Genomic DNA, 56164 nt, shown 5'->3' on the forward strand with positions numbered 1-56164 from the left:
GACCTGCGTGGCCCAGCCGAGCACCGCGCGGGCGAGCACCACACCGGCGAGCACCCCCAGCCGCCCGCCGGTGGGCGCCCCGCCCCCGTCGACGATGTCGGCCAGCACGCCGGCGAGCGCCCACGCCTGACCGACGAGCGCCACCGCCCCGAGCGCGGCGAGCACCGCGCAGCCGAACAGGGCCCGGCGAGCGGTGGCGGAGAGGGCGAGGAGGCGGTTCACGCGCCCACCCGACCAAATCCGCCATTCGCGACCCGAGGTTGTCCACAGGTCCGCGCCGCCCCTGTTGACCAGCCCAAACACGGGTAGACTGGAACAGGGCACGCCCCCCGGAGAGGGTGGGGGCTGCCATCCAGAGGGGGACGAACCGGTTCGCGCGTGGGTCGGTGGGGGACGGCGTTCGCGGGTTGGGTTCGCGGGGTCATGGGGTGTGGGCCTTCGGGATGTGGGCGGTGCCGATGCGCTTGCGGAAGACCCAGTAGGTCCAGCCCTGGTACACCAGCACCGCCGGGGTGCCGAACGCCGCGACCCACGTCATCACGGTCAGGGTGTACGGGCTCGAGGCCGTCTCGGCGATCGTCAACGAGTTCGACGGGTCCACTGTGGACGGCAGGACGTCGGGATACAGCGCGCCGAACAGAGTCACCACCGTCGCGGTGATCGTCAGGGCCAGGAGAGCGAAGGACTGGCCCTCGCGGCCGGCCCGTAGTCGCTGCCACGCCACGACCGCGGCCAGCAGCGCGACGCCGAGCGCGAGCCACGTCCAGCCCGCACCCTCCCGCAGTTGCACGACCAGCAGCAGTCCCACCAGCGGAGCGAGTGCGACCGGCGCCACCACCAGAGCCAGCCGGCGAGCACGGTCGCGCAGCGGGCCCGACGTCTTGAGCGCCACGAACACCGCGCCGTGCACGAGGGCGAAGCCGGCCACCGCGAACGCGCCCAGCAGCGTGTCCCAGCGCACCGCCGCGAACGCCGGACCCACCCGGTTGCCCGCGGCGTCGAGCGGCAGGCCCAGCACGTTCCACGACAGCACCAGCCCGACGCCCAGCGCGGTGACGGCCGAGCCACACGTGATCACCGTGTCCCACGCCGCCCGCCAGCGCGGCGAGTCGATCTTGCCGCGGTACTCGAACGCCACACCACGGCCGATCAAGGCCAGCAGCACCAACAACAACGGCAGGTACGCCGCGCTGAACAGGCCCGCGTACCAGCCCGGGAACGCCGCGAACGTGGCGCCCGCGGCGACGATCAGCCATACCTCGTTGCCATCCCACACCGGGCCGATCGTGTTGACCAGCACCCGCCGCGACGGCTCGTCCCGGCCGAGGACGCGCACCAGCATCCCCACGCCGAAGTCGAACCCCTCGAGGAACAAGTAGCCGAGCCACAGCCCGGCGATGATCAAGAACCAGACGGTCGGCAGATCCATCGCGAACCCCTCAGTAGGCGAACGACAGGACGTCGTCGTCCCGGCGCTCGGTCGGTTCGTCGGGCAGCACGGTCGCCACACCGCCGCGCACGTACCGCCGGATGAGCACCACCTCGACCACCGCGAGCACGCCGTAGACCAGCGTCAACGCGATCAGCGAGGTGAGCACCTCGCCCACGGACAGCCCCGACACCGCCCGCGCGGTGAACATCCACACACCGTCCACACCGGACGGGTTCGGCGCGACCACGAACGGCTGGCGGCCCATCTCGGTGAAGATCCAGCCGAAGCTGTTGGCCAGGAACGGCGTCGCGATCCCGGCGAGTGCGAGTCGCGGGAACCACCGGGTCCGCGGCACCCGGCCGCGCCGGACGAGCCACAGCACGGCCACGCCGACGAACGCGGCGACCGCACCGAACCCGATCATCAACCGGAAGCCCCAGTACGTGACCGGCAGGTTCGGCACGTAGTCGATCGGCTGGCCCGACAGCTCGCCGAGCCGCGGGTCCACCGGGTACCGCTCGCCGTAACGCGCCTGGTACTCCTCGACCAGGTCGTTCACCCCGCGCACCTCGGAGTCGAGGTCGTTGTTGGCCAGGAAGGACAGCAGCGCCGGCACGGTGATCGACTTGACGCGCTCGCAGTCCGGCGCGGCCACGTCCCCGACCGCGAAGACCGAGAAGCCGGCCGGCTTCTCGGTGTGGCACAACGCCTCCGCCGACGCCATCTTCATCGGCTGCTGCTCGAACATCAGCTTCGACTGCTGGTCACCGCTGACCACTAGCGCCGCGAACGCGGCCACCCCGACCCACGCGCCCAGCCGCACCGACGCGCGCCACACGTCTTTCTCCGCCGAGGCGCGGTGCAGGTGCCAGGCCGCGATGCCGACCAGGAACGCACCGGCCACCGCGAACGCGCCCGCGATCGCGTGCGGGAACGCCGCCAGGACCGTCGAGTTGCCCAGCACCGCCCAGATCGACGTCAGCCGCGGCCGGCCGTCGACCAGCTCGACGCCGACCGGGTGCTGCATCCACGAGTTGGCCGCGAGGATGAAGTACGCCGACGCGATCGTGGCCAACGAGAAGGCCCACACGCAGGCCAGGTGGACACGCCGCGGCAGCCGGTCCCAGCCGAAGATCCACAGGCCGAGGAACGTGGACTCGACGAAGAACGCGACGAGCCCCTCCATCGCGAGCGGCGCGCCGAACACGTCGCCGACGAACCGGGAGTACTCATTCCATGCCATTCCGAACTGGAACTCCTGGACGATCCCGGTGACCACGCCCATCGCGAAGTTGATCAGAAGCAGCTTGCCCCAGAACTTCGTCATGGCGAGATAGCGCCGGTTCCCGGTCCGCACCCAGGCCGTCTGCATGCCCGCGACCAGCAGCGACAGGCCGATCGTGAGCGGCACCATCAGGAAGTGGTAGACGGTCGTGATGCCGAACTGCCACCGCGCGAGATCCAGGACTTCCACGCCTCCACGCTTCCCGCCGCGCCGCTCCGCCGGCAGGTCCGCGGGTCCCGTCCGACCGGGACCTTGGTCCCGTGGCCTGTAGGATGGAGTCAGCCAGAGGGGAGTAGTTCCCACGGCGGGCCTCGGCCCGCCCGGCGAGTGCATCGACACACTGACTCGTTCGCGAGTCCGGTGCCTCACCCGTTGCGAGCGGGCGAACGAGACCTCCGGCCGGCATGTGACCATGCCCGGCCGGAGTTTCATGCCTCCGTCCGGGCCCGACGAGGGGAACCACCTTTCACATGGGCCACTGGCTTCTCGCATTCGTGTCGGCGTTCGGCGCCGTGTTCCTGCTCGAGCTCCCGGACAAGACGACCGCGCTGACCCTGGTGCTCTCCAACCGCTTCCGCAGCCGGCCGGTGCTCGCCGGCGCGACCGTGGCGTTCGCGCTGCAGGCGGTGATCTCGGTGGCGCTGGGCAGCGCGATCACCCTGCTGCCGGAGCGACTCGTGGCGGCCGCGATCGCGGTGCTGTTCGGGGTGAGCGCGGTCCTGCTGCTGCGGGAGAGCCTCGCCGCCGATCCCGACGACGCCGACGCCGCGGCCTCGTCGCGGGCGAACACCCCCTACCTGCGCGCGGCGGCGATCTCCTTCGGCACGCTGTTCATCACCGAGTGGGGCGATGCGTCGCAGGTGACGGCGATCGGCGTCGCCGCGCGGTACGCGAACCCGATCGCGGTAGGGCTGGGGACCTTCCTGGCGCTGATGAGCGTCACGGTGCTGGCGTTGCTGGTGGGCCGGAAGCTGCGGTCGCGGGTGCCGGCGCACTTCATCCAGCGCGGCGCGGCCGCGGTGTTCGGCGTGTTCGCGCTGCTGGCCGCGTGGGAGGTGTTCGCCTAGCCGCGCTCGCGGCGCAGGGCCGTGGACAGGTCGCCGGTGGTGTTGACCATGGCGACGAGGAAGTCGGCGAGGTGACCGCGGGTGACGTCGAGCTCGCCGCGCAGCCAGCCGGCGAAGACCTCCATTGTGCCGCTGACCAGGGTGAGCGCGCCGAGCTCGCGGTCCTTCGCCGGGGCCGCGTGGTCGCCGAGGAGCTCGGTGGCCTGGTAGGCGACGATCCGGGCGAGGATGCGGAGCATCTCCTGGCGGCGGCTTCGCAGGGCCTCGTGCGGCGCGAACATCAGGTGGCCACGGCGGGGGTCGGCGATGAAGAAGTCGATCACGGCCTCGACGACCGCGCGGACGCGGCGGTCCTTATCGGTGCCCTCGATGGCCATCGTCAGTGCGTGGAGGGCGCCCTCGGCGAGGGCGTCCCACGAGGCGAGGAGCAGGACGTCGCGGTCGGCGAAGCTCTCGTAGAAGTATCGATCGTTGAGCCGCGCACGGCCGCAGACGGCGCGTACGGTGACCCGCTCCCAGCCGACCTCGGCGACGAGGTCGAGGGCGGCGTCGGTGAGCGCGGCTCGGCGCCTTGCTCGGCGTTCGTCGCCCGTCTCGCCGGCGTAGGTGCGTTCGGCCACCTTCTCAGCTTATCCTGTATCTGGTGACGCTCTTCACCAGATGATGGGAGGTCGGGCGATGCGGCGGCCGATCGAGCCGGGGACCCGGCTGTGGGAGGACACCGGGCTGGTCACGTTCTCGCTGACGACCGGGGCGGCGTTCGCGCTGCAGGTGATGCACCCGTCGGTGGGGGCGGTGGTCGGCGAGCACTCCGTGTTCCGCACGGACGCTCTTGGGCGGGCCGAGCGGAGCATCGCATCGGTGCTGACCTGGGTGTATGGCGGCCCAGAGGCGCTGGTGGAGGCCGACCGGCTACGCGCGCTGCACGCGCCACTGCGCACGACCACCCCGGACGGGGTGACGCACAACGCGCTGGCGTCCGGCCCCTGGGCGTGGATTCTGTTGACGGCGCCGTACGCGTACACGGTCGCGGCGCGGTACTTCTCGCTGCGGCCGCTCTCGCGTGCGGACGAGGAGGCGTTCTACGCGGAGATCCAGCAGCTGATGCGCAACCTGCACGTGGCGGAGAAGGAGATCCCGCCGACGTACGACTCCTACCGGGACCGGTTCGCGGACGTGCTGACGAACACGCTCGTCGCGCACCCGACGACGTACGAGTTCCTGGCGGCGACCCGGCGTGTGCCGCCGCCGCCTCGGCTTCCGGCATGGCTGCGGCCGGTATGGCGGGTTGCGGCTCTCGTGCCGGGGCGAGTGCAGTACTTCGTCACGGTGGGCACGCTGCCGCCGCGGGCTCGGACGATCCTCGGGCTGTCATGGACGGACCGGGACGAGCGCCGGCTGCGAGTGTTGGGTCGGCTGGTCGCACTGGTGATGACAGTGCTCCCAGAGCGACTGCGCTACCTGCCGATCGCTTATGAGGCGCGCCGGGCGGATCGGGCGCAACGATCACTGCAGCGTGTCCTCGACCGCCGGCCGCGTTAATCCCGAGGCGCGAACGCGAAGCTCCCCCGCTCACGCTCGCGCCTCGGGGCGGCTACCTGGCGACTTTGTCCAAGAGTGCGGCCCATGCGGGCGCGGGCATACCAATAATCGGCCGGACATGCCGTCGATCCTTGCTGTCGCGGACAAGGATGGCGCCGGGGGCGGCAAACTTGACCTCTACACAACTGCCAGCGCCGTTGCTGAAGCTACTGACGAACCACTCGTCCCCGTCCTCGGTCGATCCAGGGACTCGATCAACGTTCAAGGCAACTCCTTAATGCATCGTTGGATCAATTTCTTCGAGTCCTCGACATTCAAGGACTGTTGCAAGGCCTGGTCGTAAGCCGCGGAGATCGCGTTCACCTGGGTGAAGTCGTCGATGACCCCCCAGGCCGTCACGGTTTCCTGCCAGACAACAGTTGGCAATCGGGGATTCTCGAAGTCGATGAGGTGCACCGTCGCAGCGCCGAAGAGACTGCAGGCCGTCGCCGTGAACGGCACCACGTGCACCTGGAGATTGTTCTGGTACTTGTCGATCATTTTGACGAGGTGCTCGAGCTGCCCGCGGAGCACCGCTGGGCCCCCGATTTGTTGGTGCAGTACGGCCTCGCTGATGATCGTGGTGAGCCCCAGGGGCTCGGGGTCGTCGAGCCGCGCCTGCCTGCGGAGCCGCACCTCTACGCGCTGCTCGACCTGAACCCGTGGCACCGTGACAGTCGGGTGAATGACGGCCCTCGCGTAGTCACGCGTCTGCAACAACCCGGGAACGAGCAGGTTCTCGTACCCGCGAATGCTGTGCGCGCCATGCTCGAGGCCGAAGAACCGGCGAAGCTCGGTGTCGAACAACGCGGTGTAGTTGGTCCACCAGCCGTTGTCCTTCGCGATGTTACGCAACCGAAGCATCTCGCTGGTCTCATCCTTGTCGGCCTCGAGGAGTATCAGGAGCTTCTTGAGGGCGTCCTCGGAGAGGATCTTTCGTTCGTTCTCGATGGCAGACCAGTAGTTGCGCGAGAAGCCAAGCTCTTTGGTGATGTCCTTGATCTCGACGTTCACCTGTTCACGACGCTCCCGCAAGCGGAGCACGAGCTCCCAGCCTGCGACGATCGGAGACGCCTGTGCCATTGATGAACCCTCCCCACACGACAGGTTACGGTAACCGAATCGTGCAACCATGGTGTTTCGATACATGCACGGGTAAACTTGCAGACAGCTCACACCGAGGCAGCGAACGAAACGTACACCCGAACTGTGGCCTACACCACACCGGGTCCACCACCGCTCGATGCACGGCGTGGCGGCGCGCCATCTGTACCAGAGATCAACGGCACCGGAGGCACATTCGGACGGTTCATGCGCCCGAGTGAGGGACACGAAATCGCCAGACTGGGGAGGCAAACATGGCGACGCTCTCGGAACCGACACGACACGAACCCTTACCGGGACCGGACGGCGACACATGGGCGGAGTTCGCGGACCCGCTGGTTCCGAGCTCCCGGAAACCCTCGAACGGGCAGCGGGTGTTTCCGCCGGTGTTCCCGGCGGAGCCGCACCTCACCGCTACGCACTACACGATCGTGGTCGCCGATATCGTCGCATTCGGGGACCGCAGCAGGAACAACGCGAACCAGGTGCGGACGAGGCGTGGGCTCTACCAGGCGTTGGTGGACGCTTTCGGCGCGGTAGGGGTTCCGTGGCACGAGTGCCGAGTGGAGGACCGCGGGGACGGGGTGCTCATCCTGGTTCCGGCGAACGTGGCCAAAGCGCTATTCATCGACTGGTTGCCGGGAGCACTCGCCGACGCGCTGCGTGCCCACAACCGGTCTCACCCACCGGAGGAGGAGATCCGACTGCGGCTCGCGCTCCACGCGGGCGAGATCTACCAGGACGAGTTCGGCGTGACCGGCTCGTCGATCAACCGGACCTTCCGAATTCTCAACGACGACACGGTGAAGGCCCGATTCGCTGAGTCGGCAGGCGTGCTTGCGATCATCGGCTCGATGTGGTTCTACGACGAGGTCATCTGGAACAGTGACCTGAGTCGAGCCAGGTCCTACGTCCGCGTAGAGGTCGACAACAAGGAGACCAAGACCTGCGCGTGGGTGCGGATCGTGGGTTAGCGGAGGGCTTCGGCGACCTGGGTCGCCGCGGTCAGGACCTGGGGGCCGACCACGTCGCCGGCCAACTCGTGAAACGTGATCACTCCTACGCTCGCCCGCAGGCCCGGCACCCCGCGCACCGGCGCGGCGATGCCCGACGCGTCCTGTTGCAGCTCCCCCGTCGTCGCGATCCAGCCTGGGGTTTCGTCCCGTAGGCCGATCGCCTTGCCCGCCGCGCCTCGGCCCAGTGAGTGGCGCGTCCCCACTCGGTACGCCACGTGGTACGTCGTCCACGACGGCTCGATCACCGCGATGGCCTGAGCTTCGTCGCCGTCCGCGACCGTCAGGTGCGCTGTCGCGCCTACCGCCTCCGCCAGCTCTCGCAGCGCCGGGAGCGCGGCCAGCCGCAGCTGTGGGGTCACCTTCGCCGCCAGGCGCAGCAGGCCCAGGCCCAGCCGCACCTTCGAGCCGTCCCGGCGGACCAGGCCACGCTCCTGCAGCGGGACCAGCAACCGGTAGATCGCCGCGCGGCTGGCGCCGATCGCCGTGGCCAGCTCGCTGATCGTCGGGGCCTCCGAGTCCGCGTCGGCCACCGCCTGGAGCAGGGCCAGGCCACGGTCCAGCGTCAGCGAGCTCTCCCGGCCGGGCGACGCGGTGTGCTGGCGGGTCGGCTGGACGATAGGGCGGATCGGCCGGGCGGCCACGTCAGCCACCGTCCGCCGGTAGGACCGTGCCCGCCACCTCGGCCAGGCCCACGACCGAGCCGTCCTCGCCGGGTGCGGTCGCCGTGATCACCACGGTGTCGCCGTCCTCCAGGAACGTCCTGGTCTCGCCGCCGACGTCGATCTTGTCGCGGCCGCCCCACGACAGCTCCAGGAAGCTGCCCCGCTGGTCGACCGACGGCCCGGACACGGTGCCCGACGCGAACAGGTCGCCCGGTCGCACGGTCGCACCGTTGATCGTCATGTGCGCGAGCTGCTGGGCACACGAGTACGACATGTCGGCGAAGGTCGGGCGGGACACGACCGTTCCGTTCCACTCCACCGCCAGCCGCAGGTCCAGCCCCCACGGCGAGTCCTCGACCAGATAGTCGACGCGCGGGTGGCCGACGTCGGGAACCGGGACCCGCGCCGCCGCGAACGCGTCCAGCGGGGTCACCCACGCCGACACCGACGTCGCGAACGACTTGCCGAGGAACGGCCCCAGCGGCTGGTACTCCCAGCCCTGGATGTCGCGTGCGGACCAGTCGTTGACCAGGACCACGCCGAAAACGTGCTCTGCCACGTCCGACGTCGGCACGCGGCGCGCCACCGGGCCGCCGCACACGAAGCCGACCTCGGCCTCGATGTCGAGCCGGGCCGACGGCCCGAAGTGCGGCCCGTCCGAGCCGCGGCGCTGGCCGTACGGGCGTGCCACGTCGGTGCCCGACACGACGACCGTGCCGGCCCGCCCGTGGTAGCCCACCGGCAGGTGCGTCCAGTTCGGGAACAGCGGCTCGGTTTCCGGCCGCATGATCCGGCCGACGTTCTCCGCGTGGTGGCTCGAGCTGTAGAAGTCCACGTAGTCACCGACCGTGAACGGCAGCAACCCGCGCACGTCGGTCAGCGGCAGCAAGGAGGCGCCGGACGGCTTGGCCGAGCCGTTCACCACCTCCCGCACCCGCGCTCGCAGCTTGCCCCACTCGACGCGTGAGGCCGCCAGCAGCGGGTCGAGCGACGAGCCGGACACCAGGTCGGCGAGGTCACCGAGCGACTCGCGCAGCGGCGCCAGCGGCAGCGCGTGGTCCCCGACCCGCACTGCGACCCGCGGCCCGTCGGCGTCGCCCGCGTCGACGACGCCGTAGGGCAGCGTCCGCGGACCGAACGGCTGGTCCGGCGCGAACGCGGCGTCGGGCACCCAGGTCACAGCAGGCCCAGCTTCTCGAGGTCCTCGACCGGGTCGGTCAGCGAGCAGGAGCCGTACGAGGCGAACACCCCGCGCACGGCCAGCGCCTCGTGCTCGGTCAACGCCAGCGCCTCCGCGGCCAGCGCCTTGCCGTCGGTCGAGGTGAGCACGTCACGCACAGAGTCGTCGGCCGAGCCGGACGCGATCAGCCGCGCGGTCGCGATCAGCAGGTTGAGGAACCCGTGGTGGGTGAAGCCGGTGTCCGGGTCGGTGTGCCGGACGGCGTTGTGCAGGCCCGCGGTCGCCTTGAACGACGAGTTTCCCGCGTTGATCACCGACAGGAACTCGGCGACCTCCGGGATGCTCGGGAAGTTCTGCTCGGACACCCCGCCGCAACGGATCTTCGGCCAGCTGCCGTGCTCGATCACCCGCTGGATGCCGTCCAGCCAGCCCGCGCCGCCGCGCCGCGGTTCGATCACCCGGATGACGTCCTCGGGCACGAACTCCGACACGCGCTCCAGCCACACCTCGTCCACATCGGACGGTGCGGGCATCTCCACCATGCGCAGCGCCAGCAGCTCCGCCCGCGACTCCACGATCGACAGGGCCTTCGGAACCCCACCCAGTCCCGTGTCGATGACCAGCGACAACTCGACCGGCCTCGGCGGCTTCACCTTGATCAGGTCAGTGATCAGCTCCGGCAGACGGGACGCCGGGCAGAGGAAGAGGCCCACCAGGTCGGCACGATCGTTGGTTCTGCCGTCCAGGTGCAAGCGCACCGCGTCCGGCATCGTGGCGCTGCCCGGCGGGAACAGGGCGGCGTCGTCGACGAGCCGAGCCAGCAGGGGCGGGACATCGGGTGGACCTGACGCGGGTACGGGTGCGGCGCTTGACACGGCTGACACGCTAGTAGCGTATCGGCTACTGAACAAAGACGTTCGACATGCGGACACTCCGGAGGGGGCAATGCCTTACTACCGCAGCGTCGGGGAGATCCCCCGAAAGAGGCACACGCAGTTCCGCTCCCCGGAGGGTGGGCTGTACGCCGAGGAGCTCATGGGCGTCGAGGGATTCTCGTCCGACTCCGCGCTGCTCTACCACCGCCACCTGCCGACCGCGATCGTCAACGCCGAGGTCGTCGAGGACCACCGCGGCCCGCTGACGCCGAACCATCCGCTGATGCCGCGCCACTTCCGCAGCCAGGACCTGAAGGCGGAGAGCCAGCTCGAGGTCGACGCGGTGACCGGCCGCCGCACGCTGTTCGGCAACAACGACGTGACGATCGCGTTCGCCGTCGCCACCGCGCCCAGCCCGCTGTACCGCAACGCGGCCGGCGACGAGCTGCTCTACGTGCAGGCCGGCTCCGCGACCGTGGAGACGATCTACGGCGCGCTCGACGTCTCCGACGGCGACTACCTCGTGCTGCCGACCTCGACGACCTACCGGGTGCTCCCCCACGGCGAGCTCCGCCTGTACGTCCTCGAGGCCACCGGCCATGTCGGGCCGCCGAAGCGGTACCTGTCCACGAAGGGCCAGTTCCTCGAACACGCGCCGTACTGCGAGCGCGACCAGCGGGGGCCCGCCGAACCGCTACTGGCAGACGGGACCGACGTGCCGGTCCTGGTCCGCCACCGCGCCGGGCTGACCCGGTTCACCTACGCCAACCACCCGTTCGACGTCGTCGGCTGGGACGGCTGCCTGTACCCGTGGGTGTTCAACATCCGCGACTTCGAGCCGATCACCGGCCGGGTGCACCAGCCGCCGCCGGTACACCAGACGTTCGAGGGGCCGAACTTCGTGGTCTGCTCGTTCTGCCCGCGCAAGGTCGACTACCACCCGCTGTCGATCCCGGTGCCGTACAACCACGCCAACGTCGACTCCGACGAGCTGATGTTCTACGTCGGCGGCAACTACGAGGCACGCAAGGGCTCCGGCATCGGGATCGGCTCGCTCTCGCTGCACCCGTCCGGCTTCACGCACGGGCCGCAGCCGGGTGCGGCGGAGGCGTCGATCGGCGCGGACTACTTCGACGAGACCGCGGTCATGGTGGACACGTTCCGCCCGCTCGAGCTCGGCGAGGCGGCGAGCGCGTGCGAGGACCCGGCCTACGCGTGGTCTTGGTCCGGCCGCGGACCGGGTAGCTAACGGAGTGAAACGGGGCGGCTGCGGCCGGCGACTCACCTGTCAGCCGACCGCAGCATTGGGGGATTCACCGTGCGCTCACGCCCCGCTTCCGCACGCCCGAAAACCGCCCTGCTAACCGCGCTGACGCTCGTCGCCGGCGCGCTCACCGGTCTGATCGCGGCGCCGACCGCGGTCGCGGCGGTGCCCACCGGGTTCACGGACACGGTCGCCATCGGTGGCCTCACCAACCCGACCGTGGCCGCGTTCGCCCCGAACGGGCGAGTGTTCATCGGCGAGAAGAGCGGCGTGGTCAAGACGTTCGACTCGCTCGCCGACACCTCGGCGACGGTCACCGTCGACCTGCGCACGGCGGTGCAGGACTTCTGGGACCGCGGGCTGCTGGGGTTGACCGTCGACCCGCAGTTCCCCACCCGGCCCTACGTGTACGTGCTGTACACCTACGACGCCGAGCCCGGCGGCAGCGCGCCGCGCTGGGGTGACGCCTGCCCGTCGCCGCCGGGTCCGACCGCGGACGGCTGCCTGGTCACCGGCCGGCTGTCCCGGCTGACGATCGACGCGAGCGGCGTCGCCACCGGCGCGGAGCAGGTGCTGCTGAACGGCTGGTGCCAGCAGTACCCGTCGCACTCGGTGGGCACCGTGACGTTCGGCCCGGACGGCGCGCTGTACGTCGGCGGCGGGGACGGCGCGAGCTTCAACTTCGCCGACTGGGGCCAGGTCAAGAACCCGTGCGCGGACCCGCCGAGCCCGGCCGGGACGAACCTGACCGCACCGACCGCCGAGGGCGGCGCGCTGCGCTCGCAGTCCGTTCGCCGGCCGGCCGGCGAGCCGGTGACCCTGAACGGCACGATCCTGCGGGTCGACCCGGACACCGGCGCGGCCATGCCGGGCAACCCGTTCGCGTCGAGCCCGGACGCCAACGCGCGCCGGGTGATCGCGTACGGCATGCGCAACCAGTTCCGGTTCGGGTTCCGCCCGGGCACCAGCGAGCTGTGGGTCGGCGACGTCGGCTGGGGCACCTGGGAGGAGATCAACCGGATCCCGAACGCCTCGGACGCGGTGGCCGAGAACTTCGGCTGGCCGTGCTACGAGGGCAACGCGAGGCAGTCCGGCTACGACGGCGCGAACCTGAACGTCTGTGAGTCGCTGTACTCCGGCACCGGGCAGAACGCGCCGCACTACGCGTACAACCACAGCGCGTCGGTCGCGCCGGGCGACGGCTGCCCCACCGGTGGTTCGTCGATCAGCGGCATCGCGTTCGAGTCGACCAGCAACTACCCGGCCGCGTACGACGGCGCGCTGTTCTTCGCGGACAGCTCGCGCGGCTGCATCTGGGCGATGCGCAAGGGCGCGAACGGGCAGCCGGACCCGACGCAGATCACGCCGTTCGTGACCGGCGTGAACATCCCGGTGCACCTCACGACGGGCCCGGGCGGCGACCTGTTCTATGTGGCGCTCGGCGCGGGCCAGCTGCGTCGGGTCAGCTTCCCGAGCGGGACGAACAACCCGCCGACCGCGGTGGCCGCGGCGAACCCGACGTCCGGCGCGGCGCCGCTGACCGTGCAGTTCACCGGGTCGGGCTCGACGGACCCGGACGCCGGCACGACGCTGACCTACGCGTGGGACCTCGACGGCGACGGCGCGTTCGACGACTCGACGGCCGCGAATCCACAGTGGACTTATCTGTCCCAGGCGTCGGTGACGGCGTCGCTGCGGGTGACGGATCCGGGCGGGCTCACCGACACCGACATGGTCGCGATCTCGGTCGGGAACCCGCCGAGCCAGGACCCGGTCGTCACGATCGACAACCCGACCGCGGCACTGCGGTGGTCGGTGGGTCAGAACGTGCCGTTCGCGGGCCGGGCGGCGGACGCGCAGGACGGTGTGCTGCCGGCGTCGGCGCTTCGCTGGCAGCTGACGCTGCAGCACTGCACGTCGCCGACCAACTGTCACGCGCACAACGTGCAGGCCTTTCCCGGGGTCGCGTCGGGCAGCTTCATCGCACCGGACCACGAGAATCCGTCCTATTTGGACTTGACACTGACGGCCACGGACTCGTCCGGCCGGACCGGGTCTTCGACGGTGCGGCTCGATCCGCGGACGGTGGTGCTGACGTTCCAGTCCAACCCGAGTGGCGCGCAGCTGTCGGTCGGCGGCACGGCGCAGCAGACACCGTTCACGCGGACGGTGATCGTGGGCTCGAACAACTCGGTGAGCGCCCCGAGCCCGCAACGGCTGACGCTGGGCCTGCGGTTCCGGTTCACGAGCTGGTCGGACGGCGGGGCGCAGAGCCACAACATCGTGGCGCCGTCGGTGGCCACGACCTATCGAGCCAACTACGGGCTCTGCTGGACGAGCTGCTGACTTCCGGGCTCCGAGTTGTCCACAGTGGGCCGAGTTGTCCACAGCGAGCCCACGACCACGGTTTTCGTCAGGGTTCCTCGGTAGACTGACGGTCACGAGGGGTGCCCCCGGAGAGGGTGGGGGCTACGTTTCTTGCGTTCTGCACGCGCGTGCGCGCGGGGGTAGTTCGCGGAGGGTTACTGGGCGGCCAGGCGGAGGCCCAGGGCTACCAGCAGGGTGCCCATCACCGCGTCGAGGGTGCGGCGGACTCGGTCCTTGGTGAGGAACCTGCGCAGCGCGCTCACCACGTTGGACAGCACCACGAACCACAGCAGGCTCACCATCGGCGCCGTCGCCGCCAGGAGGAGATGGTCGACCGGGCTCGCGGTCGTCGGGACGAACTGGGGCAGCAGCGCGGTGAAGAACACCGCCACCTTCGGGTTCAGCAGGTTCGAGAGCAGGCCCTGACGGAACGCCTCGTGCGCCCCAGTCATGCGACCGGAGCCGGCCTCCGGGGTCTCGTAGCCGCCCCGGCGCGCGGCCAGCAGCACGCGGACACCCAGCAGCACCAGGTACCCGGCACCGGCGATCTTGACCACCGTGAACGCCACCGCGGACGCCGCAAGCAGGCCCGCGATGCCGAGCGCCGTGACGAACGCCCAGGCGAACCCGCCCGCGGCGATCCCCGCCGCACACGCCATGCCCGCGCGGCGACCCGACAACACGGCGTTGCGGGTGACGATCACGAAGTCCGGGCCTGGCGCCATCACCGCCAGGAGGAGGACGCCACCGAACGCGAGCAGTTGGGTCACGGTCACCCGGGCAGGCTACCCACCATCGGCTATCGCATTTCGGCGGCTGGTTAGGTTAGCCTAACCAGCGTGAGCGATCGACTGCCGATTCCCGGTCCGGGTGAGCGTGCCCGGACCATCGCCGCGCGTGGGCCGGCTACGTTGCTGCCGCCGCTGCCCACCCTGCCGCCGGTCGCCGGCGAGTGCCAGTCGGACCGCGTCGCACCGTTGCTGCACCACGTGCACGCCGACGGCTCGGCCACGGTCCTGCTGCCCGACGACCAGGTGGCCCCCGAGCCCGGGACCACGATGGTCGAGATCGTCGACCTCGCCCCGGTGCCGCTGCGCGAGCCGGTGCGCGGGCTGCTGTGGATCACCGGGCGGCTCGCGCCGGTCTCGCTGGACGAGGCCCGAGAGCTGGCCGTCGAGCTGGTCGAGGAGCGGCCCGACCCGCGACTGCTCGACCTCGGCCACGGCGCGACGATGCTGCGGCTGACGCCGCTGTCGATGGTCGTCGCGGACGCCGACGGGACGCATCCGGTGACGCCGGAGGCGTTCGCGGCCGCCGACGAGGACCCGTTCTGCCACCAGGAGGCGGGCTGGCTGCGCCACCTCGAGCTGTCGCACACCGACGTGATCCACACGCTGCGCCGGCACCTGCCCGACCGGCTGCGCGGCGGCCACCTGCGCCCGCTCGGGCTGGACCGCTTCGGGCTGCGGCTGCGCGTCGAGGCGATCGAGGGCGACCACGACGTGCGACTGGCCTTCGAACGGCCGATCGCGACCCTGGACGAGCTCTCCGGCGAGCTGCAGCGGCTGGTCGGCTGCCCCTTCCTCGCGCTACAGGGTGGCCGGTAGCGACTCCTCGCACAGGGTCTCCACGGGGAGGCCCACCACGCGCGCGATCGCGACGACCGTGAAGAACGCCGGCGTCGGCACGCGGCCGTGCTCGATCTTGCGCAGCGTCTCGACGGAGACGCCGGCCGCCTGCGCGACCTCCACACTGGTGCGCTCGCCGCGGGCGGCACGCAGCCGCTCGCCGAGTCGGATGCCGCGCTCGCGGTCCTGCTGGCTCAGGGGTGGTCGCACCATGGCTCCGATACTAATACCATGATATGAATACCGGGATAGTTATTGGAGGTGTTCCGGTGGTCGAGCTGAAGACTGACGCGGAGCTGGCCGTGATGCGGTCGGCGGGCCGGGTGGTCGGGGCCGCGCTGGCGGCGGTGCGCAAGGAGGCGGCGATCGGGGTCTCGCTGCTGGAGCTGAACGAGGTCGCGGTCGGGGTGCTCGCGGACAACGGCGCCGGCTCGTCGTTCAGGGGCTACCGCCCGCACTTCGCGCCGACGCCGTTTCCGGGGGTGATCTGCGCGTCGGTGAACGACGTGATCGTGCACGGCATCCCGTCGGCGTACCGGCTGCGCGACGGCGACCTGGTGTCGATCGATTTCGGCGCGAGCGTGGGCGGGTTCCACGGCGACGCGGCGATCAGCTTCACCGTAGGCACGCCGCGACCGGCCGACCTGACCCTGATCGCCGACACGCAGGCCGCGCTCGACGCGGGCATCGCGGCGGCCGTGGTCGGCGGCCGGCTGGGTGACGTGTCGGCGGCGGTGGGCCGGATCGGCCGCGCCGCGGGCTACGGCATCCCGCCGAACTTCGGCGGCCACGGCGTGGGCCGGGCGATGCACGAGGACCCGTCGGTGCCGAACGAGGGCGTGCCGGGCCGCGGGCTGAAGCTGCGCCCGGGGCTTGTGATCGCGATCGAGCCGATGTTCATCGCCGGCGGGCGCGACCCGTTCGTCACCGACCCGGACGGCTGGTCCCTGCGCACCTCGGACGCCAGCCGGGCCGCACACATCGAGCACACGATCGCCGTCACCGAGTCGGGCCCGGTGATCCTCACCGCCCCATGACTCGGGCCTCTACGGGTGCGGGTGACCGAGTCATCACCGCCCGTGCCGACGAGGCGTCCGTTGATCGTCCCGATCCCGCGCCGGCTGATCGCGGTGGGCGTGCCGCTGATGGTCCTGGTCGCGGTGGCGGCCGTCTGGTCGCTGTTGGGTCTCGGCGTGGCGGGCGCGCAGCTGGAGGCGATCCGCACCGGCAGCACGGTCGTCGTCGGCCTCGGCGGGCTGTCCGCGCTGGAGCGGCTCGCCCAGGACAGCGCCGACCCGGCCCTTCGGCAGACCGTCGTCAACGTCGTCTGCGCCTACCTGCGCATGCCCTACACCGAGCCGGAACCCGTCCGGGTTTCCAGGCCGCTGGGCCCGCGCCGCCCGGTTCGGCCGGGCAAACGGTGCAGCCGCTGTGTTCACCGGCGCCCGGTTCGGTGACGACGTCACGTTCGAGAGCACCCGGTTCGACAGCCTCGCGGACATCAACGGCACCGAGTTCCACGCGCACGCGTCGTTCGTGCGCGCGCAGCTCGCCTTGTTCCAGCTGAACACCGAGATGTGGGCGCGCGCGGACGTGTCGCTCCCCTTGAGACGGTGGTGGCCGCTGACCGACCTGGGGCCGGAGCCGATGGAGTGGCAGGAGGATCCCGAGCCGGTGACGCGCCCGGACCGGGACGGCACCTGGCTGCGGATCAGCTACGACCCGGTCGCGCTGCTCGACCGCCACGACGCCCCAGACGACGATCCGGACGACGAGTAGGTCAGGCCAGGTCGGGTGGGAAGCCGCCCGTCGCGATCGGGCCCCAGCGGGTGATCGTGACGCGGATGAGGCATTTTCCCTGGCGCCGCATGGCTTCTCGGTACTCGTCCCAGTCGGGGTGTTCGCCGGAGATCACGCGGAAGTACTCCACCAGCGGCTCCAGGGCGTCGGGCAGGTCGAGCACCTCCGCGGTGCCGTCGATCTGGACCCACGCGTCGTCCCAGACGTCGGACAGGATGCAGGCCGAGACGTTGGGGTTCCGGCGGGCGTTGGCGGCCTTCGCGCGGGCCGGGTAGGTCGAGATCACCAGCCGGTTCTCGGTGTCCAGGCCGCAGGCGACCGGGGAGAGCTGCGGGCTGCCATCAGCCCGGGTCGTGATCAGGACGGCGTGGTGGCGGGGACGGATGAAGTCGGCGAGGGCCGCGGCGTCGACCCGGTTCGCCGTTGCGATTCGAGGCACGGGCCAGACGGTAGCGTTTCGGCGTGCAGCTGAGAGCCTGGCTCGTCCCGGAGCACCGCACCGAGGCGATCACCGACCCGGGCGAGCGCCGCGCGGTCGTCATCGAGATCGTCATCGTCCTCGCCGTGACGCTGGGGCTCTCCGGGCTGCGCAGCCTGCTCTCCCTGCTCGACTCGCTGCTGCGGCCCGAGCCGCTGTCCGACCAGCAGGTCGCGATCAACGTCCCGCAGGCCGCCGACCAGCTCCTCGACCTGCTCCGCCAGCTCACGTCCGCCGCGCAGCTGTTCGCCTGGGGCGTGCTCGGGCTATACCTCCTCTGGCGCGCCGGCATCGGGCTGCGCCGTGTCGGCCTCGACCGGGACCGGCTCGGCCGCGACGCGCTCGGCGGCGCCGGGCTCGCCGCCCTCATCGGCATCCCCGGCCTCGGGCTCTACTTCATCGCCCGCGCGGTCGGCGCCAACCTCACCGTGCTGCCGTCCACCCTGGACGACACCTGGTGGCGGCCCATCGTGCTCACGATCGCCGCGGCGGCCAACGCCTGGGCCGAGGAGGTCCTGGTCGTCGGGTACCTCATCACCCGACTGCGCCAGCTCGGCTGGCGGGAGAACCGCTCGCTCGTCGCGGCCGCCGCGCTGCGCGGGTCCTACCACCTCTACCAGGGCTTCGGCGGGTTCGTCGGCAACTTCGTCATGGGCCTGGTGTTCGGCCGCGTCTGGCAGCGCACCAACCGGCTCTGGCCGCTCGTCATCGCGCACACGCTGCTCGACGTCGTCGCGTTCGTCGGCTACGCGCTGCTCAGCGGCAAGGTGTCCTGGTTGTCCTAGCGAGGACAATGGACCGCGATGGGTGACCTCGACGAATACCGCAAGAAGCGGGACCCCGACCGCACGCCGGAGCCGGTGCCCGCCGAGGGCGCGCTGCCCACCGGCAACAACGACACGTTCGTCATCCAGGAGCACCACGCCACCCGCCTGCACTGGGACGTCCGGCTGGAGCGCGACGGCGTGCTGGTGTCGTGGGCGGTGCCGAAGGGCCTGCCGGACGTGCCGGGCGACATCCGGCTCGCCGTGCACACCGAGGACCACCCGATGGAGTACGCGACGTTCTCCGGCGAGATCCCGAAGGGCGAGTACGGCGGCGGCCGCATGTTCATCTGGGACCGTGGCCACTACGAGACGCTGAAGTGGTCCGACCGCGAGGTCGCGGTCGTCTTCGCCGGGGAGCGGGCCAAGGGCCGGTACACGTTCTTCCGCAGCGGCAAGGACTCCAAGGACTGGATGGTCCGCCGCTCCGAGCCGGCGCAGCGGGCCGGCTTCGCGCGGCTGCCCGAGCTGGTCGAACCGATGCTGGCCTCCCCCGGCACGCTGCCACCCGAGGACGACGGCTGGGCATACGAGTTCAAGTGGGACGGTGTGCGCGCACTCGCCCGCGTCGAGGGCGGCCGGCTGCAGCTGTTCTCCCGCAAGGGCAACGACATCACCGTGACCTACCCCGAGCTGCGCCAGCTCGGCGAGGAGCTCGGCTCGACGCAGGTGTGGCTCGACGGCGAGATCGTGGCGATGGAGAACGGCCGGCCCAGCTTCCCCGCGCTGCAGCAGCGCATGCACGTCCAGCACGACCGGCAGGCCCGCAGCCTCGCGAACACCGTGCCGGTCACCTTCCTGATCTTCGACGTCCTCCACCTCGACGGCCGGTCCTGTGTGGACCTGCCCTACACCGAGCGGCGCCGGCTGCTCGAGGGCCTGGAGCTGCGCGGGCCGAACTGGAACACCTCGCCCACCTACGACGCGTCCGGCGCGGCGATGGTGGAGACCGCGCGCGAGCAGGAACTCGAGGGCGTCATCGCCAAGCGGTTGACCTCGCGGTACTTCCCCGGCCGGCGCACCGCGGACTGGATCAAGATCAAGGAGCTGCTGACGATCGAGGTGCTGATCGGCGGCTGGCGGCCCGGCGAGGGTCGTCGCTCGGGGATGATCGGCTCGCTGATGCTCGGCGTGCCGACCGACGCCGGGCTGCGCTACGTCGGCCAGGTCGGCACCGGGTTCACCGACAAGGCGCTGACCGCGCTGGGCAAGCAGCTCGAGCCGCTCTCGCGGTCCTCCTCACCGTTCGCCGAGGAGCTGCCGGCCGACCGGCGCAAGGGCGCGCACTGGGTGTCGCCGACGCTGGTCGGCGAGGTGGAGTTCCGGAACTGGACCCCGGACGGCCGGCTGCGGGCACCGTCGTGGCGCGGGCTGCGGGCGGACAAGGACGCGGCGGACCTGGAGCCGGAGGCCGTGGTCGAGCCGCCCGCCGCCGAGCCGGAGGCCGCGACGCCAGAGCCGGAGCCCGAGGTCGCGGCGGTCGCCGAGCCGGACGAGCCGCAGCCGCAGAACGTGCTCGTCGAGGTCGAGGGCCGCCGACTTCGACTGTCCAACTTGGACAAGGTGCTCTACCCGGAGGCCGGCTTCACCAAGGGCCAGGTGATCAACTACTACAGCCGGGTGGCGCCGGTGCTGCTGCCGCACCTGGCCGACCGGCCGGTGACGCTGCGTCGCTGGCCGGACGGGGTGATGGCGCAGCCGTTCTACGAGAAGAACGCCGCGCGCAGCGCCCCGGAGTGGGTTCGCACGGTGCGCGTGGAGACCCCCGGCAGTACGCGCGGTTACGAGACGCTGGACTTCGTCGTGCTGGGCGACCTGCCGTCGCTGGTGTGGTCGGCGAACATGGCGGCGCTGGAGCTGCATCTTCCACAGTGGACGGTCACGGCGGCCGGGGAGCGGCGGACGCCGGACCTGCTGGTGTTCGACCTGGACCCGGGCCCGCCGGCGACCGTCGTGGAGTGCTGCGAGGTGGCGCTGCGGGTGCGGTCGCTGCTCGCCGAGCACGGCCTGACCGCGTACGCGAAGACCAGCGGGTCGAAGGGCATGCAGCTCTACGCGCCGATCCGGACGTCCGCGGTGGAGCACACGTCCGCGTACGCGAAGGCGGTCGCCGAGGAGCTGGCGCGGGCCGATCCGGGCCTGGTCGTGGCGCGGATGGCGAAGAACCTGCGGCCGCGGAAGGTTTTCATCGACTGGAGCCAGAACAACCAGTACAAGACCACGATCGCGCCGTACTCGCTGCGCGGCCGGCCGGCGCCGACGGTCTCGACGCCGGTCACCTGGGACGAGGTGGCCGCCTGCCGCCACCCCAACGACCTGGTGTTCACCGCCGACGAGGTGCTGGACCGCATCGAGTCCCTCGGCGACCTGCTGAAGCCGCTGCTCGCGAAGAAGCGGCCGAAGCTACCCGAGTCCTAGCACCCGCATCGCCTCGGTGGCCATGTTCGCCTCGCCGAGCGCGTTGGGGTGCACCACGACGGGGTTGGTCGTCTGCAGCACCGGCTCGATCCAGCGGACCCCGAGACGCTGGCAGGCGTCGTGGCCCTCGGATGCCTGGCCGAGGTCGACGTAGGTGGCGCCGGTCGCCGCGGCGGCGCGGGTGACGGCGTCGTTGAGCGTGGTCTGCAGCGAACGCAGGTAGGGCACGTCGCCGCGGGCGACGGGCATCTTGTCGAAGCAGCCGCCGGTCGCGGGGAGGATCCACGGGTAGCCGAGGATCGCGACGTCCGCTTGGGGCGCCTTGGCCTTCGTCGCCTGGAGCGCGGCGACCAGCGCGGGGTAGGTCGTGGTGCGGATGGTGTTCTCGAAGCGGTCGCCGTGCTGGCGCTGGCAGGGGTTGCCGTGACCGAGCGTGGTGATCCCCGCGATGCCGCACGCGATGATGGCGCCGATGAACACGCCGCTGTCGTTGCCGCCGATGGTCATCGTGACCAGGTCGGTGTCGGCGTCGACGGCGTCGAGCTGCGGTTTCATGCCGGGGTACTGCGCGGTGGTGAAGTGCTTCGTCTCGGCGGCGCCGCAGGTCACGTCGGTCAGCCGGGCACCGGTCGCCTTCGCGATCACGTGCGGGTAGTTGCGGGTCGAGCGAAGGCAGAGGAGCGGGGCGGTCGGGTCCGGGGGCAGCACGCCGGAGGCGGCCGAGTAGGAGTCGCCGAGCGCGACGTAGTCCAGGGGTTCCGCGGCGGCCTGGGCCGGGCTCGTGAGGGCCAGGACGGCGATCGCGGCGGTGACGGCGGCGAGCAGACGACGCATGGGTCTCTCCCGACTTCGTTGACGGAAGCTCGCTCACTACTCACGAGTAGGTAGGCGGGCAAGCCAATCGTCAACCATGCCGACACCGGCGTCAACTGGGGCTAGATGGCCGCGATGGCGGCCTGGCACGGCTACGTCTTCCTCGAGGGCCGTCCATCGGCGTACCGGTTAGAGGGCCAGGGGTGCGGAGCCGAAGGCGACGTTGAAGCGGTCGCACCAGATGACGGCGCTCCGCAGGCCCTCGAGGTCCGCGCCGGCGGGGATGGCGTAGTTGTGGTTGCCGTCGGTCGCCTTGAGCTCGCCCAGCTGGACGACCCGGCCGTCGTCGAAGGCGCCCCAGTCGGCGCCGGCCTTCGTGTCCGAGAGCCAGACCCGCACGTCGGGGCCGTCCGAGGTGGAGAAGCCCTCCAGGCGCAGGATCCGCTCGCCGTCGGGCAGCTCGAGGACCCGGGCCGTGCCGGAGGTGTCGTGCTCGCCGTTCACGAAGGCGCCCTCGGCCAGCTCGGCCGGCCCCGCCGGGGCGGCCGGGGCGTCGTCCGCAGCGGGCGCGGCGGCGGGTGGGGCTGGCAGGGCCTCGTCGACATGACTGGTCGTGAACGCGCGCCACGGTTCGAACAGGGCCAACCCGACCACGAGGCCGACCGTCAGCACGGCCAGCACGACCCACGTCACGGGCTTTCGAAGCAGACGTCGCATATGTCCATCCTGGCGGGAGTGGCCGCGACAACCTACTTACCGAGTCATTACGCTCGGTCGGGTGACCGCTCAACCAGCATTCGACCTGGCCGTAGACGATCAGCCGACGCCCAAGGTGGACAGTGAGGTCGGGCCGCTGCGCGCGGTCCTGCTGCACCGGCCGGGTGCCGAGCTCAAGCGGCTGACCCCGCGCAACAACGACCAGCTGCTCTTCGACAGCATCCCGTGGGTCGACCGCGCCCAGGACGAGCACGACGCCTTCGCCGAGGCGCTCGGCAGCCGGGACGTCGAGGTGATGCTGCTGGCCGACGCGCTGGTCGCGGCGCTTTCCGACGAGCGGGCGCACGCCGCCGCCGCGGACACGGCCGTCGACCGGCGACGGGTCGGGCACGAGCTGGCCGACTCGCTCGGCTCCCATCTGTCCACTTTGGACGAACAGGGGCTCGCCAACGTGCTGATGGCGGGCATGACGTTCGAGGAGCTGCCGGCCGCGGAGGGCGCGTCGCTGGTGCGCAAGATGCACCACCCGCACGACTTCGTGGTCGATCCGCTGCCGAACCTGCTGTTCACGCGCGACTCGTCGGTGTGGATCGGGAACCGGGTGGCGATCGCGTCGCTCGCGTTGCCCGCGCGCAACCGGGAGACCGCGCTGCTGGACCTGATCTACGCCTACCACCCGCGGTTCCGGACCGCCGGTCGCGCTTACGGCGCCCACTCGGCCCCGGTCGAGGGCGGCGACGTGCTGCTGCTGGCGCCCGGCGTGCTCGCGATCGGCGTGGGCGAGCGGACCACGCCCGCGGGAGCGGAGTCGCTCGCCCGGTCGGCGTTCGCGGACGGGCTCGCGCACACCGTGCTGGCGGTGCCGATCGCGCAGGACCGGGCCACCATGCACCTGGACACCGTGTGCACGATGGTCGACCGGGACGCGGTCGTGATGTACCCGGCGGTGCGGGACACGCTGGTCGCCTACCCGCTGGTGCCCGACGAGGGCAAGGGCGTGGTCGTGTCCGGCCCGGTGCCCTTCCTCGAGGCCGCCGCGGAGGCGATGGGCATCGACCGGCTGCGGGTGATCGACACCGGCCTCGACCCGGTGACCGCCGAGCGCGAGCAGTGGGACGACGGCAACAACACGCTGGCCGTGGCGCCCGGGGTGGTCGTCGCGTACGAGCGCAACGTCGTGACCAACGCCCGGCTGGAGGACGCCGGGATCGAGGTGCTGCGCATCGGCGGCTCGGAGCTGGGCAGCGGTCGCGGCGGCCCGCGCTGCATGTCCTGCCCGATCAGCCGCGATCCGCTGTGACCTCGGCGTCCACCTCCGAGCCCATCGACTCGGGAGTCCAGTTCGGGTTGAGGCGGTGGTAGGTCGCGGTGTCGTCGAAGCCGTCCTCGCCCGTGGTGAACGACTCCGGCTCGGTGCCGATGTGGGTGAAACCAACCTGCTCGACCGCGTAGCGGGAGGCCTTGTTGCTCGCCGCGGTGGTGAGGCTCAGGCGGCGTTTGCCCAGGCCACCCGCTGACACCGGTCGGAACGCCCACTCCACGACCGGGCCCAGCGCCGACCGCAGCACGCCGCGGCCGCGGGAGTCCGGGTGGACGGAGTAGCCGAACTTCGCCTCGGTCTCGTCCAGGCCGTCGAGGTCGAACAGCTGGATGTGGCCGATCATGACGTCCGACCCGGGCTCGGTCATGCACCAGTCGAACCGCTCGCCGGCCGCCTGCGCGAGCAGGGTCCGGTTGATCATCGCCGTGCCGTCGGTGAGCTCGCGGAGAGGACGCAGCCGGCCGCCGAAATGCCGGCCGCGGGGGTCGCCCTGCATCTCGGCGAACCGGTCCGCGTCCGACATCTTGACCGGGCGCAGCCGAAGCCGATCCGAGACGAGCTCGGGCGGCACGTTCCAGCGGTGCTTCGGCGCCCGGTCGTCCGACGCGCGCAGCGAGCCCACCCAGCCGTCCCGCCGCTCGCCCTGAGGGGGCAGCAGCCGCGCAATCGTGCCGTCGAACGTGAACCCGTTCGCCCAGGCCACCCGCCGCGAAGCCCAGTTCCCCACGTTCGCGAGCCACACGACGACCTCGAACCGGCTGAAGCCCCAGTCCAGCAGCAGCTTCACCGCCCGGCTGCACATTCCGCGGCCGCGGGCCGCCGGGTGCAGGCCGTAGGCGATCTCGCCGACCCCTTCGAGCAGGTGGCGCAGGGCCACCGAGCCGGCGAACGCGCCGTCGACCTCGACCGCGAAGCAGAAATCCTTGTCCGACCGCCAGCCGGCCGCGATCACCTCGAGGTACCGCACGGCGTCGTCGCGGGTGTAGGGCACCGGGACCCGCAGCCACTCGATCGACTCTGGGTCGACGCACTGCTCGACCATGCCGTCGACGTCGGACTCGGTGTGTGCGCGCAGCGTCACGACGCCGTCGGTCAGCGTCGAGACGTCGTCGGGGAAGGTCACCGGTCCATGGTCGAGGTCCACCGCCACCAGCCGCAACACAATTTAGGAATGCCTTACCTGAATTGCGTTTCGATAGGCTTGCCTAAATTGCGCGAAATTGTCACCCGATAGCGAACCGGCGACTGCCCACGTATTATCTAAAACATGGCGAAGACAGGCAACCACTCTAAGTTCCATTCCATGCTGCAGGAGCAGGTGCGACACGAGTTCACCGCATCGCAGCAGTACGTAGCCCTGGCTGTCTGGTTCGACGGCCAGGATCTGCCGCAGCTCGCGAAGCACTTCTACCGGCAGTCACTCGAAGAGCGAAACCACGCGATGATGATCGTGCAATACCTCCTCGACAATGACATCGCGCCGGCGATCCCCGGCGTCGACGAGATCCGGAACGATTTCTCCGAGGCAGCAGACCTCGTTTCTGTGGCGCTGCAGCAGGAGAAGGACGTCACCGAGGAGATCATCAACCTGGCCAAGATCGCTCGCGACGAGGACGACTACAAGGGCGAGCAGTTCATGCAGTGGTTCCTCAAGGAGCAGGTCGAGGAGGTGGCGCAGATGACCACGTTGCTCAACGTGGTTCGCCGAGCCAGCGGCAACCTCTTCGACGTCGAGAACTACCTGGCCCGCGAGTCGGTCGGCGACGACGGCCACGACCCGCTCGCGCCCCGCACGGCCGGCGGCAAGCTGTAGCACGCACCGCGGCCCGGCCGTGTTCGGCCGGGCCGCGGGCTCTCCGCCTCAGAGCGCGTTCGCGCAGTCGCTCGTCATGTCGATGTCGATGCGCTCGACCGGGCTCGTGTCCGGCCACGGTGTGTAGTAGTCACCCGGACCGCCGATGATGAACGAGAACGTCTGCGTCTTCAGGCCCATCCGGTAGTCGGTGACCACCGGGTAGGCCGTCCGGACGTCGCCCACCGTGCTGCTGATGTGGATGCCTTCCGGCGTGGCGACCGGTGCGGTCACACCGATGCGGACGATGCCGAGGTTCGCCGAGACGAGCACATGACCGCCGAAGGTGCCGGTGTACCGGGTGCACTTGCCGTCGGTCCCCTCGACCGCGCCCAGCAGCCCGGTGGCCAGCGCCTTCTGCTCGCTCATCTCCAGCCACAGCGGGCCGAAGTTGCGCGGCAGGATCGTGTCGAGCGAGTATGCCGGCGGCGGCTTCGACGATGTCGTCTCCGACTTCTCCCCGGCCTCCGTCGCCGGCGGCGGGGTCTTGGCCGTGTTCGCTGACTTCTTCCTGACCGCGGGCGGTTCGGTCGTCGTGACCGGCGCGTCGCTGATGGTCGGCGGCGGTGTCGTGGTCGACACCGCCGGTGGCAGCGACTCCTGCGCACCGGTACCGGCCAGCGCGATACCGCCACCGACCAGCACCACGGCCACCGCGACTGCACCGGCCGTCGCCGTCGCGAACCGGCGGCGCCGCACCCGGCGTGCCCCGGCCACGATCAGCTGCTCGGCGTCCGGGCGGACGGCGACGTCCAGCCGGTCGTCGTGGAACAGCCTCCGCAGCTCGTCGTCGACGTTCATGATCCATCCCTCGCCATCGCGACGCCCAACCTGCCGCGCAGGGTGGCCATCGCTTTGCTCGCCTGACTCTTCACAGTGCCGCGGCTGATCCCCAAGACAGCCGCGATCTCCTGCTCGGAGAGGTCCTCGTAGTACCGCAGCACCACCACGGCCCGCTGCCGCGGCGGCAGTTCCCGCAACACCGCCCACAGCGGCTCGTGCTCGAAGGGATCCCGGTCGGCGACGAACCGCACGTCCGGGACGTCCGCGATCGGCTGCTCGTGCCGCGAGCGCCGCCACCGGCTGATGTGGCTGTTCGCCATGGCCCGGCGCGTGTACGCCACCGGGTCGCCGGACTTGCGCACGACCGACGACCAACGCGCGCCGACCTTCTCCAGCACCGTCTGCACCAGGTCCGCCGCGTCGTGCGGGTTACCGGTGAGCAGGTGCCCGTATCTCAACAGTCCGGGTAGCGCCTCCCGGACGAACTCGCCGAATCCGTCCACCCCTCTTCGACCCCTTCCCCAGTCACGCCCGACAGATCGAGCACGCTGGGGAGGCGTTCGGGGTTGCCCCCGGGTTGCCCCCGGATCGCGCGGGGCACGCAGGGAGACGGATCGTTACCTGGCGGCGAGGTGGGCCGGGAGCTCGAACCGGCCGTCTTCGGCCGGCGGGAAGTCGTGGGTCGCGACCACGGCCGCGGCCGGGATCGGACCGTAGACGTGCGGGAACCAGACGCCGTTCGGGTCGGGTGGGGAGCCCGGCTCCCAGCGCAGCGGCACGTCGAGCCGTGCCGGGTCGACCTCCAGCAGGACCAGGTCGGTGCGCCCGGCGAACATCCGGTTGGCGGGCAGGTGCGCGGTGCCGAAGTCCGAGCAGTGGATGAAGCCCTCGGTGTCCAGCGAGTCCACCCGGTACGGCTCGCCGGGCACCCACGCGCCGCGGGTGGCGATGTGCAGGATCATCTCAGCGGATGGTGACCTGGCGGCCGACGAGCCCGTCGCGCGCCCGCCGCTCGTCGCCCGTGAGCGGCTTCTTCTCCAGCGAGGACAGCGCCTCGGTGAGCCGGTCGCCCAGCTGCTCGGCCGGCTCGGTCCACTCGCGGGCGTGCTTCTCGCCGTCGAGGTCCCACACCGGGACCAGCACGCCGTGCGCGCGGAAGCAGCCGGCGTACCGGGAGCCATCGCCGAGGCCGAGCTCGCCCGCGGCGGCCAGCCGGGCCATCGCCAGCAGCAGCTGCTCCTCCGGCTCGGGGCGGACCCAGCGCAGGTGGCAGCGGTCGCCTGCCTCGACCCAGTAGGCGGCCGGGCCGATCCGCTCGGTCGGCATGATCGCGGCGTTCGCGCGCTCCAGCGACAGCGCCACCTCGCCTACCGGCTCCTCGCCCTCGGGCATCCACCAGGAGAAGTCCTTGTGCACCTCGGGTTCGAGCACCTGGTCGACGTCGACCATGTCCTGCCACCGCTCACGCTCGGCCGACTCGTCGGTCTCCGGGCCGACCACCGGCAGCACGGCGCCGGCCTCGGCCTCCAGTGCCCAGCGCAGCGCCCGGGCCATGTCGCGGCTGACGTCGCTTGACCGGGTCTGCACCTGCATGCCGATCAGCGCCGTCCCGTCCGCGCGGATCAGCGCGGCGGACGCCAGCGGCAGCACGGTGGCCAGCGTGACCTCGCGCTCGGCCGGCTTCACGAGCTTCAGCGGCGCGGTGGCCGACGGCACGAACTCGCGCAGCGCGACCAGCTCGCACTCACCGGCCAGGCCAGCCAGCGGCCGGGCGACCGGCAGCTCCACCGGACCGCTCGAGCTGCCGTGGCACGCCTTGTACCGCTTGCCCGAGCCGCAGGGGCAGGGCTGGCGCGGGTTGGGGCCATCGGTGTTGCGCTGCTTCACGGCGGATCGCTTGGCCATGGCCATGGACGCTACCGAACCGTGGGCTACGCGGGCAGGCGGGGCGCCAGCAGGCGGGCGACGTCCAGCGCGCGGCTGACCGGCGACGGCGCGCCCGGCGTCCACTCCTCGGCCGACCACACGTCCGACAGCACCGCCTTCACGAACCCCCACGCGACCACTCTGTCGAGGGGCATGTCCAGCTCGTCTGCCAGCTGCTCGACGCGTGCCGGGACCAGCGCGGTGAGGGTCTCGTCGCGGTCGGCCGGGTCGGGGTTGAAGAGCAGTGATGTCGTTTCGTACCCGGGGTCGCCGACCAGACCGTGCGGATCGATCGCGAGCCACGGTTCGCGGGTCGCGCGCAGGATGTTGTCGTGGTGCAGGTCGCCGTGCAGCACGACGCGGTCGGGCGCCGAGGCGCACAGCTCGCGCATCAGCCCGCCGGCCCTTTCCACGAGGTCGGCGGGCAGCGGGCCGTTCTCGCCGAGGCGGGCGAGGTACTCGTCGAACGCGTCGGCCTGGTTCACCAGTTCGGGCAGGGCTCGGTCGGGCGGGATCGCGAGCCGGCGCATGACCGCCGCTGCCACGGACATCGCCTCGGTGTCGCGGGCCGGCACCAGGTCGCGCAGGCGCTCGCCTGGCTCGGCGCGTTCCAGCAGCAGCGCGCCGCGGGTGAGGTCGTCGCGCAGCAGCCGGACGGCGCCCCGGCCCGCGAACGCGCGGAGGGCGGGGGTCTCCTCGGCCAGCGAACTGCCGGACGGCACGCCCAGCTTGAGCACCGCAGGGGTGCCGTCGTCGCAGGTCACGGCCGCGACGTAGTGGTAGGAGAGGTCGTACGCGGGACCGACGGCGAGGCCCCAGTCGTCGGCGATGCCGGCCAGCACGCGCGGGAGGTCCGCGAGCCAGCGCTCGCCGTCGGCGCCCCACGCGCCGACGACGTTGCGCCGCAGCGCCGCTGTGATCACCGGCTCGATCACCGGCTCAGCAGCGTGCGGGTGGTGGCCGGGGCGTTGGTGGCCACGAAGCGCACGCCGAGGCGGCGGCAGAGCTCGACGTCTTGCGGGTCGTCGACGGTCCAGGTGTAGGTCTCGTTGCCGAAGGCGGCGGCGCGGGCGACGTAGTCGGGGTCGTCGCGGAGCAGGTGGATGCCGGGGCCGGTGTAGTCGGCGAAGCGGGGCAGCGTGCCGTCCCAGCGCAGCGGCGACAGGGAGTCCAGGAGCAGGACGGTCGGCAGGGTCGGCGAGTGCTGGCGGATGCGGCGGACGGCCATCGCGGAGAAGGACATCGTCACGACCCGAGAGTCCTCTTTGGACTTCGGTGCGGCCATGCCGTAGCGGCGGAGCAGGGCGATCAGCTTCATCTCCACGAGGCCGCCGTACCGGACCGGGTGCTTGGTCTCGATGAACAGCTTCGTCCCGGACGAGTCGGCGACCAGGTCGAGCAGCGACTCCAGGGTCAGCACACCGCGGTCGTTCGGGTCGGGTGTCCACACGGGCTGGCGCACGAGGTCGTCGGCGTGCTCCGGGAGCTCCGGGCGCCAGCTCCCGTAGTCCAGTTCGGACAGTCGGTCGAGCGTGAGCGTGCTGACCACGCCGCGGCCGGTGGACGTGCGGTTGACCGTTCTGTCGTGGACGCAGACGAGATGGCCGTCGCGGGTGAGGCGGATGTCGCACTCGAGACCGTCGGCGCCCTGTTCGAGCGCGAGTGCGTAGGCGGCGACCGTGTGCTCCGCCTTGTGTGCGGAGGCTCCCCGGTGTGCGACGACGGCGGGCTGCACGGCGCGGATCATCGCATATCCGGGTTACCGTTCGCCTCGTGTTCGATGCGCGCGATCCGGCGTTTCTCGCCGACCCGTATCCGGCGTTCGCCTCGCTGCGTTCTGCCGGCGAGGTGCACTGGCACTCGGAGATGGGGCTCGCGGTGGCGGTGTCGCATGCCGCGTGCTCGGCGGTGCTGCGCGACCGCTGCGCCGGGCGGTTGTGGCGGGACAAGGAGCCGGCCTCCTCGTTCGCCGCGTTCAACCTGCTGCACCGGAACTCGCTGCTGGAGAGCGAGCCGCCGCGGCACACCCGGCTGCGGCGGCTGATCTCGACGGCGTTCGCGCGTGGGCATACCGCGCGGCTGACGCCGTGGGTCCGGTCCGTCGCTTCTCGTTTGGTGGCATCGCTCTCCGCCGAGATCACCGCTCTCGGTTCGGCCGACCTGCTCGCACATGTGGCGGCCCCGCTGCCGATCGAGGTGATCGCGGAGCTGCTCGGCGTGCCGGCGGCGGACCGGCCGAAGCTGCAGCCGTGGTCGAACGCGATCGTGAAGATGTACGAGTACGGCCTTTCGCCGGACCGGGCCGCGGCGGCGGAGTCGGCGGCCGGGGAGTTCGTCGAATACCTGCGGTCGCTGGCCCGTTCACGCGCGGTGTCGCCGGGGTCGGACCTGGTCAGCGATCTGGTGTCGGTCCGCGATGGTACTGATCGTTTGTCCGATGACGAGCTGGTCGGGACGGCAGTGCTGTTGTTGATGGCTGGCCACGAGGCGACGGTGAACGTCATCGGGAACGGGATGCTGGCGTTGTTGCGGAATCCGGCGGAGTGGTCGCGGCTGGTGGAGTCGCCTTCCTTGGTGCCGTCAGCCGTCGAGGAGATGATCAGGTTCGACGCGCCGCTACAGCTGTTCGAGCGCACGGCCGTGTCGCCGACGGTCGTCGCCGGCTATCGCCTGTCGCCCGGGGACAAGATCGCGGCGCTGCTCGGTTCCGCGGCGCGGGATCCGCTGGTGTTCCCGTCGCCGGACCGGTTCGACGTGGGCCGTTCGCCCAACCCGCATCTCGGGTTCGGCGCGGGGATCCACTACTGCGTCGGTGCGCCGCTGGCGCGGGTGGAGGTCGAGGCGGCGCTTTCGGCTTTGGTGGCGCGGCTGCCGGGGTTGCGGTTGGCGGCAGAGCCTTCGCGGCGCGAGGAGTTCGTTATCCGGGGACTGCACACTCTGCCGGTGACGACCTGACGCGGGGGCCCCCCGATTTCCACTTTACCGGCGAGGACTGACAGTTTTGGCCGGTCGCGGGCGGGCTGTGGACAACTCGACGGACCCCTATCGGGTCAGGCTCCCGCTGCCGGGAGTGGAGTCCAGGCCAGCCTTTCCAGAGCGCGATCGGTGGAGTCGAGGTCGAACCGGTGCGGGTCGAACCGGTCCGAGCCCCACCACTCGACCCGATCGGCGTGCTCGGGATGAGCCGGATCCGCGAGAGCCTCGACGAACTCCTCGAAACCGAAGACGCCGCCGACGTCCTCGGGTGGACACGCACCCTGACCGGCGACGCAACGCGGATAGCGCACCCCCGCCTCGGGAGCGGTGACCTCCTCGACAACCAGGCGATGGTGCCAGTCGTCGCCGAAGTCGTACCAGTAGTTCACCTGGTCACCGGTCTCGAGCAGCCCGGACAGCGTCACCTTCGACTCGTCGGCCACCGCGGCGTCCCACTCCGGATCCGGCAGCCCAAAGCGGGCGCCGTCGACATCGAACTCGTGCAGGTGCGCATGCTCCCAGCCCATCGCGTCCTGCACGACCTCGTGCAGGACCGCCAGACTCGCCTCGCCCGGGACCTCGACCACCCGCCGCACCACCGGATCGGCATCGGCCAGCACGATCTCGATCCGGAAGATCTTGGTCTGCGCAGTCATTCGAGCCCTCGCCATATCCGCGATGCTCCCACCGAGCCCGACACAGCCCTGAACCCACTCCGCGACGCGGTCAGCGGCGGGAGTGGGTGGCTCGGGTTTGGCGTAGCGGTGGGGTTGGGGCGTTGTGTACGCGCAGGACGCGGAGGTGACGCAGGCGCCTCGGGTCCACCGGGGCCAGGAGTGTGGAGATACGGCGCACGGTCAGGGCCGTCAGGACCGCTACCGCCGTCGCGGTCAGGTCGGTCAGCGCGCTCAGGATCACGCCGTCCGCCTGGGCCTGTACTCCGTTGCGGTAGTGCCAGATCAGCGTCGTCGCGAACATCAGGCCGGCCGCGACCCAGACGGTCCACCAGATCTTCGTCGCTCGGGTTGGGGTGGGGCGTTCGTCCGCTGGGCGATGCAGCACGTGGTGTTCCAGCTCCGCCAGGATCACGCCCGCCATCGCCAGGTTGACGCCTGGGATCAGCAAGTACGCGAGTACCTGCCAGTCGCCTCGGGGTGGGGACTGGTCGGCGGCCTCGGCGGCCGCGTGGCGGGCCAGGTGCAGCCACCAGATGGTCACCGTGCCGGCCAACACGGTGAAGGCCAGTGCCAGGACCGCCGCGATCGTCACGACGGCGTCCGACGTCGCCACCACCCGGTCGGACAGGGCGCCGTTTCGGCTGTTCAGCAGCAGGACGTAGCGCCAGATCTCACCGCCCGCCGCGGTCAGCGTCAGACCGGCCAGGCTCCACATCATCGCCGTCGCGTGGCCGCCTACCGCGCGTACGCGATCGACCGTGACCGGTTGGCCGGCGCCGGGGGCACCGGGGACCGTCGTGGGCCAGCGCCACGCCAGCGGCGGGAAGCCCCAGCGCGGGTTCTCGGTGTACGCGGGCGGCCCGAGGTACGGCAGCCGGCGACGCGGCTGCCTCGTCAGTCTCCGCGGGCTCGTGGCCACCCACCTGGTCATATGACCTGCGGTTCGCCCTCGTCGGAGGCCAGGTCGCGGCCGGCGGACTGCCAGGACTGCATGCCGCCGTCGACGTTGCGGGCGTCCCAGCCGTTGGCGTTCAGGTATGCGGTGACGCGCGCCGACCGGCCGCCGCTGCGGCAGATGACCAGGACCTCCTGGTCGGCGGGCAGCTCCCCCAGCCGGCCGGCGAGCTCGCTCATCGGGATGTGTTGGGCGTGCGGCGCGTGGCCGGCGTCCCACTCGTCCTGCTCGCGGACATCCAGCAGCACGGTCTCCCCCGGCAGCTCGGCCGGAAGATCAGGCACGGTCACGCTCGGGACCTGCGAAGGCATCACACCGACGATGCTGCCACGCCGTCCCGTAGGACGCCCGTGAGCTGGGCCCAGCCGGCGGCCGGGAAGGCGAGCGTGCCGGCGGCAGGCCGCTTGGAGTCGCGCACCGCGACGAGGGTCCCGGCGAACGCGACCTCCAGGCAGTTGTCGTTGTTGCCGTCCCCGCTGCGGCTGCTCTTGCGCCACACCAGGCCAGACAAGTCCACTGTGGACAATTTGGCCTACCTTATCGCTCACCGAGGATCCGCTCGATGAGCACGAGTGAGTCCGCCGGACTCAGCGCCTCTGAGCGGAGGCTTTCGAATACCACCTTAGCTTCCCGCACCTCCTTCTCATCCTCGAAGTGCACGGCACCGGTCGGGTACGCGATGTAGAGCAACTCCGGGTCCTGCGGCTCCGGGAACGACAGGAGAGTGAACGCGCCGTTGATGGCGCTGTGTGTGCCCGCGCTGAGCGGGAGAACCTGGAGCATCACGGTCGGCAGCTCGGACACCTCGATGAGGTGGCGAAGCTGAGCGCGCATGACCTCGACTCCCCCGACTTCCCGGCGCAGCGATGCCTCATCGACGATGGCGGCGAGTTCGAGGGGGTTCTCCGAAGCCAAAAGGCGTCGCTGGCGGATCATTCGGACCTGCACGCCGTTGGCGATATCCCGCTCGGTGCGCTGCGGACGGCGCCCGAGGATGGCGCGGACATAGTCCTCTGTCTGGAGCAGGCCCGGCAGGTTCAGGCCCGAGAACTCCTTGACAGTCACCGCGAAGGTCTCGACGTCGACATAGCCCATGTCCGAGAAGCCGTAGGCGCGGTACCACAAGGGCTTGGCGGCCTCGCGGGTCTGGTCGAGTAGGTCCGGGTCGTACTCGTCGTAGACGTCCATGGCGGAGCGGACGAAGTGCACGTCGGCCTTCGTCACGCCGGTCTCGAGGCGGTGCAGGGCACTACGTTTCTTGTCCAGCTTGGCGGCAGCCTGGTCCAGACTCAGTCCCGCGGACTCCCGCATGATGCGTAGCCGCCTGCCTAGCCGGCGCCGGAGAAATGGCGCCTTGTGGTGCGTGTTCAACGACAACTCCCGGTGACTCCCAGTACCCGCATCGTCGCACGTCGCAGTGTCGATGCTGGGATTTCCACCCCGTTTCGTCCTGAGATCGATCTCGAAACGCGGACGCTGGAAGTCCAACCGAGAAGGGAGATCCCGTGTACGGACGACTGTTCACGCTGGTGACGATCGACGACGACAGCCAGATCTTCGCCTGGGGCATCGAGATCGTCTCCGAGGACGATCGCGAGGCGGTCATCTACCGCAAGGACCCCGCCACCAGCCGCACGCTGTTCGGCTTGCACGACTCCGCGCAGGCGGCGTGCGAGCGGTGGAGCGGGATCGTGCCGTTGGAGATCTGCTGGGAGGACGAGGACGACCTCTCGAGCGTCGCGGGCGACCACCTGAGCGTCGCGAGCGACTATTCGAGCGAGGCGAGCGACTCCGCGACCTCGGCGATGCCCTCGTCGGCCAACGGCAACCGGCCACGGCCGCTGGTGACGGTGTAGCCACCGTTGTCGAGTCGACGAACCGCTGCCGGACGACCTCTCGCTGCGGTAGGCCGATCTCGGGCTCGCCGCCGGGGCGCCGACGAGGGCGGGAGCTGGGTCGTGGTCACCTCCGTGGGTGCCGACTCGGTTGGCACGGTGTCGTAGTGGTTGAGGTGGTCGTGGACGGCGGCGACGACGCCGACCACGGCCGCGACCGCCGCGCCGGACGAGCGCGCGGCGGCGGCCCCGCTGGATCAGTTGCTCGACAGTGGTGACGGCCGGCGGCGCGGGCACGTCGGCGACCGCATGGAGCGCGGCGCGCTGGCCCGGCGGGACGGCCATGAGCGCGGCCTGCATGGCCAGGCGCTCATGGGAGCTGTGGTCGGGCGGGGCGGGTTGGTCGGGTAACTCCGCGACGGCGTGTTCTCGTGCGCGGCCGCGGCGCCGGCTGTCGAGGAAGACCCTGGTCAGGACGGTTCTGAGGTCGGCGTAGACGCGCACGAACGCGTTCAGCGCGATCTCCTCGGCGTCGGACCAGCTGCCGCACATGGCGTACGCGGACCCCTGACCACCTCCGGCCCTTCTACGCGGAAGTGTCCCCGACGGTTGCACTGTTGCGGGAAAGTGAGCGGGTGGAGTTGACCATTGAAGAGCAACTCGAGGGGGCACTCGCACGATCCCCGCTCATCGTCGCCGTCTACGACCGGGCGCGAACAACTGAGGGTGCGATTCTCGATGCGTTGCGGCGCATCCGGCGGCGCACGGTGCTCGACCCCTCGGGGCCGCAACCCTCGCTCGACCTGACCTGGTGGTTCAACTCGCCGCGCACGATGCTCGACGCCCTGCGCACCGGGCGCCTCGACGCCTTTCTCACCGGCGCGGGCAAGCGGGAGGCCGTCGGCGTCGCGAACCACCTGGACCCGAATCTCCCGGCCCTGCGCGACGACCTGTCGAGCAAGGGCCATCGGGTGATCCAGATCGACATGCCGGAGGCCGAAGCAGTCGCGGCATCGCCGGTCGTGCGGCACCTGGCCGGGTACCACGCGGACACTGATGCCGGCGTGGATCAGCTGGGGATCACGCCCGATGTGGAGATGCTGGCGGACCTGGTGGCTTCTCGGTTGATCAAGCCTCCCCTCTCGATCGGGTTGTTCGGGAACTGGGGGTCCGGGAAGAGCTTCTTCATGCGGCAGATGCGCAAGCGCGTCCACACTCTCGCCGGGGCGGCGGCCGAGGAGGAGAAGATCCGCGGCGAGCACGGGCGGGAGGTCTCCTCCTACTGCTCGGCGGTCCGGCAGATCACGTTCAACGCCTGGCACTACGCCGAGGCGAACCTCTGGGCATCGCTCGCCGCGCACATCTTCGACAACCTCTCCTCCGAAGGCTCCGAGGACGAGCTGCGGCGCCGCGCGGATGAGCTGGCCGCCTTGCGCCAGCAGGAGAAGTCGATGCTCACACAGCTGTCCGCGGCCCGGCTGGAGCGGATGATGGTGGCCGCGCAGTTCGAGCGGGAGCCGTTCCGGATCGACCTCACGCGGGACGACCTCGCGTGGGTGGGCAAGGTGCTCGACGTCGACGAGGCCACCGTCGAGGACGTGCGGCGGTTCGCCGTCGGCGCTCTCGGCTTTCGGACCAAGGCGCGGCAGGCGCTGGCGTTCTTCCGGCGCAGCCAGCTCGCCTGGGTGCTGCTCGGCACCGGCGTCGTGCTGGCCGTCGGTACCGTCGTACTGCTGAACAGTCCACTGTGGCCGGCGGTCGTGACCATGGTGTCCGGCGTGGTGGCGGCCGTCGCGCCGGCGTTGACCAAGGTGCGGGAGGCGACCCGGCGGATCAGCGACGCCGCGCAGACCAAGCAGGCCGCCACCGGCAAGCGGCTCGCCGACCTCGACGCGGAGACGTCGCGGCTCGAGCGGGCGGTCACCGAGCTCGCGCCCGGGCACGACGCGACGGCGTTCGCGCAGTCACGGAAGGCCAGCGAGGACTACCGCCAGCACCTCGGCGTCGTCTCCCTGCTGCGCCGGGACCTGGAGACGTTCGCGGTCATCCTCGACAAGGAGCGGCAGGCCGACGGCGGGCTGGAGCGGATCGTTCTCTACATCGACGACCTGGACCGGTGTGCGCCGGAGGTCGTCGTCAAGGTGCTCGAGGCGATCCACCTGCTGGTCGCGCTGCCCGTGTTCGTGGTCGTCGTCGGGGTGGACGCGCGCTGGCTGCGGCAGGCGATCGAACGGCACTACGCGGCGATGAAGGTGTCGCCGTCGAACTACCTGGAGAAGATCTTCCAGGTCCCGTTCCAGCTCTCCCCCATGGACCACACCGGGTTCGGCGACCTGATCCGCACCTTGGCCGGCACCGGCAGGGCAGCCACGACCGCCGTGTCGCAATCCGCCGAGCAGATCCCCCAGCAGAACGCCGAGCACGTCGCCGCGCCGGTCGAGCCGCCTGCCGAACCGGTCGAGCGGGCGGCGAGCCCGGACGTCCGGCCGCGACAGCTGGAGATCACCGATGCGGAGATGGGGTTCCTCGGCTCGCTCGCGCCGCTGGTGCCGTCGCCTCGGGCGACGAAGCGGCTGATCAACCTGTACCGGCTGCTGCGGGCACGGCTGTCCGGGCCCGAGCTCGACCGGTTCGTCGAGGGGCACGGGGCGCACGCCGTCCTCGTGCTGCTCGCGGTGCACGCCGGTGAGGGCGAGGCCGCGGAGGGGCTGTTCACCCGGATCGGGGCGGCGGGGTCCGGGCTGACGTCGTGGCGGGCGCTGCTGGACCGGTACCGGGAGGACGACGACGTCGAGGCGTTGTGTGGGCGGCTCGCGGGCATCGACGAGATGCCCGACTCGCTCGCGGTCTACCGAGAGTGGCTCCCGCTGGTGCGGCGGTTCTCGTTCGGTTATTGACCTCGACCATTGACCTCGACCATTGACCTCGACCTTGGTCGAGGTCGCATCGTGGAGGAGTGAGTACCGAGGACGAGGCGGCGATCCGGCGGGTCGTCGCCGATGTGCAGACCGCCTTCAACACCAACGACCCCGTGCTGATGAACAAGCACTTCGCCAAGGACGCATCCGTGGTCACCGCGATGGGAAAGCGAGTCGTCGGCATCGACGCGCTGCGCGAGGCCGCCGAGAGGGGAATGGCGGGCGCGCTGGCGCGCGAGTACGTCCGCTACGACGTCGTCGACATCCGGTTCCTGCGGCCGGACGTGGCGCTGGCGTTCAAGGAGGCGACCGCGACCGACGCCGACGGTGTGCCGCTGGAGCTGGACCATTCGATGAACGCGCTCTACGTGCTGGTCAAGGAGGACGGCCGCTGGCTGGTCGCGGCGCGGCAGAACACGCTGGTCCCCCGTTGACGAGTGCGGCCCTCGGTCCGGGGACCGAGGGCCGCGCTCGACATGCCGTCGCCGCTAGTGGGTGACCGCCTTCTCCGCGCCCGCGCCGGTCAGCGAGCGAACCTCCATCTCGGCGTACTTGGCCTCGGTGCTCTCCTTGGAGAGCACGGAACCCAGGTAGCCGAGGAGGAACGCCACCGGGATCGACACGATGCCCGGGTTCGCCAGCGGGAACCAGTGGAAGTCCACCGACGGGAACATCGCCTTCTCCCCACCCGACACGGCCGGCGAGAAGACGATCAGCACGATGCACACCGTCAGGCCGCCGTAGATGCTCCACAGCGCGCCCTGGGTGTTGAACCGCTTCCAGAACAGCGAGTACAGGATCGTCGGCAGGTTCGCCGATGCGGCGACCGCGAAGGCCAGCGCGACGAGGAAGGCGATGTTCTGCCCGCTCGCCACGATGCCGCCGACGATCGCCACGGCGCCGATCACCAGCGCGGTGATGCGGGCGACCTTCACCTCCTGTGCCTTGTCGTCGACGGTGCCCTTCTTGATGACGTTCGCGTAGATGTCGTGCGCGAACGACGCCGACGCCGTGATCGTCAGGCCGGCGACCACCGCCAGGATCGTCGCGAACGCCACCGCGGCGATGAGACCCAGCAGCACCGTTCCGCCCAGCGCGTACGCGAGCAGCGGCGCGGCCGAGTTCTGCCCGCCGGGTGCGGCCGTGATCGTCTCCGCGCCCACCAGAGCACCCGCGCCGTAGCCGAGCACCAGGGTGAACAGGTAGAAGATGCCGATCAGCCAGATCGCCCACACGACGGAGCGACGGGCTTCCTTGGCCGTGGGCACGGTGTAGAACCGCATCAGGATGTGCGGCAGACCCGCGGTGCCGAGGACCAGGGCGAGCGCCAGGGACACGAAGTCCAGCCTCGAGGTGCCGCTGATGCCGTACTGCGCACCCGGGTTCAGCAGCGCCTCGCCGCCGTCGCCGACCTTCTCGACCGCCGCGCCCAGCAGGCTCGACAGGTTGAAGCCGAACTTGCCGAGCACCCAGACCGTCATCGCGAACGCGCCGACGATCAGCAGCGTCGCCTTGATGATCTGCACCCACGTCGTGCCGCGCATGCCGCCGATGATCACGTAGAGGATCATGATGATCCCGACGACCGCGATCACGAGCGCCTGGCCCGCCTTGGCCTCGATGCCGAGCAGGAGCGCCACGAGGCCGCCCGCGCCGGCCATCTGGGCGAGCAGGTAGAAGAACGAAACGGCGAGCGTGGAGACGGCCGCCGCGGCACGGACCGGACGCTGCCGCATCCGGAAGCTCAGCACGTCGCCCATCGTGTAGCGGCCGGTGTTGCGGAGCAGCTCGGCGACCAGCAGCAGGGCGATCAGCCAGGCCACCAGGAAGCCGATGGAGTAGAGGAACCCGTCGTAGCCGTACACGGCGATCGCCCCGGCGATGCCCAGGAACGAGGCGGCCGACAGGTAGTCACCGGAGATGGCGATGCCGTTCTGGGCGCCGGAGAACGAGTGTCCGGCGGCGTAGTAGTCGACGGCCGTCTTCGAGGTGCGGCTCGCGCGGAACACGATCACCAGGGTGATCACGACGAAGACGGCGAAGATGCTGATGTTGAGGGCGGCGTTGCTGCCCTCGACGCCCTGGGCCAGGTTCATCGCGCGCCTCCCTCGTCATCGGTCGTGGTGCCCTCCACGTCGTGCCGGATCTTGTCGGACACAGGGTCGAGCTTGCGGTTGGCGTGCCGCACGTAGAGCGCGGTGATCACGAAGGTGGACACGAACTGCAGCAGGCCGAAGATGAGCCCTAAGTTGATGTTGCCGAAGACCTTTGTGCTCATGAACTCGTGCGCGTAGTCGGACAAGAGCACGTACAGCAGGTACCAGGCGAGGAACGCCGCGGTCATCGGGAAGACGAAGCCGCGCAGCCGGCGGCGGAGCTCGGTGAACTCCGCGCTCTGTTGGATCTCGGACCAGTCGGGCCCCGATGGGGGAGGCGGACCCTGGTCGGTGCTACTCACAGTGCCTCCTGGCGGATGTCCAAGAGTGAATGGTCAACCCAACGTATGAAGATCCCCGAGCTGGGGACATCGCCGGCAGCCAAACCGCGTACCGGTGCGACGAACGGCTGACGAACGGTGCCGATGACGGGTCGAGTGGCCTACGTCACGTTCTCGTCGCGGAGGGCGCGGAGGCGGTCGGCCGGGGTCGTCGCGCGGTCCTCGTTGAGATGCAGGCGCAACATCGCCGTCCGTGACCAGCTCGGCGGGCGGCCGCGCAGCGAGACGACGATCATCGTGGCGAAGGCGAGCGGGACCGACCACGGCGCCGGCTGGGCGACGAGGATCGCGAGCCAGCCGTCGACCGGCAGGCCCCACAGGGTGCCGGCGATCGCGCCGCTGGAGGCGAACAGGCCGACGAGGACGCCGGTCATCGCTCCGGCGACGGTGAGCCGGGACCACCAGATGCCGAGCACGAGCAGCGGGCAGAAGGTGGACGCGGCGACGGTGAAGGCCCAGGTGACGAGCACGCCCGCGTCGAGCCGGATCGCTTGCAGGGCAAGGAGGACGACGACCCCGGACACGGCGATCACCGTGAGGCGGAGCCAGCCGAGGCCGCCGGGCAGCAGGTCGTAGGAGATCGCGCCGGAGACGACGAGGACGAGGCCGAGCGAGGTGGCGAGGAACGCGGCGAACGCGCCGCCGGTGAGCAGGGCGGTGAACGTGTCCCCGGGCCAACCGGTGTCGACCTGCGCGGGGAGGGCGACGACGGCGATGTCGGTGGCGCCGGAGAGGTAGAGCTGCGGGACGAGGACTCGGCCGAGGACGCCGTAGATGCCGGGGAAGAGGTAGAAGACGCTGAGCAGGGCGACGGTGAGCGCGGCGGTGCGGCGGGCGGCGCGGCCGTCGGGGCTGGTGTGGAAGCGCATGATCACGTGCGGCAGCCCCATGGTGCCGAGAGCGAGGGCGAAGACGAGGGCCCAGGTGCCGAGCAGAGGGTGGCCGGCGTCCTGGAGGTCGAGCAGCGGGCGTTCCCAGCCCTCGCCGCCGGGCCGGGCCTCGCCGCTGACCTCTGGAACCGGCTCGCCGCGCGGGAAGGTGACCGTGGTGCCTTCGGGGACGTCCCACTCGCCGGCCCTGACCTGGCTGCTCTGTCCGATGCTTTGTCCGATGCGGACTGTGGTGGGCTCGTGGAAGGTCAGGGTCGTGCCGACGCGGAAGTCGACGCGGGTGTCGCGGTCGAACTCGGTGAACTCGACCGGGTGGACGGCTTCGTCGCGGACCTGCGGGCCGACCTGGATGAGGAGCCAGATGGCCGGAACGATGAAGAGGACGAGCTTGAGGACGAACTGGAAGGCCTGGACGTAGGTGGCGGCGCGCATGCCGCCGAGGGCGAGGGTGACCGCGACGCCCGTGCCGGCGATGACGACGCCGACCCAGTAGGGGCTGTTGCTGACCGCGGCGAGGACGAGGCCGGCGGTGCGGAACTGCGGGACCAGGTAGAGGCCGCCGATGACGAGGATGACGGCGGCCGTTGTTCGTCTGAGGACCGGTGAGGCCAGGCGGGCTTCGGCGAAGTCGGGGACGGTGAGGGCGCCGGATCTGCGCATCGGGGCGGCGACCAGGACGAGCATGGCGATGTAGCCGGCGGTGAAGCCGACCGGGTACCAGAGGGCGCCGATGCCGTCCTTGACGACCAGGCCGGCGACGCCGAGGAAGCTGGCCGCCGAGAGGTACTCGCCGGAGACCGCGGCGGAGTTGAGCAGTGGGGAGACTCTTCGGCTCGCGACGAGGAAGTCGGAGGTGGTGCGCATGGCGGCCACCCCTCGGAGTCCGATGAGGAGGGTGACGAGGACGACCGGAGCGACCGCGAAGGCGATGATCACCGGTCGTCTGCCTCGCGGCTCGACCTGGTCGCTCGGGATTCGGAGTTACCGGCTCGGCTTCGTACGCAAGTCGTGTTCGCCCAGACTCGCGGCTGCTCCGCGCGCTCGACCTGCCTTCGCTGCGCCTCGGTTCCGAGGTGGCCTCCGGCCCCCGAGATCCAGCCTACTTGCGGGGCCTGACAGCTCCGGCCGCCACAACCCTCACATGTGGACAACCCCAACCGAGCCAAGCAAAAGCCCCCGCGCGCACACGCGCGTGCGGAACCCAAGTACCAAACGCCCCCACCCTCACCGGGGGCACCCCGTGACTCCATCCTATCGGCGTGTGCCGACAAGAGGCGTGGTTGTCGGGTTGCTGTGGACAAGTGCGGCGGTTGTGGACAACTCCTCATCGGGGGGTGTCCTCCGCTTGTTCGGCTCTGTGTAGGTGCCAGAAGGACAGCAGGGTCAGGGCCGGGTATGGCAGGACCGCCAGCGCCAGCCAGGAGACGGGGATGCCCAGCAGGCGGATGTCGTCCAGGGACGGGAACGCCGCGAAGAGCAGTGGTAGGCCCAGCATGCCCACGAAGAGCAGGACCAGCGGGGCGACCGCCAGGCGGCGTTGAGCCTTGTACAGCTCCGCGGCTCTGTCGGCGCCTGCTGGGTCCAGCTTGGGGACTCGCCAGCGGCCGCGGAGCCTTCTGCGGGAGTGGGCCAGTCGGGTCTGCGGGCTCATCACCGCGACCCGTTTGTGGCCCGGCATCAGACGCGCCGCTCAGATCGGTCCAGGGCGCCGCTGCGGGCCGCCGCCAGTAGGCGTTCGCGCAGGTCTCTCGCGTGGCGGCGGCTCACCGGGACGTCGCCGAGATCCGTGTGTGCCAGTAGGCCGCCCACCGAGTCGCTGCGCAGTTCTCGGACCGCGTCCAGTGCCACCAGGAAGCCCCGGTGCACTCGGACGAAGCCGGCCGGGCCCCAGTACTCCTCGAGTCGCGAGATCGGCATGCGAACGACATGCACGCCGGACGTCGCGTGTAGACGGACGTAGTCCCCGTGTGCCTCGACGAAGAGGACCTCGCCGCGTCGGACGTACCGGGTACGGCCGCCGCTCTCCACCGGCAGCGCCGCCATCGCGTCGGGGGGCGGCTCCGCGGCGGGGCCGACCGTCGGGAGCACGCGGTTGATTCGCGCGAGGGCGTCTGCCAGGCGCTCCGCGCGGATCGGTTTCAGCAGGTAGTCCACCGCCCCGATGCCGAACGCGGCCACCGCGTGTTGCTCGTACGCCGTCACGAACACGATCGCCGGCGGCTCCGACAGCTTCGCCAGCAGCGACGCCAGCTCCAGGCCGTCCAGGCCCGGCATCGAGATGTCCAGGAACACCGCGTCGAACCGGCCGCTCTGGATCATGCGCAGCGCCGACAAGGGATCACCCGCGCCCGACACCTCCGACACGTACGGCGACTCGCGCAGCAGCCGGCACAGCTCGTCGAGCGCGGCGGCGACATCATCCACCGCGAGCACCGACAGTCCGCTCACGACGCCACCTCGCAGGCTCGGTGACGCCGCTCGCGGTCGCCCTGTGTCTGACGGTTCGCTCCGCAAGCTCCGCTCACCCCGGCATCACCCCAGGCTGGAACCGCGGGATGCGCACGACCACCCGCGTTCCCTCGCCCGGCGCGGTCTCCACCACCAGGCCGTACCACGCGCCGTACACGTTGCGCAGCCGTCTGTCCACATTGGCCAGACCAACACTGTCCGAGCCGCCGCGGCCGGCGAGGATCTCCTCCGCCAGGGCCGGGTCCATGCCGAGGCCGTCGTCCTCGACGCCGATCACGCAGTCGTTGCCCTCGGCCTCGCCGCGCACCAGCACGTGCCCGGCACCGGCGCGCGGCTCGATGCCGTGCCGGATCGCGTTCTCCACCAGCGGCTGCAGCACCAGGTACGGCAGCGCCACCGCCAGCACCTCGGGGGCCACCCGGACCTGCACCTGCAGCCGCTCGCCGAGGACCGCGCGTTGCAGCGCCAGGTAGGTCTCGATCGCGTGGAACTCGTCCGCGACCGTCGTGTACTCGCCGTGCCGGGCCAGGCTGTACCGGATGTAGTCGGCGAAGTCGATCATCAGCTCGCGGGACCGGTCCGGCTCCGAGCTCACCAGCGCGGAGATCACCGTCAGCGCGTTGTACACGAAGTGCGGCGAGATCTCCGCGCGCAGCGCCCGCAGCTCCGCCTGCGCGGCCTGCTCCGCCGACGCCTCCAGCCGACCCCGCTCCAGCGCCTCGACGATCCAGTCCGCCGCCTCGCGCACGGCCGACCGGCGTACCTCGCCCGACACGACCAGCACCCCGGCGAGCTCGTGGTGGACATGCAGCGGCACCGCCATCAGCGGCGGCCGGCCGCCCTTCGCCTCGCTGTGCAGGACCTTCTCGACGAGCTCGGTCACGGCGTGCTCGGCCGGAGGCGGCGCGGGCGCCCACACCGGCCGGCCGGACAGGTCCGCCAGCCCCACGTGCTCCGCCTCCAGCAACCGGCGCACCCCGCGCGCCGCGGCCCGCGCGCCGACGCCGCCGAGGCCGTCCTTCAGCTCGTCCGCGATGTGCCGCGCCGCGCTCAGCACCGCCATCGGGTCCGCGCGCGACCACGGCCGCGAGCGAACCCGCGCCGGTGCCACGTCAGGCGCTCGATCGGCGGACACCGCCATCAGCGCTCCCATCGTCGGCGACCGGGACTCGCGACAAATGGTAACGGTGGATTTGCCCGAACTACGGCCTCGACATCACGGCTTGCACACGAACGCGACCAGCGCCTTCCGGAACTCCTCCGGGGCCTCCAGCCAGGGCACATGGCCCACCTCGGGCAGCGTCACGCGGGTCATCGACGGCAGCGCGTCGGCCAGCGAGTCGACCGCCCGGCGCGGGCGCGGGTCCCGCTCGCCGTCGATGATCAGCGTCGGCACCGACAGCTCTCGGCACGCCTCGACGAGCTCGGCCTCGCGCCACGTCCGGCGGTCCTCGGCGTTGATCACCGCGTTGCACTCGTAGTTCACCTCGAGCCAGGGCGTCGCCATCCGCTCGGCGTGCGCGACGGCCGTCGCCGGGTCGGCGAAGTCCGCCGACCACCGCAAGATCGCCAGGTCGCGGTCCTGCTCGACGCTGCGCTCGCGGTCACGCAGCTCGTCCAGCCTGGCAAGGTTCGGGCCGAGCCGGGCGGCGAGGTTGCGCTCGTACTCCTCGTGCCAGTCGAAGCCGAGCCCGGTGCCGGCCACGTAGACCAGCTTGGCGACCCGGTCGGGGTTGTCGAGGGTGTAGCGCAGCGCGAGCTGCGCGCCCCACGAGTGGCCGAGCAGGGCGAACCGGTCCAACCCGAAGTGCGCGCGTACCGCGTCGAGGTCGGCCGCCGCACGCGCCATCGAGTACGGCCCGCGCCGCTCCGAACGCCCGCAGCCCCGCTGGTCCCAGCGGATCACCTTCAGCCGGTCGGCGAGCATCGCTGCGGCGTCGCCGAACATGTCCCACATGCCGGGTCCGCCGTGGCAGACGACCAGCGGCTCGCCCGCGCCGATCGTGTTGGCCCACAACCGGCGCCCGTCGTCGGCGACCACCGGTCTCAGCTGGAGTGGCGACCTCACTTGCGATGCCTCCCGTCGGCGAGCCGGGCCCGCTCCTCCGCGGTGCCGAACCGTGCGACCGCGCGGTCGCGGATGAAACCGAGCCCGTCGGGAGCATGCATGCGCAGCCGGATCTGCGCGAGGTCTGCCGGGATGTGGCTCGACGTCGCCTTGCTCACCAGGATCACCGTGAGGAAGGCGATCGGCACGGTGATCAGCGCGGGCTGGCCGAGCACCGCGGGCGCCCAGTCGCCGGTGAACCCGCTGACCGTGTTCAGCACCAACGACGCCAGGACCAGGCCGCCGCCCACGATCATGCCGGCCGCGGCACCGACCCAGGTGAGCTTGCGCCACCACACGCCGAGCAGCAGGACCGGGCAGAACGTGGACGCGGCCAGCGCGAACGACATGCCGACCGACAGCGTGATGTCCGCCGGGCGCAGCACGAGCGCGAGCGCGAGCGGCGCGCCGCCGGCGATCACCGTGGCGAAGCGGAAGTCGCGCACCCGGCCGCGCAGCACGTCGGTCGACAGCACGCCGGACACGCTCACCACGAGGCCGGACGACGTCGACATGAACGCCGCGAACGCGCCCGCCATCGTCACCGCGCCGAGGATCTCGCCGAGCAGGCCGGGGGCGATCTTCGACGGCAGCAGCAGGACGGCCGCGTCGGTCTGGCCGGTCACCAGCAGCTCCGGCACGTAGAGCCGGGACAGCGCGCCGATCAGGATCGGGAACAGATAGAACAGCGACAGCAGCAGCAGCACGTGCAGCGTGGTGCGCCGCGCCGCGCGGCCGTCGGGGTTGGTGTAGAAGCGGACGAGCACGTGCGGCAGGCCCATGGTGCCGAGGAACAGGGCCAGCATCAGCGAGTACGTGTAGAACAGGTCGCCGGACCCGGCCGCCGGGCGCAACCAGCTCGCGTTGTCGGTCGGTGAGCCCACAACGACCGGCACCGTCGAGCCCTGGGAGAAGTTCAGCTCGGTGCCGGCATCGGCGGTGTGCGTGCCGGGCGGCCAGTACACCGTGCCCGTCACCTGGTTGCCGTCGACCGTGCCGACCGCGCTCAGCACCACCGCGTGGTCCACCCGTACCTCCACCGGGGTCTCGACGTGGAGTGTGGTGGCGCTGGTGAACGCGGGCGGCAGCTCCTCGGTGAGGCCGGTGATCTCGCCGCCGCGCGGGCCGCCGTTGCCGATGAACAGCACGCACATCACGAACGTCGGTGCCGCGATCGCGAACAGCTTGAACCAGTACTGGAACGCCTGCACGACGGTGATCGCGCGCATGCCGCCGCCGAACACGTTGAAGATGACCACGACTGTCACGAGCAGCGCGCCGACCCAGCCGGGCACCGGCAGCACGTTGGCGAGCGCGAGCCCGGCGCCCTGCAGCTGCGGGACGACGTAGAGGATCCCGATGGACACGACGAACACGGCGGCCAGACCGCGCAGCGCGCGCGAGCCGAGCCGGGCCTCGCAGAAGTCGGGCAGCGTGTAGGCGCCGGACCGGCGCAGCGGCGCGGCGACGAACAGCATCAGCGCGAGGTAGCCCGCGGTGAAGCCGACCGGGTACCACAGCGCGTCCGCGCCGTCCTTGAGCACGAGGCCGGCGACGCCGAGGAACGACGCGGCGGACAGGTACTCGCCGGACACCGCGGCGGCGTTGCGCCGGGACCGCACGGTGCGCCGCGCGACCAGGAAGTCCTGCGTCGTGTAGGCCGTCCGCGACGAGCGGAAACCGATGTAGAAGGTCGCGACGGTGACGAGCAGGACCGCGGCAAGCGCCCACACTTTAGCGTCCACCGAACGTCCCGGGTCCTAACGAGAGCTGGCTACTTCTCCACCATCGCGACGAACGCCTGTTCCTGGCGCTCGGCCACCCGGTTGTACCAGTAGGCGACGCCGAACAACAACGGGAACGGCAGTACGCCGATGATCAACCACGGTAGCCGGACGCCGGCGAGGTCGAGCTCGGAGAGATGCGGCACGAGGAAGAAGATCGCCGGCACGGCCGCCAGCAGGCCGACCGCCAGGCACCAGAACCGGACGGCGATGTGGAGTTGGTGGCGGACGAACTGGGTGACCAGCTCCTCGCCGTAGCTGGTCTGCTCCTCCAGTTCGACGACAGTGCGCAGGACGGTGACCGGCGCGCGGGAGTCGGCGAGGACCACCCGCTTGCGCCGGGGTTTGGTCGGCGGGTCCTTGTAGGGCTTGTCCGACGGACCAGCGGAATGTTTACTCATGCCCCCCCGCGACGGGTGATGCGGTCCTTGAGTTCACGGGTGTGCCGCCGGCTGACCGGGAGCTTGCGCTCCTCCTCGCCGATCACCACGTGGTAGCCGTTGCCGCCGAGCTGCAGCTCGGTGATCAGGTTGATCGGCACCAGGTAGGAGCGGTGGATGCGCACGAAACCGGCCTTCTCCCAGCGCTCCTCGAGCTGGGCGAGCGGGATGCGGACCAGGTGCGAGCCCTCGGCGGTGAACAGCCGGGCGTAGTCGCCCTGCGCCTCGACCCAGCGGACCGCCGAGCGCGGGATCAGCTTGGTGGTGCCGGCGAGCTCGACCGGGATGACCTCTTCGTCGCTTGGCTCGGGGCCCGCGGGCGCGCCGGTCGCCTCGCCGGTCAGGCCGTCGCCGCGTAGCTTCGAGATCACCCGCTGGACCGCGCGGTCCATGCGGGTCTGGTCGCACGGCTTGGGGATGAAGTCGACCGCGCCGAGCTCGAAGGCCTCGACCGCGTCGTTGCCCTCGCCGTGGCCGGTGATGAAGACCAGCACCGGGGACGGCTTGAAGCCGGCCAGGACCTTGGCCATCTCCATGCCGGTGAGGCCGGGCATCTTGAGGTCGGAGAAGACGGCGTCGACGATCGGCCGGCCGGAGTTGCGGCGGGCGTTCAGCTCGGGGTCGTCGCCGGCGAGCTGGCGCAGCGCCTCGGTGGCATCGAATGCCGGGATGACTCTGCGCACGAACCGGTTGGCGTCCAGCCGTTCGAGCATGAGGTCCATCCCGTCCTTCTCGTCGTCAACGGCCAGGACGACGAGACCGGGGGTGTTAGCTGAGGTACTCACGGTGAGGTGCATCTTGCCGATCGGGAGAACCAAATGTCCATGGTCAACCTCCTGCTTACCCCGCCCGTGTGAGCGTTGCGCCGATCGTGCGTGTCGGACACAACTCTGAGCAGCGTTTCCGTGTCAGCCACATGCCTCACATGCCGAACCGCGACCAGGTGGCCCGGACCTCCAGGGCCTGCAGCGCGCCCATGACACGGTCGGCCGAGCTCAGGCTCGCGGCCGCGCCGCCGAGGCCGAGGCGGGCGAGCAGCGGACGCTTGGGCTCGGCCACGGTGATCTCCGCGTCCGGGTAGCGCTCGGCGATCACCTGCCGCGCGTTGCCGACCCCGTCGACGAGCCCGAGCTCGGCGGCCTTGGCCCCGGTCCAGACCTCGCCGGTGAACAGGTCGTCCTGGCCGTCGAGGCGGTCACCGCGGCGCTGCTTGACCCAGCCGACGAACTGCTCGTGCAGCTGGGTCTGCAGGCCCTTGAGCCACTCGACGTCCTCGTCCTTCTCGGGACGGAAGGGGTCGAGGCGGACCTTGTGGGCGCCGGCCGTGTAGACGCGGCGCTCGACGCCGACGCGCTCGAGCAGGCCGTCGAGCCCGAAGCCGGCGGTGACCACGCCGATGGAGCCGACCAGCGAGGACGCGTGGGCGTAGATCTCGTCGGCGGCGCAGGCGAGCCAGTAGCCGCCGGACGCCACGACGTCCTCGCAGAAGGCGAGCACGGGAACCTTCTTGCGGTCAGCGAGCTCCCTGACCCGCTCGCCGACGAGCGCGGACTGGGTCGGCGCCCCGCCCGGCGAGTTGATCGTGAGCGCCACAGCCGAGAGGCGCTCGTGTTCGAAGGCCCTGGTCAGCGCCGACTCGACCGTGTTGATGTTGATCGTGCCGCGGGCCAGCGGGGAGGGCGTCGGGGTGATGACCCCGTGCAGCTTGACGACGGCCACCACGGGCCCGGTGTGGCTTCGGCCTCTGGGCAGCTTGGCCGCCAACTTGTCCGTGACGCTCATACCCCAACCCTAGGCGCGTTCCGGTATCCGGCTCGTGAGCCGGGCGTTCGGTTTCGGTGGCTCGTTCGGTGCTGCTCTCCGTCACCCGCCGCCCGGAGGCGTCCTTCAGGTCGCTGAGTGTCCGGAGGGCGTCCTTCCTGGCAGTTGACCGCCGCCGATGGTGGGTTGGGGGCCCGTCGTCTCCGTGTCCTCCGTGCCGAACTTGGGGAGGTCGGGGCGGACGCCCGGGAAGAACTTCGGGACTCGGAGGATCACCTTCATGCCCGCGCCCGGGGCGGTCTCCGCCATCAGGGCGTACTCGTCGCCGAAGACCGAGCGCATGCGTTGGTTGATGTTGCCGATGCCGACGTGCGAGCCCGTCTTGTGGGCGTCTCGCAGGTCGGCGAACAGGCGGTCGGCGTCCATGCCGACGCCGTCGTCCTCCACGCTGATCAGGGCCTCGTTGCCGTTGTCCTGCGCGACCACCGTGACCGTGCCGCCGCCGGGCTTCGGGGACAGGCCATGCTGCACGGCGTTCTCCACCAGCGGCTGCAGCACCAGGAACGGCACGACGACGCCGAGCACCTCGGGCGCGATCTTGATCCGCACGTTGAGCCGGTCCGCGTAGCGCTGGGCCTGGATGGTCAGGTAGCGGTCGATATTGCGCAGCTCCTCGGCCAGCGTCGTGAACTGGCCGGACGTGCGGAACGAGTACCTGGTGAAGTCCGCGAACTCCTGCAGCAGGTCACGCGCGCGCTCGGGGTCCGTGCGGATCAGCGACGAGATCGAGTTCAGCGCGTTGTACAGGAAGTGCGGCGAGATCTGCGCGCGCAGCATCCGCACCTCGGCCTTCGCCAGCGCCTGCTTGGACTCGTCGAGCTTCGCGAGCTCCAGCTGGATCGAGACGAACTTCGCCACCTCGTCGGCGGCCCGGATGAGTCGCTTCGAGTTGACCCCGCCGACCACGATCAGCGTGCCCTCGACCTGGCCGTCCGGAATCAGCGGGACGATCACCGCGGTGCGCATCGGACAACGACCACGCTGGTTGCACGGCAGGTTCGTGTGCGGGATGGCCGCGCGCTGCGCCTTGCGGATCGCCACGTCGATCGTCGGGATCAGGTGTTGGTAGTGCTCGTTCGCGCCGCCGTCCCACGACAACAGGCGGCCGCGCTCGTCGGTGATGCCGATCGCCACGCACTTCAGCATCTCCACCAGGTGCTTCACCGCCTGGTCGGCGGCCTCCTCGGTGAGCCCGCTGCGCATCGCCGGCGCCGCCTTCGACAGCCGCTGCACGGCGTCGAGCACCGCGTCGGCGACCGAACCCTGCGACTTGCGCCGCCGGACGATCACCGCGAACAGGCCGCCGACGACGAGCAGGCCGATCGCGCCGATGAGCGCGCGCTCGTTGAAAATGCCGGACAGCAGGTCGGTCACCTGTCAATGCTCAACCGTATGGTGCTCGCGAAGCAAGCGAGCCCTACTTGAGCAGCCGCGACATCCGCCGGTCGGCGAGCGGCTTGCCGCCCGTCTGGCAGGTCGGACAGTACTGAAAGGCCTTGTCCGCGAACGACACCTCGCGCACCGTGTCGCCGCACACCGGACACGGCATCCCGGTGCGCGCGTGCACCCGCAGGCCGGACCGCTTCTCGCCCTTGAGCAGCGCCGCGTGCTGGCCGACCGACCTGGTCACGGCGTCGTCGAGCACCTTGCCCAGCGCCGCGTAGAGGTCGTCGACCTGCGCGTCGGTGAGCTTGCCCGCGGTCGCGTACGGGGAGAGCCGCGCGGTGTGCAGGATCTCGTCGGAGTAGGCGTTGCCCACGCCCGCGAGGATCTTCTGCGTGGTCAGCGCCGTCTTCAGCCGCTCGGTGCGGCCGGCCAGCACCGATGCGAACTCGTCGCGGCTCACCGCCAGCGCGTCCGGGCCGAGCGCGGCGATGGCCGGCACCTCGGTCGGGTCGGCGACGATCCACGCGGCGAGCCCCTTCTTCGTGCCGGCCTCGGTGAGGTCGAAGCCGGGGCCCTTGCCGGGCGGGCCGAGGTGCACCCGCAGCGCGAGCGGACCCTTGCCCGGCTTGGGCGGAGCGGCAGCCATCGTCTCCGCCCAGCGCAGCCAGCCCGCGCGGGCCAGGTGGATGATCAGGTGCAGGCCGTCGCAGTCGAGGTCGAGGAACTTGCCGTGCCGGCCGGTCGCGGTGACCGTCCGGTCGCGAAGCTCGGTCCACGGCGGAGTGACGGTCTTGAGCACGGACAGGGACGCCACGTCGACCCTGGCCACGGTGCGGCCGACCCCGTGCTCGCGGATGTGCTGCGCGAGCGCCTCGATCTCGGGTAGTTCTGGCACGTCGCCAGTCTTGCCGCATTCCGGCTTTTACGCCACGGGTTGTAGCGGACCTTCGATTCCAGGCACCGAGTCGATCTGGATGCTCTTCTCCACGCGGTTCATCTGCTGACGCACGGTGAATACGCCGCGGACGATGCCGACCCAGCGCTCGACCGGGTCCGCCTGTCCGCCCTCGCCCGTCTCGGCGACGATGGTCCACGGCCGGCGCAAGGCCCAGCGGGTCGGGAAGAACAGCACGGCCATCAGGATGAGCAGCACGACCCACAGTGGCACGACCACGTCGTCGGGCGTCCACACGATCAGGATCAGGCCGAGCGCCACCACGAGGACGAGCAACACGATCGCGGCCGCGTTGCCCACACTGACGTCATGCTCGAAGTCGTCCGACGTGGCCGGCGACCGCCATTCCAGGCGGCTGCGCACGGTCCATTGCCGTCCGTCCGCACCGGTTACAGTGCGTACCATTTCAAGGCCTCCCGGCTCCGGAGCTGGTCGGGATCATCTACTGCTCATGATGACCCAACCGGCCAGCTCCACGCACGGGTCAGGGGCCGTTCGGCGCAGCGTAGGCTGCGGTAGGTTCATCCGTTCGGGCTGTCTGCGGTCCCCCAGAAGGGCGTTCAGTCGGCGAAGGTCGCTGTGTGTAGCTCGTGGTCTCGGACGTCGTCCGGGTCTGGTTCAGCGAGTTGACCTCGGTGACCGTGGTCGTCTCGTAGACGATCACGTAGCCGTCCTGCGTCGTCGTGTGCCGCTCGACCGTGGTCTCCCGGTAGACGATCGGGGCGCTCTCGTCGAACGCGTCCTCGGTCAGCACCGGCTCCTCGGTCCGCGCGCCGTCCGTCTTCGCCGTCTTCGCCGCCGGCTTCGAGGACGTCGGCGTCACCGACGGCGCCCGCTCGTCGGCCGAGTCCGCCGGCTCGACGGGCGCGGCCTGCCGCTCGGGCACGCGGGCGTGGGTGCTCAGGCTGCCGGTGGTGACCCGAAGCGACGAGCTCGGCGGCGCCGGCTGCGTGATCTGAAGCTCGTCGGCGCCCTTGCCAGCCAGGTCGAGCGGGCCGGCGCCGTCGTCGCCGCTCCACGGTCCGACGACGAGCCCGAACAGCCCGACCGCGGCGGCCGAGCTCGCGGTCAGCCCGATCTGGATCTTGGTGCTCGCAAGCAGCCCCTTGAGCGTCGCGCCGAACCCGCCCGCGGCGGCGGCACCCGCGACCACGACAGGGGCGAGCGAGACCCCGGCGTGCGCGCGAAGCCCGGAGCAGACCTCGCGCAGCTCGGCGTGCATCGCGGTGCAGGAGGCGCAGGCGGACAGGTGAGCGCGGATCCGGCGGCGCTCGATGCCGGACGTGCTGCCGGCCGTGTAGGCGCCGAGCTTCTCGAGCACCGACCGGCAGCCGGTGGCGCTGCGGTCCGCGGCGAGGTGGGCCTGCAGGTAGGCGGCGCGCAGGCCCTGCCGGGCACGGCGGGCGAGGGCGGCGGTGGCGTTGGGAGACAGGCCGAAGTTGTTGGCCACCGCGGCCGGGCGCTCGCCCTCGACCTCCATCTTCCAGAGCACGTTGCGCCAGCGCTCCGGCAGGCTCGTGAACGCGCGACGGATCAGGTTGCGCTCGGTGAACTGGCCGGTGGTGTCGGGGTCGGACGGGGCGCGGTGGGTCAGCTCCTCGTCGCTGACCGGGACGTCCTTGCGGCGCAGGCTCCACTCCCAGGCCACCCGGCGGGCGACGATCAGCAGGTAGCCACGGACGTTGTCGACCGGCCCGGACCCGCGGCGGATGGCTTGCAGCACGCGGAAGAACGCCTCGGCGGTGAGATCCTCGGCCTCGGCTCGGTCGTTGACGAGCCCGAGCGCGAGCCGGAAGACAGCGGTGGAATGGCGGGAGAAGAGCTCTCCGAACGCCGCGTCCTCCCCCGCGCGAAGCCGCTCGAGCAGCGCCCGATCCTCCGCGTCCCCTGTCTCCGCCCTGTTCGCTCCAGTTGATCTCGGAGCTTCGCCGGTCATCTGACCCGGCACCTCCTCCCGGCCGCCACGGGAATCTGGCTCAACATGCCACAGGACGCAACGCGGATACGACAAACGTTAAGAACGTTAAGGCGATACCTACGAAGGTATTAACCTGTTCGGCCTAATCCGAAGTCCTGGGCAGGCCCATCAACACGGCGGGGTTACCCCACCCGTTCGTCCGCTAAACTCGCCGATGCACGCCATCAAGCGGACGTAGCGCAGCTGGTAGCGCATCACCTTGCCAAGGTGAGGGTCGCGGGTTCGAGTCCCGTCGTCCGCTCTTCCACAGGGAAGGGCCCCGCCTCGACTGTCGAGGCGGGGCCCTTCGCGTGTCTTCTCAGGCTTCGTTGGTGGCGAGGCCGATCGGGCAGCTGACGCCCGTGCCGCCCAGGCCGCAGTAGCCGTTCGGGTTCTTCGCGTCGGACAGGTACTGCTGGTGGTAGTCCTCGGCGTAGTAGAACTCGCCGAGTGGCGCGATCTCCGTGGTGATCTCGCCGTGGCCGCCGCGGGACAGCGCCGCCTGGTAGGACGCCCGGCTTTCTTCGACGGCCGCTCGCTGGGCCTCGTCGGTGTAGTACGCCGTGGAGCGGTACTGGGTACCCACGTCGTTGCCCTGGCGCATGCCCTGCGTCGGGTTGTGGCCCTCCCAGAACACCTTCAGCAGCCCGTCGTAGGAGACCTGCTCGGGGTCGTACACGACCAGCACCACCTCGGTGTGCCCGGTCAGGCCGCTGCACACCTCCTCGTACGTCGGGTTGGGGGTCTGCCCGCCCGCGTAGCCGACCGCCGTCGTGTACACGCCCGGGGTCTGCCAGAACAGGCGCTCGGCGCCCCAGAAGCAGCCCATCCCGAACACGGCCGTCCGCATGCCCTCCGGGAACGGCGCGGCGATCGGCCGGTCGTTGAACACCGCGTGTGCGCCGGCTACCGGCATCCGGTCCGCCCGGCCGGGCAGCGCCCGCGACGCGTCCACCATCCGTGCCTTGTCATGCCCGAACAACGCCATGCCTCCACTCTTCTCCGTAGCTCTCACCGGGGTCAACGCTCGGCCGTGGTAACAACTTCCCCATGGCTTGGCAGGACCGGTTCCGGGCGCTCGGCGAGGACCTCGTCTCCGGGCGGATCGGCACCGACGAGTACCGGGCGCGCAGCGAGGAGATCCTCGCCGAGGTGGACCGGCAGGCGGCGGAGGCGACCCAGCCGACAGCACGGTCGACAACGCAGCCGACCCAGTCCCCGCTGGTGCGCATTCCCGCGTCCGCAGCGTGGGAGGCGCCCACCGGCGAGATGACCCAGATCGTCGGCACCCGAGACGAGACGGCACTGGTCAACGACCCGGTGGACGAGTCCGGGAAGGCTCCGGTGAGCATCAGCGACAAGCTGGAGACGAACGGCGACGACTAGGCCGCGCGTCGGTGGTCAACGCGGCTTTGACATGGTATGGGCGTGACGAGCACGGTCTTGAAGAAGGATCCGGAGGCGGATCCACCGCGCGAGCCTGGCGCCGACGAGGACGGTGAGGGCTCGAGCAGACTCGACCGGCGCGCCGACGCCATGGTCACCGCGCTGCGCGGCTGGCTGACCGACCGGCGCATCGCCCGGCTCGTCGAGCTGCTCGCGCTGATCCCGCCGATCGCCATCGTGCTCGAGGTGTCCCGGTCGGGGAAGCTGCAGTGGCTCGACTACTGGTATGTGCTGATCCGGCTGACCCACCCGGACGGCTCGTTCCACCTCGGCGGCATCTTCACGCCGCAGAACGAGCACCCGCTGGTCATCCCGTCACTGCTGTACTGGGCCGACGCGAAGCTCGCGGACGGGGACAACCGGGTGCTCGGGTACGCCGTGGTCGTGATCGCGGCGGCCACCGTGCTCCTGATGCGCGCGGCGCTGCCGAAGACACTGCCGCCCGTGGCCCGCGCGGGGCTCGTGGTCGGCGCGTCCGCGCTGGTGTTCAGTCTGCAGGGGCTGCACATGTTCGTCCGCTCGATGAGCGGCTCGGCGTGGCTCACCGCGAACCTGTTCGTCGTCGCCGCGCTGCTGCTCGCCGCCCGGCGCAAATGGCCGGCCGCCTGGGCGGTCGGCTTTCTCGCGACCGCGTCCTACGGCACCGCGTTCGCGCTCT

The 56164-nt window shown here is 70.7% G+C and carries 61 protein-coding genes, 1 tRNA gene and 1 pseudogene (1 of these 63 cut by a window edge); 21 read left to right on the forward strand and 42 right to left on the reverse strand.

The annotated features are described in order from the left end of the window. From ACRDSK_RS03490 to ACRDSK_RS03500, 3 genes and pseudogenes are all read right to left on the reverse strand, one after another. Positions 1-222: pseudogene (locus ACRDSK_RS03490) on the reverse strand (ABC transporter ATP-binding protein/permease); the annotation flags it as partial. A 199-nt stretch (positions 223-421) separates the two neighbouring features. Next, positions 422-1429 (reverse strand): cytochrome d ubiquinol oxidase subunit II, encoded by a 1008-nt coding sequence (gene cydB / locus ACRDSK_RS03495; protein ID WP_431438406.1) that lies wholly within the window; start codon positions 1427-1429, stop codon positions 422-424. A gap of 10 nt (positions 1430-1439) precedes the next feature. Then, positions 1440-2906: a cytochrome ubiquinol oxidase subunit I gene (locus tag ACRDSK_RS03500; protein ID WP_431438407.1), complete on the reverse strand. Its 1467-nt coding sequence runs from the start codon at positions 2904-2906 to the stop codon at positions 1440-1442. Positions 2907-3187: 281 nt separating this feature from the next. Between ACRDSK_RS03500 and ACRDSK_RS03505 the strand changes: the two genes are divergently transcribed. Next, entirely contained in the window at positions 3188-3784 is a 597-nt protein-coding gene (locus ACRDSK_RS03505) for a TMEM165/GDT1 family protein (RefSeq protein ID WP_431438408.1), read from the forward strand. Here ACRDSK_RS03505 and ACRDSK_RS03510 read toward each other — a convergent pair. Then, positions 3781-4404: a TetR/AcrR family transcriptional regulator gene (locus ACRDSK_RS03510; RefSeq protein ID WP_431438409.1), complete on the reverse strand. Its 624-nt coding sequence runs from the start codon at positions 4402-4404 to the stop codon at positions 3781-3783. The genes ACRDSK_RS03505 and ACRDSK_RS03510 overlap by 4 nt on opposite strands. Before the next feature lie 58 nt (positions 4405-4462). Here ACRDSK_RS03510 and ACRDSK_RS03515 point away from each other — a divergent pair, with 58 nt between their 5' ends. Then, positions 4463-5326 carry an oxygenase MpaB family protein gene (locus ACRDSK_RS03515; RefSeq protein ID WP_431438410.1) on the forward strand — a complete coding sequence of 288 codons (864 nt, stop codon included), beginning with the start codon at positions 4463-4465 and terminating at the stop codon, positions 5324-5326. 52 nt (positions 5327-5378) lie between these two features. Here ACRDSK_RS03515 and ACRDSK_RS03520 read toward each other — a convergent pair whose 3' ends face one another. Next, positions 5379-5591 carry a DUF397 domain-containing protein gene (locus ACRDSK_RS03520; RefSeq protein ID WP_431438411.1) on the reverse strand — a complete coding sequence of 71 codons (213 nt, stop codon included), beginning with the start codon at positions 5589-5591 and terminating at the stop codon, positions 5379-5381. Then, positions 5588-6448 (reverse strand): Scr1 family TA system antitoxin-like transcriptional regulator, encoded by an 861-nt coding sequence (locus tag ACRDSK_RS03525; protein ID WP_431438412.1) that lies wholly within the window; start codon positions 6446-6448, stop codon positions 5588-5590. The genes ACRDSK_RS03520 and ACRDSK_RS03525 overlap by 4 nt, the downstream gene beginning before the upstream one ends. A 395-nt stretch (positions 6449-6843) precedes the next feature. On the opposite strand from ACRDSK_RS03525, the gene ACRDSK_RS03530 reads away from it, so the two are divergent. Further along, a complete protein-coding gene (locus tag ACRDSK_RS03530; protein WP_431438413.1) occupies positions 6844-7443 on the forward strand; it encodes a hypothetical protein in 600 nt (199 codons plus the stop codon). On the opposite strand, the gene ACRDSK_RS03535 is transcribed toward ACRDSK_RS03530, so the two are convergent. Genes ACRDSK_RS03535 through ACRDSK_RS03545 form a run of 3 tightly spaced genes read right to left on the reverse strand, consistent with a single transcriptional unit; the run spans position 7440 to position 10202 of the window. Beyond that, positions 7440-8102 carry a helix-turn-helix domain-containing protein gene (locus tag ACRDSK_RS03535; protein ID WP_431438463.1) on the reverse strand — a complete coding sequence of 221 codons (663 nt, stop codon included), beginning with the start codon at positions 8100-8102 and terminating at the stop codon, positions 7440-7442. The genes ACRDSK_RS03530 and ACRDSK_RS03535 overlap by 4 nt on opposite strands. 25 nt (positions 8103-8127) lie before the next feature. Next, positions 8128-9327, reverse strand: a complete 1200-nt coding sequence (fahA, locus tag ACRDSK_RS03540; RefSeq protein WP_431438414.1) for a fumarylacetoacetase — start codon at positions 9325-9327, stop codon at positions 8128-8130. Continuing rightward, entirely contained in the window at positions 9324-10202 is an 879-nt protein-coding gene (locus tag ACRDSK_RS03545) for a hypothetical protein (protein WP_431438464.1), read from the reverse strand. Before ACRDSK_RS03545 ends, fahA begins: the two co-directional genes overlap by 4 nt. Positions 10203-10272: 70 nt before the next feature. On the opposite strand from ACRDSK_RS03545, the gene ACRDSK_RS03550 reads away from it, so the two are divergent. Together ACRDSK_RS03550 and ACRDSK_RS03555 are read left to right on the forward strand one after the other, a co-directional pair. Beyond that, the gene (locus tag ACRDSK_RS03550) at positions 10273-11451 is read left to right on the forward strand and encodes a homogentisate 1,2-dioxygenase (RefSeq protein ID WP_431438415.1); all 1179 of its coding nucleotides are present in this window, start codon (positions 10273-10275) and stop codon (positions 11449-11451) included. 69 nt (positions 11452-11520) lie between these two features. After that, positions 11521-13812, forward strand: a complete 2292-nt coding sequence (locus ACRDSK_RS03555) for a PQQ-dependent sugar dehydrogenase (RefSeq protein ID WP_431438416.1) — start codon at positions 11521-11523, stop codon at positions 13810-13812. Positions 13813-13988: 176 nt separating this feature from the next. Here the strand turns inward: ACRDSK_RS03555 and ACRDSK_RS03560 are convergent, their stop codons facing one another. Then, complete coding sequence (locus ACRDSK_RS03560) at positions 13989-14609, reverse strand: LysE family translocator (protein WP_431438417.1); 621 nt, start codon at positions 14607-14609, stop codon at positions 13989-13991. Positions 14610-14672: 63 nt separating this feature from the next. On the opposite strand from ACRDSK_RS03560, the gene ACRDSK_RS03565 reads away from it, so the two are divergent. Beyond that, a complete protein-coding gene (locus tag ACRDSK_RS03565) occupies positions 14673-15440 on the forward strand; it encodes a DUF2470 domain-containing protein (protein WP_431438418.1) in 768 nt (255 codons plus the stop codon). Here ACRDSK_RS03565 and ACRDSK_RS03570 read toward each other — a convergent pair. Continuing rightward, a complete protein-coding gene (locus tag ACRDSK_RS03570; RefSeq protein WP_431438419.1) occupies positions 15423-15674 on the reverse strand; it encodes a helix-turn-helix domain-containing protein in 252 nt (83 codons plus the stop codon). The genes ACRDSK_RS03565 and ACRDSK_RS03570 overlap by 18 nt on opposite strands. Positions 15675-15730: 56 nt before the next feature. Between ACRDSK_RS03570 and map the strand changes: the two genes are divergently transcribed. Genes map through ACRDSK_RS03585 form a run of 3 tightly spaced genes read left to right on the forward strand, consistent with a single transcriptional unit; the run spans position 15731 to position 17240 of the window. Beyond that, entirely contained in the window at positions 15731-16498 is a 768-nt protein-coding gene (map, locus tag ACRDSK_RS03575) for a type I methionyl aminopeptidase (protein ID WP_431438420.1), read from the forward strand. Between the two features lie 60 nt (positions 16499-16558). Then, a complete protein-coding gene (locus ACRDSK_RS03580) occupies positions 16559-16918 on the forward strand; it encodes a hypothetical protein (RefSeq protein ID WP_431438421.1) in 360 nt (119 codons plus the stop codon). After that, positions 16893-17240, forward strand: coding sequence for a pentapeptide repeat-containing protein (locus ACRDSK_RS03585; RefSeq protein WP_431438422.1), 348 nt, complete (start codon positions 16893-16895; stop codon positions 17238-17240). Before ACRDSK_RS03580 ends, ACRDSK_RS03585 begins: the two co-directional genes overlap by 26 nt. Before the next feature lies 1 nt (position 17241). On the opposite strand, the gene ACRDSK_RS03590 is transcribed toward ACRDSK_RS03585, so the two are convergent. After that, positions 17242-17700 (reverse strand): PPOX class F420-dependent oxidoreductase, encoded by a 459-nt coding sequence (locus tag ACRDSK_RS03590; RefSeq protein WP_431438423.1) that lies wholly within the window; start codon positions 17698-17700, stop codon positions 17242-17244. A gap of 23 nt (positions 17701-17723) precedes the next feature. Between ACRDSK_RS03590 and ACRDSK_RS03595 the strand changes: the two genes are divergently transcribed. Together ACRDSK_RS03595 and ligD are read left to right on the forward strand one after the other, a co-directional pair. Then, entirely contained in the window at positions 17724-18524 is an 801-nt protein-coding gene (locus ACRDSK_RS03595) for a CPBP family intramembrane glutamic endopeptidase (protein WP_431438424.1), read from the forward strand. A gap of 18 nt (positions 18525-18542) precedes the next feature. Next, complete coding sequence (ligD, locus tag ACRDSK_RS03600; RefSeq protein ID WP_431438425.1) at positions 18543-20981, forward strand: DNA ligase D; 2439 nt, start codon at positions 18543-18545, stop codon at positions 20979-20981. On the opposite strand, the gene ACRDSK_RS03605 is transcribed toward ligD, so the two are convergent. Continuing rightward, positions 20967-21815 carry an SGNH/GDSL hydrolase family protein gene (locus ACRDSK_RS03605; RefSeq protein WP_431438426.1) on the reverse strand — a complete coding sequence of 283 codons (849 nt, stop codon included), beginning with the start codon at positions 21813-21815 and terminating at the stop codon, positions 20967-20969. The two genes, ligD and ACRDSK_RS03605, sit on opposite strands and share 15 nt — an antisense overlap. A gap of 168 nt (positions 21816-21983) precedes the next feature. Beyond that, positions 21984-22511, reverse strand: coding sequence for a DM13 domain-containing protein (locus ACRDSK_RS03610; protein WP_431438427.1), 528 nt, complete (start codon positions 22509-22511; stop codon positions 21984-21986). A 115-nt stretch (positions 22512-22626) separates the two neighbouring features. Here ACRDSK_RS03610 and ACRDSK_RS03615 point away from each other — a divergent pair, with 115 nt between their 5' ends. After that, positions 22627-23811: an arginine deiminase gene (locus tag ACRDSK_RS03615; protein ID WP_431438465.1), complete on the forward strand. Its 1185-nt coding sequence runs from the start codon at positions 22627-22629 to the stop codon at positions 23809-23811. On the opposite strand, the gene ACRDSK_RS03620 is transcribed toward ACRDSK_RS03615, so the two are convergent. Continuing rightward, a complete protein-coding gene (locus ACRDSK_RS03620; RefSeq protein WP_431438428.1) occupies positions 23792-24955 on the reverse strand; it encodes a GNAT family N-acetyltransferase in 1164 nt (387 codons plus the stop codon). The two genes, ACRDSK_RS03615 and ACRDSK_RS03620, sit on opposite strands and share 20 nt — an antisense overlap. A gap of 144 nt (positions 24956-25099) precedes the next feature. On the opposite strand from ACRDSK_RS03620, the gene ACRDSK_RS03625 reads away from it, so the two are divergent. Next, positions 25100-25645, forward strand: a complete 546-nt coding sequence (locus tag ACRDSK_RS03625) for a ferritin (protein WP_431438429.1) — start codon at positions 25100-25102, stop codon at positions 25643-25645. A 48-nt stretch (positions 25646-25693) separates the two neighbouring features. Here the strand turns inward: ACRDSK_RS03625 and ACRDSK_RS03630 are convergent, their stop codons facing one another. The 6 genes from ACRDSK_RS03630 to ACRDSK_RS03655 form a co-directional block, all read right to left on the reverse strand. Continuing rightward, complete coding sequence (locus ACRDSK_RS03630) at positions 25694-26485, reverse strand: hypothetical protein (protein ID WP_431438430.1); 792 nt, start codon at positions 26483-26485, stop codon at positions 25694-25696. Next, positions 26482-26970 carry a SigE family RNA polymerase sigma factor gene (locus ACRDSK_RS03635; protein ID WP_431438431.1) on the reverse strand — a complete coding sequence of 163 codons (489 nt, stop codon included), beginning with the start codon at positions 26968-26970 and terminating at the stop codon, positions 26482-26484. The genes ACRDSK_RS03630 and ACRDSK_RS03635 overlap by 4 nt, the downstream gene beginning before the upstream one ends. Positions 26971-27084: 114 nt before the next feature. Further along, positions 27085-27429: a DUF952 domain-containing protein gene (locus tag ACRDSK_RS03640; RefSeq protein WP_431438432.1), complete on the reverse strand. Its 345-nt coding sequence runs from the start codon at positions 27427-27429 to the stop codon at positions 27085-27087. A 1-nt stretch (position 27430) separates the two neighbouring features. Continuing rightward, positions 27431-28372, reverse strand: coding sequence for a DUF5926 family protein (locus ACRDSK_RS03645; RefSeq protein ID WP_431438433.1), 942 nt, complete (start codon positions 28370-28372; stop codon positions 27431-27433). Positions 28373-28398: 26 nt separating this feature from the next. Further along, positions 28399-29328, reverse strand: a complete 930-nt coding sequence (locus tag ACRDSK_RS03650) for an aminoglycoside phosphotransferase family protein (RefSeq protein ID WP_431438434.1) — start codon at positions 29326-29328, stop codon at positions 28399-28401. Then, a complete protein-coding gene (locus tag ACRDSK_RS03655; RefSeq protein WP_431438435.1) occupies positions 29325-30140 on the reverse strand; it encodes a glycerophosphodiester phosphodiesterase family protein in 816 nt (271 codons plus the stop codon). Before ACRDSK_RS03655 ends, ACRDSK_RS03650 begins: the two co-directional genes overlap by 4 nt. Positions 30141-30166: 26 nt before the next feature. Here ACRDSK_RS03655 and ACRDSK_RS03660 point away from each other — a divergent pair, with 26 nt between their 5' ends. Then, on the forward strand, positions 30167-31348 hold the full coding sequence (locus ACRDSK_RS03660; protein WP_431438436.1) for a cytochrome P450: 1182 nt from the start codon (positions 30167-30169) through the stop codon (positions 31346-31348). Between the two features lie 95 nt (positions 31349-31443). On the opposite strand, the gene ACRDSK_RS03665 is transcribed toward ACRDSK_RS03660, so the two are convergent. The 5 genes from ACRDSK_RS03665 to ACRDSK_RS03685 form a co-directional block, all read right to left on the reverse strand. After that, positions 31444-32025: a plasmid pRiA4b ORF-3 family protein gene (locus tag ACRDSK_RS03665; RefSeq protein WP_431438437.1), complete on the reverse strand. Its 582-nt coding sequence runs from the start codon at positions 32023-32025 to the stop codon at positions 31444-31446. A gap of 70 nt (positions 32026-32095) precedes the next feature. Beyond that, positions 32096-32977, reverse strand: coding sequence for a DUF4328 domain-containing protein (locus ACRDSK_RS03670; protein WP_431438438.1), 882 nt, complete (start codon positions 32975-32977; stop codon positions 32096-32098). After that, positions 32974-33312 (reverse strand): rhodanese-like domain-containing protein, encoded by a 339-nt coding sequence (locus tag ACRDSK_RS03675; RefSeq protein WP_431438439.1) that lies wholly within the window; start codon positions 33310-33312, stop codon positions 32974-32976. Before ACRDSK_RS03675 ends, ACRDSK_RS03670 begins: the two co-directional genes overlap by 4 nt. After that, entirely contained in the window at positions 33312-33518 is a 207-nt protein-coding gene (locus ACRDSK_RS03680; RefSeq protein ID WP_431438440.1) for a DUF397 domain-containing protein, read from the reverse strand. The genes ACRDSK_RS03675 and ACRDSK_RS03680 overlap by 1 nt, the downstream gene beginning before the upstream one ends. 20 nt (positions 33519-33538) lie before the next feature. Beyond that, positions 33539-34378, reverse strand: a complete 840-nt coding sequence (locus ACRDSK_RS03685) for a helix-turn-helix domain-containing protein (protein WP_431438466.1) — start codon at positions 34376-34378, stop codon at positions 33539-33541. A gap of 128 nt (positions 34379-34506) precedes the next feature. Here ACRDSK_RS03685 and ACRDSK_RS03690 point away from each other — a divergent pair, with 128 nt between their 5' ends. The 4 genes from ACRDSK_RS03690 (at position 34507) to ACRDSK_RS03705 (ending at position 38188) form a co-directional block, all read left to right on the forward strand. Then, positions 34507-34857, forward strand: a complete 351-nt coding sequence (locus ACRDSK_RS03690; RefSeq protein WP_431438441.1) for a hypothetical protein — start codon at positions 34507-34509, stop codon at positions 34855-34857. Between the two features lie 150 nt (positions 34858-35007). Beyond that, positions 35008-35247, forward strand: a complete 240-nt coding sequence (locus ACRDSK_RS03695; RefSeq protein ID WP_431438442.1) for a hypothetical protein — start codon at positions 35008-35010, stop codon at positions 35245-35247. 332 nt (positions 35248-35579) lie between these two features. Further along, entirely contained in the window at positions 35580-37733 is a 2154-nt protein-coding gene (locus ACRDSK_RS03700; RefSeq protein ID WP_431438443.1) for a P-loop NTPase fold protein, read from the forward strand. Positions 37734-37792: 59 nt separating this feature from the next. Further along, positions 37793-38188: an SgcJ/EcaC family oxidoreductase gene (locus ACRDSK_RS03705; protein ID WP_431438444.1), complete on the forward strand. Its 396-nt coding sequence runs from the start codon at positions 37793-37795 to the stop codon at positions 38186-38188. A gap of 54 nt (positions 38189-38242) precedes the next feature. Here the strand turns inward: ACRDSK_RS03705 and ACRDSK_RS03710 are convergent, their stop codons facing one another. From ACRDSK_RS03710 to ACRDSK_RS03780, 15 genes are all read right to left on the reverse strand, one after another. Continuing rightward, positions 38243-39850 (reverse strand): solute symporter family protein, encoded by a 1608-nt coding sequence (locus ACRDSK_RS03710; RefSeq protein WP_431438445.1) that lies wholly within the window; start codon positions 39848-39850, stop codon positions 38243-38245. Continuing rightward, complete coding sequence (locus ACRDSK_RS03715; protein WP_431438446.1) at positions 39847-40212, reverse strand: DUF485 domain-containing protein; 366 nt, start codon at positions 40210-40212, stop codon at positions 39847-39849. The genes ACRDSK_RS03710 and ACRDSK_RS03715 overlap by 4 nt, the downstream gene beginning before the upstream one ends. Before the next feature lie 140 nt (positions 40213-40352). Next, on the reverse strand, positions 40353-42077 hold the full coding sequence (locus tag ACRDSK_RS03720; protein WP_431438447.1) for a cation acetate symporter: 1725 nt from the start codon (positions 42075-42077) through the stop codon (positions 40353-40355). Positions 42078-42465: 388 nt separating this feature from the next. After that, on the reverse strand, positions 42466-42819 hold the full coding sequence (locus tag ACRDSK_RS03725) for a hypothetical protein (RefSeq protein WP_431438448.1): 354 nt from the start codon (positions 42817-42819) through the stop codon (positions 42466-42468). Continuing rightward, positions 42819-43589, reverse strand: coding sequence for a LytR/AlgR family response regulator transcription factor (locus ACRDSK_RS03730; RefSeq protein WP_431438449.1), 771 nt, complete (start codon positions 43587-43589; stop codon positions 42819-42821). Before ACRDSK_RS03730 ends, ACRDSK_RS03725 begins: the two co-directional genes overlap by 1 nt. A 73-nt stretch (positions 43590-43662) precedes the next feature. Then, a complete protein-coding gene (locus ACRDSK_RS03735; RefSeq protein ID WP_431438450.1) occupies positions 43663-44751 on the reverse strand; it encodes a sensor histidine kinase in 1089 nt (362 codons plus the stop codon). Between the two features lie 75 nt (positions 44752-44826). Then, positions 44827-45678, reverse strand: coding sequence for an alpha/beta fold hydrolase (locus ACRDSK_RS03740; RefSeq protein WP_431438451.1), 852 nt, complete (start codon positions 45676-45678; stop codon positions 44827-44829). Beyond that, the gene (locus tag ACRDSK_RS03745; protein WP_431438452.1) at positions 45675-47462 is read right to left on the reverse strand and encodes a cation acetate symporter; all 1788 of its coding nucleotides are present in this window, start codon (positions 47460-47462) and stop codon (positions 45675-45677) included. The genes ACRDSK_RS03740 and ACRDSK_RS03745 overlap by 4 nt, the downstream gene beginning before the upstream one ends. A 29-nt stretch (positions 47463-47491) precedes the next feature. Beyond that, positions 47492-47902, reverse strand: coding sequence for a hypothetical protein (locus tag ACRDSK_RS03750; protein ID WP_431438453.1), 411 nt, complete (start codon positions 47900-47902; stop codon positions 47492-47494). Continuing rightward, complete coding sequence (locus ACRDSK_RS03755; protein WP_431438467.1) at positions 47899-48738, reverse strand: LytR/AlgR family response regulator transcription factor; 840 nt, start codon at positions 48736-48738, stop codon at positions 47899-47901. The genes ACRDSK_RS03750 and ACRDSK_RS03755 overlap by 4 nt, the downstream gene beginning before the upstream one ends. A 124-nt stretch (positions 48739-48862) precedes the next feature. Then, a complete protein-coding gene (locus tag ACRDSK_RS03760; RefSeq protein ID WP_431438454.1) occupies positions 48863-49723 on the reverse strand; it encodes a S49 family peptidase in 861 nt (286 codons plus the stop codon). A 105-nt stretch (positions 49724-49828) separates the two neighbouring features. Next, positions 49829-51136: a histidine kinase gene (locus ACRDSK_RS03765; protein WP_431438455.1), complete on the reverse strand. Its 1308-nt coding sequence runs from the start codon at positions 51134-51136 to the stop codon at positions 49829-49831. Positions 51137-51179: 43 nt separating this feature from the next. After that, the gene (locus tag ACRDSK_RS03770; RefSeq protein ID WP_431438456.1) at positions 51180-52043 is read right to left on the reverse strand and encodes a DNA-formamidopyrimidine glycosylase family protein; all 864 of its coding nucleotides are present in this window, start codon (positions 52041-52043) and stop codon (positions 51180-51182) included. A 27-nt stretch (positions 52044-52070) separates the two neighbouring features. Then, positions 52071-52508: a DUF983 domain-containing protein gene (locus tag ACRDSK_RS03775; RefSeq protein WP_431438457.1), complete on the reverse strand. Its 438-nt coding sequence runs from the start codon at positions 52506-52508 to the stop codon at positions 52071-52073. Between the two features lie 79 nt (positions 52509-52587). After that, complete coding sequence (locus tag ACRDSK_RS03780; RefSeq protein ID WP_431438458.1) at positions 52588-54039, reverse strand: sigma-70 family RNA polymerase sigma factor; 1452 nt, start codon at positions 54037-54039, stop codon at positions 52588-52590. A gap of 210 nt (positions 54040-54249) precedes the next feature. On the opposite strand from ACRDSK_RS03780, the gene ACRDSK_RS03785 reads away from it, so the two are divergent. After that, positions 54250-54322, forward strand: a tRNA-Gly gene (locus ACRDSK_RS03785). Between the two features lie 57 nt (positions 54323-54379). On the opposite strand, the gene msrA is transcribed toward ACRDSK_RS03785, so the two are convergent. Further along, the gene (gene msrA / locus ACRDSK_RS03790) at positions 54380-55048 is read right to left on the reverse strand and encodes a peptide-methionine (S)-S-oxide reductase MsrA (RefSeq protein ID WP_431438459.1); all 669 of its coding nucleotides are present in this window, start codon (positions 55046-55048) and stop codon (positions 54380-54382) included. A 62-nt stretch (positions 55049-55110) separates the two neighbouring features. Here msrA and ACRDSK_RS03795 point away from each other — a divergent pair, with 62 nt between their 5' ends. Together ACRDSK_RS03795 and ACRDSK_RS03800 are read left to right on the forward strand one after the other, a co-directional pair. Continuing rightward, complete coding sequence (locus ACRDSK_RS03795; RefSeq protein WP_431438460.1) at positions 55111-55446, forward strand: hypothetical protein; 336 nt, start codon at positions 55111-55113, stop codon at positions 55444-55446. A gap of 42 nt (positions 55447-55488) precedes the next feature. Further along, a protein-coding gene (locus tag ACRDSK_RS03800) for a hypothetical protein (protein ID WP_431438461.1) crosses the window boundary here: on the forward strand, positions 55489-56164 show its 5' portion. Its footprint extends 1100 nt past the window's final position; the window shows 676 of its 1776 coding nt (coding positions 1-676); its start codon is at positions 55489-55491; the stop codon falls past the right edge of the window.

The sequence above is a fragment of the Actinophytocola sp. genome (assembly GCF_050699915.1).
Classification (GTDB): domain Bacteria; phylum Actinomycetota; class Actinomycetes; order Mycobacteriales; family Pseudonocardiaceae; genus Actinophytocola.

Bases quoted from the DNA above. Each gene is read 5' to 3' on its own strand.
- ACRDSK_RS03750 (WP_431438453.1), bottom strand. From the start codon at position 47,902: ATGAGTAAACATTCCGCTGGTCCGTCGGACAAGCCCTACAAGGACCCG.
- ACRDSK_RS03625 (WP_431438429.1), top strand. From the start codon at position 25,100: ATGGCGAAGACAGGCAACCACTCTAAGTTCCATTCCATGCTGCAGGAG.
- cydB (WP_431438406.1), bottom strand. From the start codon at position 1,429: ATGGATCTGCCGACCGTCTGGTTCTTGATCATCGCCGGGCTGTGGCTC.
- ACRDSK_RS03570 (WP_431438419.1), bottom strand. From the start codon at position 15,674: ATGGTGCGACCACCCCTGAGCCAGCAGGACCGCGAGCGCGGCATCCGA.
- ACRDSK_RS03795 (WP_431438460.1), top strand. From the start codon at position 55,111: ATGGCTTGGCAGGACCGGTTCCGGGCGCTCGGCGAGGACCTCGTCTCC.
- ACRDSK_RS03640 (WP_431438432.1), bottom strand. From the start codon at position 27,429: ATGATCCTGCACATCGCCACCCGCGGCGCGTGGGTGCCCGGCGAGCCG.
- ACRDSK_RS03760 (WP_431438454.1), bottom strand. From the start codon at position 49,723: ATGAGCGTCACGGACAAGTTGGCGGCCAAGCTGCCCAGAGGCCGAAGC.
- msrA (WP_431438459.1), bottom strand. From the start codon at position 55,048: ATGGCGTTGTTCGGGCATGACAAGGCACGGATGGTGGACGCGTCGCGG.
- ACRDSK_RS03665 (WP_431438437.1), bottom strand. From the start codon at position 32,025: ATGACTGCGCAGACCAAGATCTTCCGGATCGAGATCGTGCTGGCCGAT.
- ACRDSK_RS03610 (WP_431438427.1), bottom strand. From the start codon at position 22,511: ATGCGACGTCTGCTTCGAAAGCCCGTGACGTGGGTCGTGCTGGCCGTG.
- ACRDSK_RS03505 (WP_431438408.1), top strand. From the start codon at position 3,188: ATGGGCCACTGGCTTCTCGCATTCGTGTCGGCGTTCGGCGCCGTGTTC.
- ACRDSK_RS03605 (WP_431438426.1), bottom strand. From the start codon at position 21,815: ATGCGTCGTCTGCTCGCCGCCGTCACCGCCGCGATCGCCGTCCTGGCC.
- ACRDSK_RS03755 (WP_431438467.1), bottom strand. From the start codon at position 48,738: ATGCACCTCACCGTGAGTACCTCAGCTAACACCCCCGGTCTCGTCGTC.
- ACRDSK_RS03675 (WP_431438439.1), bottom strand. From the start codon at position 33,312: ATGCCTTCGCAGGTCCCGAGCGTGACCGTGCCTGATCTTCCGGCCGAG.
- ACRDSK_RS03645 (WP_431438433.1), bottom strand. From the start codon at position 28,372: ATGGCCAAGCGATCCGCCGTGAAGCAGCGCAACACCGATGGCCCCAAC.
- ACRDSK_RS03550 (WP_431438415.1), top strand. From the start codon at position 10,273: ATGCCTTACTACCGCAGCGTCGGGGAGATCCCCCGAAAGAGGCACACG.
- ACRDSK_RS03630 (WP_431438430.1), bottom strand. From the start codon at position 26,485: ATGAACGTCGACGACGAGCTGCGGAGGCTGTTCCACGACGACCGGCTG.
- ACRDSK_RS03515 (WP_431438410.1), top strand. From the start codon at position 4,463: ATGCGGCGGCCGATCGAGCCGGGGACCCGGCTGTGGGAGGACACCGGG.
- ACRDSK_RS03780 (WP_431438458.1), bottom strand. From the start codon at position 54,039: ATGACCGGCGAAGCTCCGAGATCAACTGGAGCGAACAGGGCGGAGACA.
- ACRDSK_RS03725 (WP_431438448.1), bottom strand. From the start codon at position 42,819: ATGCCGGGCCACAAACGGGTCGCGGTGATGAGCCCGCAGACCCGACTG.
- ACRDSK_RS03775 (WP_431438457.1), bottom strand. From the start codon at position 52,508: ATGGTACGCACTGTAACCGGTGCGGACGGACGGCAATGGACCGTGCGC.
- ACRDSK_RS03735 (WP_431438450.1), bottom strand. From the start codon at position 44,751: ATGGCGGTGTCCGCCGATCGAGCGCCTGACGTGGCACCGGCGCGGGTT.
- ACRDSK_RS03710 (WP_431438445.1), bottom strand. From the start codon at position 39,850: ATGAACCTGGCCCAGGGCGTCGAGGGCAGCAACGCCGCCCTCAACATC.
- ACRDSK_RS03525 (WP_431438412.1), bottom strand. From the start codon at position 6,448: ATGGCACAGGCGTCTCCGATCGTCGCAGGCTGGGAGCTCGTGCTCCGC.
- ligD (WP_431438425.1), top strand. From the start codon at position 18,543: ATGGGTGACCTCGACGAATACCGCAAGAAGCGGGACCCCGACCGCACG.
- ACRDSK_RS03670 (WP_431438438.1), bottom strand. From the start codon at position 32,977: ATGACCAGGTGGGTGGCCACGAGCCCGCGGAGACTGACGAGGCAGCCG.
- ACRDSK_RS03655 (WP_431438435.1), bottom strand. From the start codon at position 30,140: ATGATCCGCGCCGTGCAGCCCGCCGTCGTCGCACACCGGGGAGCCTCC.